Here is a 57671-nt window from a genome sequence, read left to right on the forward strand (position 1 = left end):
TGCATCGATCCCTCGACCCGGATGACAACGCCTCGCCGGTCGACATGCAGCCAGACATGCTCGAGGTCATAGAGATGCTGGATATCCCAATCATGCCAGATCGCGTATTCGATCACGGCCCCGCCCTCCGGCGGCGCAAGCTGAAACTTCGATGACGGGGATTTTTCCGCAGAGCGGACCACGCTGTAACCCATCGCCAGCGGCGGCGCGGGTTCGGCATGATCCAGCATCAGCACCGGGCGATGCCGCTCGGCCAGCGCAAAATCCGCATCGCGAACGCCTTCGGGCGGCGCGGGATCGGAAACGGAGAACAGCGTCATGCCTCCGCCTCCTCTCCGACACCCTGCAGGCTCAGCGTTTCGGCGTGGTGGCAGCGCACCGCGCGACCGTCGACCTCACGCAGTTCCGGCTTCTCGGCTGCGCAGCGCTCGGTCGCGTAGGCGCAGCGCGGGTGAAAGGCGCAGCCCGAGGGCGGGTCGGAGGCGTCCGGCACCTCGCCCTTCAGCACGCCCCGCCTTTCCGAAGAACGCTTGCGCGGATCGGGCTGTGGCACAGCCCCCAGAAGCGCTTCCGTGTAGGGATGGCGCGGGCGGGAGAACAGCCGGTCGGTTTCGCCGAGCTCGACGATCTGCCCGAGATACATGACCGCGATCCGGTCGGAGATATGCTCGACCATGCCGAGGTCGTGGGTGATGAACAGATAGGTGAGATTGAACTGCTCCTGCAGGTCCTGCAGGAGGTTGATGTTCTGGGCTGCGACCGACACATCAAGTGCCGAGACCGCCTCGTCGGCGGCAATGAAGGCCGGCGAAAGCGCCAGCGCGCGGGCAATGCCGATCCTCTGGCGCTGGCCGCCGGAGAAGGCGTGGGGATAGCGCGACGCATATTCGGGCCTGAGGCCGACGAAGGAGAGAAGCTCGCCTACGCGTTTGGCGATCTGGTCCTTGGAATAGCCATGCACCACCATCGGCTCGCCGATCAGGTCGAGCAGCGTCATGCGCGGATTGAGCGAGGAATAGGGATCCTGGAAGATCATCTGCATCTCGCGCCGTACCGGCCGCAGCTCCTTGTCGCTCATCGCCGAGATGTCGATCACCTTGCCGTCATGCTCGCGGAACAGGATCTGACCGTCGGTCAGCGTGTAGGCCCTGAGGATCAGCCGGGCGACGGTGGATTTGCCCGAGCCGCTTTCGCCGACAAGACCAAAGGTCTCGCCCTTGCGGATGTCGAAGCTGACGTCGTCCACGGCGCGAAGCACCTTCAGCTCGCGGCCCTTCTTCCCGCCCTTGACGGTGAAGTGCTTTTTCAGGCCGCGCACGGAGATCAGCACGTCGTCGGGCATGGAAACGGTCTTGTTGGCGGCGTCGCTCATGCTCCGGCCTCCGGCAGGTTTCCGGCAAAGTGACAGAGCGCCTCCTGTCCGCGCTCGAAAGGCACGCGCGGCGGCGTCCTGACGGCACAGACCGAGGGATCGGCATAGTCGCACCGCGTGTGGAACACGCAGCCGGAGGGAATGTTGTAGGGATCGGGCACAGAGCCCTTGATAACGCTCAGCCGCCGCTGCTTCTTCTGTCCAAGGCGCGGAATGGAGCCGAGCAGCGCCCGGGTATAGGGGTGCTGCGGATTGTAGAAGATGTCGTCGACCAGCCCCGTCTCGACCACGCGGCCGAGATACATCACTGCCACCCGATCAGCTATATCGGCGACCACCCCGAAATTGTGGGTGATGAAGACGATCGCCATGCCGAGTTCCTGCTGCAGCGATTTCAGCAGTTCGAGGATCTGCGCCTCCGTGGTCACATCGAGCGCCGTGGTCGGCTCGTCGGCGATCAGCAGCGCCGGATCGCAGGCGAGCGCGAGCGCGATCATGGCGCGCTGGCGCATGCCGCCGGAAAGCTGGTGCGGGTAGCTGTCGACGAGGCGCTCGGGCTGGGGAAGCTGCACGCGCGCCAGAAGATCGATCGCGCGGGCGCGCGCCGCCTCCTTGCTGACGCGACGGTGCAGCATGACGGTGCGCATGATCTGGGTGCCGATCGAATGCACCGGCGAAAGCGCCGTCATCGGCTCCTGGAAGACCATGCCGATCCGCCCGCCCCTCAATTTGCGCATCAGGCGGCTATCGCGTTTCAGCCCGTCGAGCCGGTATTCCGTGTCGCCGTCCGGGTTGAAGCGGATTTCGCCCTTTCCTTCCTCCGCATTCCTGGCGAGCAGACGCATGATCGCCCTCACCGTCACCGACTTGCCGGAGCCGCTTTCGCCGACGATGCCCAGAACCTCGCCGCGATCGACATGGTAGTTGACGCCGTCGACGGCCTTCACCAGCCCGTCGCGGGTCTTGAAGGCAACCTCGACATCATCGAGCTGCAGCAGCCGCTCCGGCGGCATTTTGTTGTTTGTCTTGTCCAGCATGGCAAAAACCTATTGTCCGTAGGGATCGGCTGCGTCACGCAGGCCGTCACCGAGGAAATTGAAGGCCAGCACGACCGCGACCACGGCAAGGCCGGGCGCCAGCAGCCAGGGGGCGAGCGAGATGGAGCGGAGGTTCTGCGCATCCTGCAGGAGCACGCCCCAGGAGACGACCGGCGGGCGTAAACCGAGACCGAGGAAGGAGAGCGCCGTCTCGCCGAGGATCATCTCCGGCACGGCAAGCGTCATCGCCGCGATGATGTAGGAGGTCATGGCCGGCAGCATGTGCTTGGTGATCACGCGGTATTCCGAGGCGCCGGCAAGGCGCGCGGCCATCACATAGTCCTCCGATTTCAGCGACAGGAAGCGACCGCGCACGACCCGCGCCAGATGCGTCCAGCCGATCAGCGCCAGAATGAGGGTGATCAGCACATAGACGAAGAGCGGGTCCCAGGCGATCGGCAGTGCGGCGGCAAGCCCCATCCACAAGGGGATGGTCGGCACGGAGCGGATGAACTCCATCATCCTCTGGATCGCGGTGTCGACAAAGCCGCCGTAATAGCCGGAGATCGAGCCGAAGAAGAGGCCGAGCACGAAGGCGAAGAACACGCCGATCAGACCGGCCGACAGCGTGACGCGCGCGCCGTAGACGAGGCGCGAGAACAGGTCCCGTCCAAGCGAATCCGTGCCGAGAAGGTTGACCTTCTGGCGGCGGGCATCGATGCCGAAGAGATGGAAATCGGCCTTCCAGATGCCCCAGAACCTGTACTTCTCGCCATGGACGAAGAACTTGATCGGCAACGGCTTCGACTTGTCGAGCACATAGGTGACGCGCGCCGTCTCCGGATCGCGCGTGCGCTTCAGTTCGTAGACGAAGGGCCGCGTCAGCTCGCCCTCATGGACGAAGCGCACCATCTGAGGCGGCACGAAGGTTTCCAGCCGTTCGATGGAATCGGGCGCATAGGGCGCGACGATCTCGGCGAAGATCGCAACGATATAGGCGAGCACCAGGAAGATCAGCGAAACCAGCGCGAGCCGGTGCTGGCGGAAGCGCCACCACATCAGCTTCCAGGAATTGGCGGTGTAGATGCTCTGTTCGGCCGCCGCCAGTTCGTTTTCTTCCGCGTAGACGGATGTCTCGTAGGTCATGAAGGCCTCACGCGTAACGGATGCGCGGGTCGGACCACGCGAGAAGAATGTCGGAAAGCAGCGTGCCGATGACGGTGAAGACGCTGAGGATGAGGATGAACGCGCCGGCGAGATACATGTCCTGCATCTTCAGCGCCTGCAGCATCAGCGGTCCCGTGGTCGGCAGGTTGAGCACGACGGCGGTGATGACGTCGCCGGAAAAGAGCGCCGGCAAGGCCCAGCCGACCGTCGAGATGAAGGGGTTGAGGGCAACGCGCACGGGGTAGCCCCAGACCACCTGACGCTCGGAGAGTCCCTGCGCATAGGCCGTTTCCACATAGGGCTTGCCGAGCTCGTCGAGCATGTTGGCGCGCATCACGCGGATGAGGCCGGCGGCGCCCCCGGTCGCCAGCACGACAATCGGGATCCACACATGTTCGAGAATGTTGCCGATCTTTGCCAGGGAGAGCGGCGCGCCTTCAAAGCGCGGGGATATCAGGCCGCCGACATCGATATTGAGCCAGGCGAAGCCGACCCACATCAGGATCAGCGCCAGCAGGAAATCGGGAATGCCCTTGCCGAGAAAGCCGAAGACGGTGAACACGTAATCGAGGAGCGAATACTGCCGCTGGGCGGAATAGACGCCGATCGGAATAGCAATGATCCAGGTGAAGATCAGCGACAGCGACGACAGAAGCAGCGTCAGGGCAAGGCGGTTCCAGATGAGGTCGGAGACCGGCGCATTCCAGTGGAAGGACTGGCCGAAATCGCCGTGCAGGACGATATTGCCGATCCAGCGCACATACTGGACGAGGATCGGGTCGTTGAGGCCAAGCTGGGTGCGGATCGCGTCTTCCTGCGCGGCGGTGATGTACTCGCCGCTATTGCGCAGTTCCGCAGCATAGGCGGTGACATAGTCTCCCGGCGGAAGCTGAATGATGATGAAGGATATGAAGGAGACGACGATGAGGGTCGGGATCGCCCACAAAAGCCGTCGCCAGAGGAAATTAGCCATCGTCTGCTCTCCGCACTGCCACCCACCGGCCGCCCGTGGCCAAACGGGCGGCCGGCCGGCTCCGCATTCTCGCGGAACCCTTGCTCGGGAGGGAGCTCTGCCTTTCGGTTACTGCTGGCTCTGGTCGATCCAGAACTGCTGGGTCTGACCGAGGCCCACGCCGCGGGTCACATCGTCCTCGACAAGGCCGTTGCGGACATTCATGAAGTCGTTCTTCACGATGACCGGGATGGAAACCTCGCCGACCAGGCCGATGACATAGCCTTCATCGACAAAGGTGCCGATCAGGTTGTTGAGCGCGGCATCGGCCTCTTCCATGGAGCCGGCGACGGAGGCCTTTTCCCAGTCCGCCCAGATATCGCGAATGGCGGAATCGGCCGGCGGTTCGATGCCGGCTTCGCCGTCGGTCTCGTACCAGGCGTAATATTGCTGGGCATAGCTGTCATTGCCCATGAAATTGCGCGGGTCGGCGGAGACGACCGAAAGGCGGTCAACTGGCGTGTACTGGATCTGGAAGTTGTTGTTGTCGCGGTTGTCGTCCCACTGGGTGCGGTCGATGATGCGCGGCAGAAGCTCGATGCCGATATCGCTGTAGTAATCGGCGGCGATTTCCAGGATCGGCGCGGCAAAGTCCTGATAGGCCTCGACAACGATCTGCAGGCGCTTGCCATTCGGAAGCAGACGGAAATCGTCGTCGTCGCGCTCGGTGAGCCCGATCTGGTCCAGAAGCTCGTTTGCCAGATCCGGATCATACTCGGTCCAATGGGTTTCCCAATCGGCGTTGAAATAGGGAGAACCGGAGATCGGCGACACCGAACGCGCTTCGCCGAGGCCGGCGAAGCCGAGCTCATTGATCGTCTCGCGGTCGATGCCGACGGACAGCGCGTGGCGGAAATCCTTGTTGGAGAACAGCTTGTTCAGCTCCTCGTCCTGAACATTGAGGTTCGGCACGAAGGACCAGACATTGGCGGATTTCCAGGTGCCGACGTGGTAATTCCCCTTGTCCTCGTTCTCCTTGTAGAAGGTGAAATCGCTGGAATTCACGTAGCGCATCTGCATGTCGATCTGACCTTGAACGATCATCAGATTGAACGCGTCGATGGCCTCGAACAGGCGGTGCTCGATCCGGTCGATATAGGGAAGCTGATTGCCTTCCTGGTCGACGGCCCAGTAGTAGGGATTGCGCACCATCGAAACGACATTGCCCGGCGCGGGCGTCTCGATCTTCCAGGCGGTGATGACCGGAAGGTCCGGGTTCTGCCACCACGAGGTAACCGGTCCCTTGGAGCCCCAGAGATCGCTCCAGCGCTGGACGCCGAATTCCTCTGCGGCCTTCGCCAGTTCGTCAGCGCTGGCGTAATGGTCGTTGTACTGGCTCAGATAATGTTTCGGAAACAGGAAGGACGGACGGTCGAGGCTCGGCTCGCCGGTCGAATCCTTGGCCAGAATATTGAGGAAGTAGACATAAGGCTGGGCAAAGCTGACGGTGAAGGTGCGATCGTCCTTGACCGAGAGCTTCATCGGCTCGCCGCCCGGCGAGAAGGTCGGATCGATCGTCGGCGTCAGCGCCTCGTTCATAAAGACGTCATTGTACCAGAATTCGACGTCTTCCGTGGTTACCGGCTCGCCGTCGGACCATTTCAGCCCGTCAAGAAGGGTGAAGGTGAATTCGGTGGAATCCTCATTGACCGAATAGCTCTCGATGAAGGCAGGTACGAGCGTGATATTGCCCTCGGCATCGGGCACATATTTCAGCGCGCGCTCTTCAAGCAGCTTGGTCGGACCCCAGCGGTCGCCGGGGCCGCGATAGGCGCGGTGCCAGACACCGCCATACTGCCCAACTTCGACGGCATCGACCACGGTCGGGTTGGTCGGGAGACGCTCATCGACGGGCGGAAGCTCGCCGGCATCGACCTTGGCTTTCAGCATCGGCGATTCCTGGAAAGCATTGGCCGCCTGCGGAATTGCCACACTCGCCAGAAGAGCAAGCGTCAGCGTGCTGGATCGTAAAATTTTTTGCATGAATTTCCTCCCATAAAAAGATCGAGCGGCGCAGAAAACCCCCGATTTACTGGCCCGGTATCAATTTCATCCCTTTTGTAACAGGGAGGAATGCGGATTATCAATAAAAAAATTCCATGAAAGTGAAATGCGTTCCATTTCACTTTCATGAAAATATTTTTATTAAACAATCTGAGATGGTTGGGAAGCGGGCGCGGCGACACTTTCGCGTAGAATGACATCGCAGCCGAGCTCGAGACGGTGGGCCGCACGCGGCATCTGGCCGCTTTTGGCGCGGGCCTCCAGGAGATCGAGCGCGGCGCGGCCGAACTGTTCGAGCGGAATGGAGACTGTCGTCAAAGGGGGACTGTGGAGCTCGCCGAGCGCGACGCCGTCAAATCCCATGACGGAAAGGTCGTCCGGAACGCTCAGTCCGGCCCGCTTCAGCGCGCGCATGGCTCCGAAGGCGAGGTTGTCGGCAGCGCAGAACAACGCCGTCGCGCCATCACGGTCAGGATGCGCCTCGAGCCACGCCGTCAGCGCCTCCTCGCCATGCTGGGGCTCGAAGCCTTCGGCCCTCACCACGATGGCATCGGAAAGAGGCAGACCGCGATCGCGAAAGGCATCGAGAAAACCGTCCAGCCGTCGTTCGACTGTCTTTCGGCCGGCCCATGTCAGATGGACGATCCTGCGGTGTCCCCTGTCCATGATCACCCGGGTCGCCTTCAGCGCGGCAAAACGATTACCGGGCGTCACACTGTCGATATGCATGTTGGGATCCTCGCCGTTGATCAGCACGGCGGGCATGCCCGAACGGCCGATCGCGTCGAGAAGCGCGCTGCGATCGTCGTTGATCACGATGATCCCGTCGGCCTTGGCCGCGCGCGCCGCCGCGTCCACCCGGTCAACGGAATCAGCCCGGCGCAAGGTGTGCGGCACGAGACGCACGCCGCGCATCTCGCAATCACGCGTGAGAGCATTGAGGATCGTCCACGACACAAGGTTGACGTCGCTGTCGGGCAGAGCATCTTCGGGCACGGCCAGAAGCACCCTGTTGACGGCATTCACCGAGGCCCGGGCCGAGCGCCGCGCCAGATAGCCGATTTCCCGGGCGGCGGAAAGCACGCGCTCGCGCACCTCGTCCGAGATCGGCGCAGTGCCGTTCAGCACATGCGACACAGTCGAGATCGCCACTCCAGCGCGCTCGGACACCTCGCGCATGCCGACCTTTCCGCCCTTTGCCATGTCAGTTCCCTTCACGCCTCGCATCCGCCGCTTTCGCGGCAACGCTTTGCTATCCGTCGGCCTATCACCTTCGCTCCAGTTTCAGCGTCTTGATCTCGAATGGTGCGAAATCCAGTTCCAGAATACCCGCTTCGGGGTGAAGGTCGACAACTGCCTCCTCCAGAAGATCGACTTCCCCCACCTTTCCGACGGCGGCATCGAAGGAAAGCCGCGCCGTCCGCCGCGCGCCGTTCCGCTCCCAAAGCCGCACCACCAGCCCGCCGCCATCCTCGGCGCGCTTGATCGTCTCGATAGCGATCCCCTCGCTTTCGATCGACAATGGCGAGGAAAGAGAGCCGCCAGAGCTCTCACCGCAGCCCGCAGCCGGCATGAATTCATGATTGAACGCCTCAGCGGCAACCGAAACCTGTCCCAGCCCCTCGTGCGGCATGATGGCGTAGCGAAAGCGATGCTCTCCCTGATCCGCGTCGGGCCAGGGATAGGTCGGTGAGCGCAACAGGGTCAGGCGGATCGTCGTGTCGCGCGCGTCATAGCCATACTTGCAGTCATTCAGGAACGCGACGCCGAAGCCGTCCTCGCCAAGAGACACCCACCGATGCATGGGGCTTTCGAAGCGCGCCTGATCCCAGCTCGTATTGGCGTGCGTGGGACGGGTGACGTGGCCGAACTGGATCTCGGCGTCGCAGTTCGCTGTCCTCACGCCAAGCGGAAATGCGGCCTTCACCATGGTGTTGTGCTCATGCCAGTCGATGAAGCAGTCAAATTCCAGCATACGCTCTTCCGCGCCAAGCGAGACGATCTCGACGATGCGCGAAGTCTCATAGCGCCAGACAAAACGCAGCGCCGCCCGATAGGGACCGGTCTCGACGATTTCGGCATTCTCCAGCCGGTCGATCTCGAAGACCTGATCCTCGAATGTGCGATCGATATCCCAGGCATCGAACTGTTCCGGGAGGTCGCGAAAAGCCTGCAGGCGATTGGCCGCACCGGAAAGACATTCGCGACCGCTTTTCTTGTCGATGAGAGAGACAAGACGCCCGCTGGTATCGAATTCGGCGCGAAGATGCGCGTTTTCGAGCCGGTCGGGAGCCACAGCAAGGCCGCCGTCGCCAGCCGCCCCATGCCGAGCCGGGCCGCACGCAAGGGCAATAGCGCCGAGACCCGGAACGGGACCGACTGGAACTGCCTGAAGAAGGGTTCCATCCGCAGCCATCACGGTTTGCGAACGCAGACCGCCAAACTCAAGCGGCGTCTCACCGGCGATCCTTGCCAGTCCGTCCCTCTGGCCAGCGAAGGGATTGACGACAAGAACCTCACCCTCACCCGCGATATTCGCCGCAAGGCTCTGCCGCAGAGCATCGGCTCTGGCAAAGAAGGTCGCGTAGTCCTCATCGCTGTCATCGTAGACAAGCCCGATCGAGGATCCGGGGAGTATGTCGTGAAACTGGTTGAGAAGCGCGATATCCCAGAGCGCCTGAAGTTCGGCCTCGGGATAATCGATACCGGCGAAAAACCACGCCAGGCTCGCAAGCGCCTCCAACTCCCGTAGCATGGCTTCCGCCCGCCGGTTATTGCGCTTCACCTTGGCAACGGAGGTGAAGGTGCCCCTGTGGAACTCAAGATAGAGTTCCCCGACCCAAACGGGGTAATCCTTCGGGTTTTCATGCATGCGTCCGACGATCCGCTCGAGCGCCGGCCCCATGAAGCCCTGCGATACGCGCGGGCAACCGGGAATGCCGCGTTCCATGCGGCGGATATGCTCCAGCATCTCGCGCGTCGGTCCGCCGCCGCCGTCCCCGAAGCCATAGACGAGAAACAATTCGTCATTGGTCTCCTTCTGGGCATAGCGCCGCCAGGCGCCCATCACGTGGCTTGCCTTCAGGTCCGGACAATAGGTGGTGCCGATCGAAGTGCTGTCGGCCGGCTGGGTGGTGAGGAAATAGGTCGGCGCGCGTGTGCCGTCGATTCCCTGCCAGAAGAAAACTTCGCCCGGCATGCGGTTGGTGTCGTTCCATGAGAGTTTGTGGGTAACGAAGACCGTCAGCCCGGCGAGCTTCATGACCTGCGGGATGGCGGCGGAATAGCCGAACGTATCGGGCAGCCACAGGATACGCGGCCGCACGCCGAATTTTTCGACATGATAGCGGACCCCGCGCAGAACGTGCCGAACCAGCGATTCGCCGGAGGTGATATTGGCATCGGGCTCCAGCCAGAGCGCGCCCTCGATCTCGAACCGGCTCTCGCTGTGCCGCTCCCTGATGCCGGCGAAAAGCGTCGGATAGTCCTGTTCCAGATAGTCGAGCAGCAGGCCCTGATTGTACATGAACCGGTATTCTGGATACTCGTCCATCAAAGAGAGCACCGTCGCCATCGAGCGCGCCATCTTCTGCCGCGTCTCGCGAATGCGCCAGAGCCATGCCACGTCTATATGCGTATGACCGGTGACCGTGATGTGCGGGGCGATCTCGGTATCGGCCGCCGCGTAGATCCGCGCGGCAACCGCGCCCGCCGCCTCAAGACTGTCCGCATAGCGCCTCGCGTCTCCGGCCCTGAAATCCACCGCGTTGATTGCCTGATAGACGGTCTTCACGATGAAGTCCCGTCGATGATCATTGACGTCGAGATGCCTGGCGACATCGAGCGGCGCCCTCAAGTCATAGTAAAGCGTCTCGGCCTGCCGATCGTGCACCAGCAACCTTCCGGCAAAGCCAAGCTGGCGGCGGTCCTCGATCGTGCCGGCCTCGACCATGATCTCGAAGCGCTCGCCGCTACGCGCCGACGGCGTCAGCAGGATTTCGCGATGATTATAGTCCGCGCCCTGGACGATTTCGCCGTTGATGCGCACGAGGCATTGCGGATCGGAACGACCCATCACCCGGCCGAACATCGCCTCGATGCCGAGATATAACCGTTTTCCCGCAAGACTTGCGGGAATCTGCACGCTGCCGCCAAACCAGAAATAGCTCTGCGGCTCGCCCCAGACCGTATCGGCCGTCACGGGCTCCCAGTCGGGATGCGGGCCCTCCAGCATCCGTGCACGCCTGGAAGGCGATGCCTGCATGAAACGGAAATCGACAGTGATCTCGGTTGGCGTGAAGATCCGCTTCGAAAGCTGTTCCACGAGATGGAAGATCTTTGAAAAATCGGCCAGCTTGTCCTCCATCGCGAGCCGAACAGTGAAATTATTTACACTGTTCGTTTAAACAAATTGAGATTTCTGGTGGATATCGTGGAGGAAAATTGCAAATTAATGCGTATATGTCCAGTTACGGCAAAAAAAGATCGCCTTAAATCATGAAATTTTTTTTGGAGTTTGGAATTGCGCGAAATCCGAATAGCTGCAGCCCAAGGCGATGCCACGGCCCGCATCCAAAGCGCCATTGACGGTGCGGCCGAGACGCCCGTCACCGTCATTCTCGAAACCGGCGTCCATTCGAGCGGCGGGCTGAGGCTGGCTTCGGATGTGGAACTGAGGTTTGAGGAAGGCGCCGAACTTCATTTCCTGCCCGATTATGAGGCTTATGCCGCAACCCCTGTGCGGGTCATTGCCGAAGAGAGCGACCGGGCCATGATTTCTGCCGAAGGCGCTTGCAACATCGCGATCACCGGCAAGGGCCGCATCTTCGGCGGAGGCGCGCATTTCTCGCTCGGCGAGGACACGGAGATGGGCACGCGCATTCCTGCGGCAAGCCGTCCCCGCCTGCTTGTTCTGGACGGCTGCGCAAATGTCACGCTCTCAGGCTTTGCCGCGATCCATTCCCCGATGTGGACGCTCCACGTCGTCAATTGCGCAGGGGTATCGATAGAGGGCGTCGCGGTCGACAATGATCTCAGCATGCCGAATACGGATGGCATCGTTATCGACGGCTGCCGTGACGTCACCGTTTCGGGCTGCAATATCTCGACGGCGGATGATGGCGTGGTGCTGAAAACCTCGCAACGGCCGGACGGCTCGGTCGTCGGCACATGCGAGCGGGTTGAAGTTTCCGGATGCCGCGTGCGCTCGCGCTCCTGTGCGCTCAAGATCGGGACCGAGTCCTTCGGCGACTTCCGCGATATCACGTTTGTGAGTTGCGACGTCGTGGACTCAAATCGCGGCCTCGGCATATTTTCGCGCGACGGCGGCGTGGTCGAAAATGTCCTCTTTCGCGACATCCGGATCGATTGCCGCGAAACGCCGGCCGGCTTCTGGGGTTCCGGCGAAGCGATCACGATCAATCTTGTCGACCGGCGACCGGAAAAAAGACCCGCCGGCCGGATCAGCGGCGTCGTGATCGAAAACATCTCCGGAACGATGGAGGGCGCGATCAATCTTTACGCCGAACATGCCGGCGGCATCGAGAATGTCGTTCTCGGAGAGATCTCCCTCAGCCAGAGGCCGGGCGCCTATGGCACGGCGCTCGCCTATGACCTGCGTCCAACGCCTGCCGACCTTGTGACCGCTCCCGGACAGGACGGCCGTGCCAATGCCTGGCGCAAGGGCGCGGATGGCCGCGTCATCGGCCTCATTGACTATCCCGGGGGCATGCCCGCCATCTTCGCGCGCAATGTCGAAGGCCTGAAACTCGAGGTCGTCGCGATTGAGCGGCCAGAGCCCCTGCCCCAAGGCTTCAACGTCAAGCCGGTCACGATCGGCTGACGGCTTGTCGTCCGATCCGGATGTCAGAAAGCCGGATCATAGTTGAAGTAGAGCGGATTGGAGATCGCGACCTTGTCTGCGGAAAGCGCCATGGAGCCGGGAACCTCAGCATAGGCCGCCTGCGGTCCATCCAGTTCGGCGCGATAGTAGCTGCGTTCTCCGGCTGCCGGGATATCGACGAAACATGCCGAGCGGGTCTCGGGATCGACGGGAAGCGTCGCGAAGGCTTCGCGGTTCTTGATGATGCGCACCGAATAGGTCGCGTTTTCCGGCCCGCCGTCGGAAAGACGAACCTCGAAAGACACCGGTTTGCCTCCGGCAATCGCATTGTCGCCCATCATCATCTCCGCATGACCATCTCCATCGGCATCGGCGACGAATTCGATGCGCGGGTTGAAGGGATTGGCGCAGACGCAGGCGCGCCCGGCCACAAGCGCCTCAAGCAGCGCGCCCTTGCTGCGGTTGCGGGCAAAGATCCAGGTCGTCGGCGTGCCGACATAATTCATCGTCGCCTCCGGCGTGAAGCGGGTAGCAAGCTCCGCACGCTCCGGAACGCCGTGATGGGCATCCGACCCGCCGCGCGCGCCGAGCATGCGCCCCGAAAGCAGCATGTTGTCCCAGACGCGAACATTGGCGGCATTCCTGGGCCACATCGGCCCGTTCCAGATCTCGATGGAGTCGGCAAGATCGAAGGAAAAGCCGTAATGATTGCTGGTGACCGGATGATTGGCCGACCAGTGCGCTCCTACCCGCTTCTTCAGCAATTGCAGGTCCCAGTCGCGATCATTGCGACGATCGAAGATCAACTGATGATCATAGGGCTCCGGGCTCAAGAGATTGACATGGCCACGCGGTGCGGTGAGTTCGGCGCCGTACAAGAGCAGGAGGCTGTCGGAACGATAGGCCGGATCCGACCAGGTATGACCGGCGACATCGCCACCAACATGCACGTCGTGATCGGTGATCGTCAGATAGTCGAATCCCAGCCTTTCGGCAAAGGCAATGATCTTTTCAACCGGATTGTTGCTCGAATCAGTGCTGTGCCGGGAATGAAGATGCCAGTCGCCTTTCAGCCAGACGCCCGATCCGGATTTCTCCCCATCTGAAGCCTTGGGAGCCATGCTCCATCTCCTCTCGTTCACTAACGTTCACCCGCCCGCGTCGCGGCTGACAGGCCACCCGAAACGCTCCCGGAATGCAAGCCTGTTGGCAGGGCACAGGCGAGTTTTCGACCATTCAGTGCGCTAGAGTCCGATTTCCGCGTGGAGAATCCATGCGAAGGTCCAGAGCATATCCTGATTGCGTCAAGCAGCGCCGGTGATGCAGCCGGATCGCCTTCGCGTTGTTTCAGACATGCCGGAACCGTGCCGCATCGTCGCTGTGCCGGGGCCGATCAACGGTTCTTCGGAGCGCGAACTCATGCAGATGCCTGCCGCATCTCGCGTGCGTGGATGCCGAGCATCATCAATGCAGGCCACAGAAGATAGGCCTCGATCTCGATATTCTCACCAAACGTCAGGACGATCATAACGAAGACGATCGAGAGCGGCAGGCGGCCGCGCGGATGGCGCACGCAATCGACCAGCACGATGAAGGTCTGTGCGAGAAGCGGGACCAGCATGGCCAGAAAGCCTGTCAGGCCTTTCACGAACAGCAGGCCATACCAGGTGTGATGGGTACCTATAGGCATGTATTCCACGATATGCGGCCCGGGCTGCACGGTGCCATGCCCGAACCAGTAGGCTTCCGACCAGCGTTCATAGGCGATGCGCTGCAGGGCCTCGCGCACGCGCGTGCTGTCGGCGCGAGCGTTCTTGAAAGCATAGATGCCACCCTGGATCATAGTGAATGCAGCGCCGCCGAAAATCGCCATCAGCGTCGCGAAGGCTGCCGCCATCCGCCATGCATAGACCTTGGCGACCAACGGCAGCATGCGCGGCCCGACGGTGCAGACCACGACTCCGACGAGGCTCATGCGCGATTTGGTCAGCACGATCATGGCAAGGCCGGCGACGATACCGCAGGTCTTCCAGAAAGGCTGCTTTTCTTCGAGCGCGAAGGCGACCATGACAATGCCAAGCAGGCCGGCAAAGGGCGACCAGGGCGCGTAGAACTGCCAGCGCGGCGTCCAGCTCGATGGATCGAGCGTGTAGAAATAGACCGAGAAATATTCAGGACCCGGACCGCCGACCGCTTTCAGCGGTGAGACGAAAATCCGCTCCGGCAGGCCGATATAGGGAGCGGCAAACATCACCGGCAACAGGATCAGCGTCCACAGTCCGACAACGCACTGACCACGCACGATCACCTCGCGACGGACCTGAAGAACAGCACCGGCCAGCGGAAAAAGCGCCAGCAGCGCCCAGCCCTTGGCCCAGCCGATGCTCGATTTGATGGTCTGCTTGAGGCCGAGACCCCACTGCAAATGCCCTCCCCAGAGCGCCACCAGCATGACCAGCATGCCCGCGACCCACAGCCAGACGACGAAGGGCACCGGCCCCGCCGGTCTCAGCGACGGCCTGAGCGCCGGCCCGAAATAGAGCGCGATCACGGCAAGCGCGAACAACGACCAGCCCAGAACCGGCCCGACCACGTAGAGCGCGCCGAAGGCATAGAAGAGCCAGGTGAAGACCAGAGTCTTGTAGACAATGGTCTCCGGGATGTTACGGGGCCTGAACGACTGGTTCATCTTAACTGCCTTCGGTAAAGAGACGAACGGCCCGGCCGAGGATCGGCTGACGGATCCAGGCGAGAAGCAGGCTGAAGAGCGCGAATGCGCTTCCGGCAATGCCGCCAGCAATGGCGATCTTGATGTTCGGCGAGGTCGGCGCGTAATCGATAGACGGAGCGCTGACGACCTGAACCATCGGATAGGACGCAAAGATATCCGACTTTGCGGTATTGATGCGGGCAAGCGCGGAGGCAAAGACAGCTTCGGCCACTTTGTATTCGCGCTTGAGCGCATCAAGTCTGGCGGCTGCATCCGAAAGGTTGCGAACCCGTGCTTCACCGCGCGCAAGCGTAGCCTGTTTCGCAGCGATTTCGGCCGAAAGGCCGCGGGCCTCGGCGTCAAGGGTCACCAGACTGGACAACAGTCCCGCCCGCTGACCATCGGCAAGCGCATCCACCTCGCCTGCCAGTTCCAGCGTATCGAATCCGGCCAGGATGACCCCACGGCTCGAAAGCCGGTCACGCAGTCCGCTGACGCGGTTGTTTGCGCCGACGATCTTGGGATGTTTCGGACCGAAATTGACCGCAAGCCTGGCAAGCTCGGCATTGTCGCGCGCCAGATTGTCGGCAAGCGTCACATATTGCGGGTCGGCGCGCAGCTTGAGGATGATGGCCGCAATCTCGGGCGTTGTTTCCAGCGTCCGGCTGAGGCTCCCGATCCGCTCATGCAGTTCGTCCAGTCTTGCCTCACTTGATGCGATCTCGAGTTGCAGGTCCTCATTGTCGGCGATGATCGCGTCATATTGTTCGTTGGACTTCAAACCGCTGTCATGCTGCAGGTCGGCGATCGCCTTGCGGGCATCGTCGACCTTGGCCTGATAGGCGTCGATCGCGTTGACCACCGAGCTTTCGCGGCGGAGGATTTCGTCGTTGCGCAGCGTATCGAGTTCAACCAGAAAGGCGTCCAGCAGCGCCTTGTTGCGATCGCGCGCTTCTTCCGGCGACGGGCCCTTGAGGGCAATCTGGATGAAGCTCGTCTGGTCGAGGAGCTTGATGCGCGGCTTGCCGAAAGCGGAGGATTCCTGGCCAAGCGCCTCCGCGGCGCGCTCAAGCACCTGCGGAGAAGACAGCAGGCTCTGATAGGTTACGGTCGGGCTGAGCGTCGAGCTGGAATAGGCCGAATTCGCCGACGACGACGCCTGGCCGATGTCGGAGAGGTTGATCGAGGTCGAAGCGCCGGCGCCCGGCAGGATCAGCGCCATATCCGAGGAAAAGGTCAGCGGCGCATAACGGACGTAGGAGATCACCGGCGCCCAGATAGCGGCAAGCATGATTGCGCCGAGCAGGATGTAGCGCGGCAGACGGCCGGAATCGTCCGGCTTGCCGCCGCTGGCAACGCGCCACAGGCTGACCCGGCCGCCACGGCTCAAGTGAAGAAAACGCGGAAGGTAGAAAAGGGTGCGCAAGGCCGCCTTCGCGCCCCGTCCCAGCCAGAAAACCGGCTTCAACAGGCGCGATACGCGGCCCGACTTGTACGCATTGCTTTCGAATTCGCTGGTCTTCATCAAACGGTCCCCCGGTTCGAGTTCGCGTTTTTTATAAAGACTGGCTGTCCTTTCGATCCGACACGATGGCACAGCGGCGCGCCCTTTCGCGACAACCGCTAGCCTTTCGGATAGTTCTCAGAACAAACCGGCATTCTTGGCAATCATCGCCGCCATGGTGCGGTTGCGCGCGTCGAGCTTGCGGCACAGTGTCTTGACGTGAAGCTTGACGGTAACCTCCTGCAGGTCGAGCGTCCGCGCGATCTCCTTGTTGGAATGACCTTCAACCAACCCCTTCAGCACTTCCATCTCGCGCCTGGTGAGCTTTTCCTCGAGCGGATGCGTGGTCTTTTCTTCCTTCTCGGTCATGAATTGGACCGGCGCATACTGCTCTCCCGCCGCCATGAACCGCACGGCGTGGATCAGCGATTTCGCCGGGAGGCTCTTCGGCAGAAAACCGGCGGCCCCGGAAGCGAGCGCCTCCTCCGCCACATCACGCGAGGCCGTGCCGGAGAGGATCGCGACCGGACTGCCGAAATTGAGGTCCTTTGCCTTTGCCAGCCCGTCGAGGCCGTTCATACCCGGCATGGAGTAATCGAGCAGAACCAGGTCGAAAGGGCCTTCCCTGTTCATAAGGTCGGCGGCGCCTTCAAAGTCCGCGGCCGCGGAGATGCGCAGTCCCGGTTCGTTCGACAGGAAGGCGCATATGGTGTCGCGCACCAGTTCGTGATCGTCCGCAATCAGTATCTTCATGAGCTTCCTCTTCTCATGATCATCGCCGCAAATTTCACCAATAACTCAAAAAGCGGTGCCTCGCCACCATCGCCAGGCGTGATTGTAACCTGAGGGACAGGCAGAAGCGCCGGGTCCTGCCCTTCGGATAGGCGCGCTATCCGAAAGCGGAGCATGACGTTTCGGCGGTGCAGATGCCTATTCTTCCAGAAGCCCGCCCTCGCCTTCCTCGATAAGGCGCGCGGCAAGCCCATTCGACATCTTCCTCCCAACAGCAACACGCATGATGGAGAGGCAGATGGCCGCTTTCAAAACAGTTTCCCTTTTCGGACTTCCGATTGTCAGCGCTTCGCAGCACGCGGCCGTCACCGGCCTGCTCGAAGCGCCTCAGGAAAAGCGCACCGCCGCATTCCTGAACGCCCATTGCATGAACACCCACAAGGATGATGCGTCCTATCGCTGGGCCGTGAGCAAGGCGGATTACCTCCTGCCCGACGGCTCCGGCATGAAACTTGCCGCCAGGCTGCAGAAAAAGAGTTTCGAGGCCAATCTCAATGGCACCGATCTCTTTGTACCCCTCTGCCAAGAAGCAGCACGGCTTGGCCGCTCGATCTTTTTCTTCGGCAGCCAGGATGGCGTGGCGGACGCTGCGGCCAACCGCGCCTGCGAACTCGCGCCCGGCCTGAAGATCGCCGGCACCCGCCACGGCTTTTTCGCCAAGGACGACGAGGCCGACATCATTGACGCGATCAACCGATCCGGCGCCGATATCGTGCTCGTCGCGCTCGGCGTGCCGCTTCAGGATGTCTGGATCGCCCGTAACCGCCACAAGCTGAATGCCGGCCTTGTCATGGGCGTCGGCGCGCAATTCGATTTCTTTTCCGGTCGCGTCACCCGTGCCCCCGTCATCTTCCGCAAGGCCGGATGCGAATGGGTCTGGCGCCTGATGATGGAGCCACGCCGGATGGCCAAGCGCTACCTTGTCGGCAATTTCCGTTTCGTCTTCAATGCCTGGCGCGAGGCCCGTGCCGTGCGTGCCGGCGCGCCGGCGGCAACGCCGGTGCGCGGCAAGCGTCTGCTCGATATCGCGGTTGCCTCTTCGGCGCTCCTTATGCTCTCTCCGCTGATGGCGAGCACAGCGCTCGCGGTTGCAGCGACATCGCGCGGTCCCGTGTTCTTCCGCCAGACCCGCATCGGCGAGAACGGCAAACCCTTCACCATGCTGAAGTTCCGCTCCATGTACCGCGATGCGGAAGCGCGGCGTGCGGCTCTGCTTGAGACCAGCGACCGCGAGGGCATCTGCTTCAAGTCGCGCACGGACCCTCGCATTACGCCGGTCGGTCGGATCATGCGCAGGCTCTCGATCGACGAACTGCCACAGATCATCAATGTGCTGAAAGGCGACATGTCGATCGTCGGACCGCGTCCGGCGCTGCCGCAGGAAGTCGCTGCCTATGCGCCGGAGGCCATGTCACGGCTGGGCGCGAAACCCGGAATCACCGGCCTCTGGCAGGTTTCCGGTCGCGCGGAGATCGGCTTCGACCGCATGCTGGAAATGGACAACGCCTATATTCGCTCGCGCAGCATCGTGCTGGATCTAACCATCATCGCGCTCACGGCGCGGGCGGTCTTCTCCGGGCGCGGAGCCTATTGAGACGCATTGATTGAGGATCGGCACAGGCGAAAACACCGCCGACCTATCCTTTCGTATAGTCCGGCAACCCATGTTTGCTCATTTCGGGCAGGGCATATCGGATAATATCCTGTCAATCCGCACGCCTTTCGAGAAGGTAGATGACCATGAACCGACAATTACTTCTTCTTTCCGCAGCAATCTCGTTCCTGTTTGCGGCATCCGTCTCCGCCGAGGGTTTGCCAGTGCCAGAAGGCAACGTCATATTGACGGTCTCCGGCAAGATCGGCGTTGCCAACAGCGCTGACGCTACCGCCTCCTTCGACCTTGCCATGCTGGACGCCATGCCTCAAACCAGCTTTGAGACGGCGACGATCTGGACCGAAGGCGTTGCTCGGTATTCGGGCGTCGAACTGGCTGTACTGCTCGATGCCGTCGACGCCGACGGCAGCCAATTGCTGATGACGGCGCTCAACGACTATGCGATCGAACTCCCTGCACGCGATGCAGTGCCCGGCGGACCCATTCTCGCAACGCGGGTTGACGGCAAGCCGCTGTCCGTGCGCGACAAGGGCCCGATCTGGGTGATCTATCCGTTCGATGACAAGCCCGCCTACAAGACAGAAGTGGTCTATTCGCGTAGCATATGGCAGTTGAAGTCGATCGAAGTGGAAGAATGACGGGATGCAACGACAGGCCGGCATAGGCACCGACGCCCGAAAGCCACGTGACTGGAAGGCCGTCTATGTCGCTGCCGGCCTTTTCCTGCTGGCGGTGATGCTCGTACTGAGTCTTCTCGCCGCACAGCTCATACAGGAGCTGTCCCGGCTCAGATCCGCTTCGACAGACAACGTCCAGTGGTCGATGGCGCAGACCCAGGTCGAACTGCTGGTGCTCGAGACCGCCGTCGACGACGCCATTCACAACGAAACGCCCGAAATGCTGGACGAGGTGCGCCAGCGTTTCGACATCTTCTATAGCCGTATCGACACGCTGCGGAGCGGTTCGGTCTTCAGCAACGTCACCCAGGAAGCGGAGACCCGGCAGATCCTCAACCGGATCATGGATACGCTCAACCGGGCTATACCTCTGATCGACGGCCCCGACAGCGCGCTTGGCGACGCCCTACCCGCGTTCGAAAAGACGCTCGGCTCAATGCGCCAGGATGTCCGGGAAATCACGCTTGCGGGCGTTCGCCTCCTGGCCGAGCAGTCCGATCAGGACAGGCAGGCATTCTCGAGCCTGCTTCTGCGCACCGGCCTCGTGACCGCGGGCGTCATGGCCGCCATGTTTCTTGCGCTGTTTCTCGCCGTCTGGCAGTTCCGCATCGCGCGGCTTCGAACCGAGGACCTGCAGACACAGAACCTGCTATACAAAAGTGCGATCAACGCCTCCCTGGAGGCTATCATCGTTTCCGACGAAAACGGCCGCATCCTCGATTTCAATCCCGCGGCCGAGCAATTGTTCGGCTACAAGCGCGAGCATGCCATCGGCGTCAACGCGGAAAAGCTCATCATTCCGAAGGAGGATCTGCAGCTTCACCGCGAGAGGCGCGTCCAGTTCATCGAGCAGTTCCATGGCAATGAAAGCAATCTTTCCGGGCGGCTGGAGATCAACGCCATGCGCGCCAGTGGCGAGGTTTTTCCGGCGGAGGTCTCCGTCGGCCTCACCCGGCGCGGCGAAGGCCGTATCATCGTCACCTATATGCGCGATATTTCCGAACGAAAACGCGCCCAGCAAAATCTGACGCAGGCCCGCGATGACGCGGTGGCGACGGCCAAGGCGAAATCCGACTTTCTCGCCGTGATGAGCCACGAAATGCGCACGCCGCTTAACGGCGTCATGGGCTTGCTCGACATGCTGAGCGAGACCCGGCTGACCCGCAAGCAGCGCGACTATGTCGAGACCGCCATTTCCTCGGGCGAAATCCTGCAGAACCATATCGACGACGTTCTCAATGTCACCCGCATCGAAGCGGGCGTAACGCGGCTCAACCCCGTCCGTTTCGAGATTGCGCCGCTTCTGACCGAGCTGAAGAAGATGAACGATCCGGCGGCGCGAAGGCGCGGCAACACGATCGAAACGGAAACCGCTGCGGGCGCAACGTTCTGCGACCAGGATCGTCACGGCCTGCGCCAGGTGCTGATCAACCTCGTCGGCAATGCCGTGAAATTCACCGAAAACGGAACCATCGTCCTCAAGGCAGCGCCCCATGGCGAAGACGGGTGGATCGAGTTTACCGTCAGCGATACCGGCATCGGAATCAGTCAGGAAGACGCCAGGCGGATCTTCGATGATTTCGTCATGCTCGACCCGTCCTATAAACGCACCGCCCCCGGCTCCGGCCTGGGGCTCGGGATTTCGCGCCGTCTCGTCGATCTGATGGGCGGCGAGATCGGGGTTGAAAGCGAACCCGGCAAGGGCAGCCGCTTCTATCTTCGCCTGCCGCCGCTGGAGGTATCGGAGCACAAGCCGGCTGAAGCCGAGCGCTCCGAAGCGGTCACTCCGGTCGTCGCACAGGCGAACCTTTCCGTCCTGCTCGTGGAGGACAATGAGACAAACCGCTTCGTCGCCCGCGAGATGCTGAAGAAACACGGCTGCCGGATTACCGAGGCCCATGACGGCATTGAAGGCGTGGAGAAGGCAGCGGGCGAGCGCTTCGATGTGATCTTCATGGATGTCAGCATGCCGCGTCTCGACGGGATTGGCGCGACACGGGCAATCCGCGAGAGCGAGGGGCTTTCCCGCGACACACCGATTATCGGCCTGACGGCACATGCGCTGCCCGACGAGCGACGCAGGCTCGAAGAAGCCGGCATGGTGGATTGTATCGTCAAGCCGCTCAGAAGCGCAAAGGTGCGCGAAGTCATAGGCGGGCTGTTGCTCGAAAGATCAGTTTCGAATGACAGTTCATCCGACACAGACGCGGCCGAAGACGATCCCGGCCTCATCGACCACGAGACATTGGCCGACCTGACGGAGGCGCTGCCGCCGGAGCTTTTCGAACGCCAACTTGGACGGTTCAAGACCGAACTGGCCGAATCGAGGGCGCGGTTCTGCGGCGCGGCCGATCAACCCGTCGATCTTGATGAGCTTGCAGCCTGCGCCCACAAAATGGCCGGCTCTGCTGCCGTTTTCGGTGCCATCGCCCTGCGTGTTGCACTGCTTGATGTCGAATCGGCGGCAAAACACGGCGCGCGCGAGCAACTTTCTCCCCTGTGCGACACCGCAAGCCAAACCGCGCAGAAGACGCTTCAAGCGCTTTCGGACCTCACAGCCTGACTGCAAGGGATCAGATGATCACCCCGAGCGCGCCGATGATACCGAGCTTGGTGGCGAGATCGGTGATGTTGATCACCGAGGAATCATAGCAGGCCAGCGCATCGCCCGGCATCAGATAGGGATCGAAATCGTCCCGGTCGCCGCGCCTGAGAAGCTCTTCCAGATTGCGCTCGATCACGATCGACTGTCCGGTAATGGGATTGCGCGTGAACAACACCGCCGAGCGGTTGGAATTGGTCAGCCGCGCACCGCCCACACAGTTAAGGCTGAAAACGGCCTGCAGGAAGCGCGTACCGTAACGAAGCTCAACCGTATCCTTCGAAATGGCGGCCTGCGCATTGGATGAGGCCGGCACCGCCAGGTTCGACATGAACACCTTGACGCCGGGCGGCGCGACGGCGGACGGCGCCATCAGCTCTTCCTGAAAACAGTGCCGGCTCGGGATCTCGATCTGGTCGCCTTCCAGAAGAACCGGATCGGGATAGGCATGCCCGGTGACCACCGGCCGCATGTCATAGGTCTTCTTGTGTCCGCCGCGCCAGACCGTGACGCGCGAAAGATCGGCATCCGGACGCACGCCGCCGGCAGACTGCAAAGCCCGCGCCAGGCGCCGCTCGCTGGTACGCCCGCCAAGGGTCTCCTGCCGCAGCCGGTCGAGCGATGTCGCCCCGACCGAGCCGATGGTGACCGACCCCGGCTCGAAAACCGCGCCCGCGACAAACACCCGCGCCGGCGCGAAGTCCATCACACGAATGGAGACCAAAGGCACCGTGTTATAGAGTCCTTCATCGATCAGCGCCCTGCGCACGCTTTCTTCGATGGAATCGACCGAGCGGCCCTTGGCGCTCACCGGCGGCACATACATCAAACGCAGCATGCCGTCCTGCGATACCTCGTACTTTCCGGAAATCTCGTCATCGTCGGAGATCGAGACCTCGATCAGATCGCCCGGCGACAGGATATCGATATCGGCCGGCACCATGCGACTGCCGGGCGGGCCGAGCTTCTGGTCGGGCGCACAGCGCTGGGCGTTCATCAGCACGGAGGATCTGTTGCGGCGCTCGGCCTCGTCATCGGACGTGGCGCGATATTGAGCCTGATAGCTCTCGCCTTCTTTGACGTTTTCTCTGTTTCCGATCGGCTCCAGCGACGCACAACCCTGCGCAAGGGCGAGGAGCGAGACGAGCGCGACCCGGCCAGAGGCCGATTTCAGACGGTTTTTCAAACGCTTTTGACCCATACTGCACCGCGGCTCTGTCACCTGGCCGCTGTCACGCCCACTAATCACACGGCCTGGCAGCCTGTCGCCTATACCAAAGGATAGAAGACAGAACCGAATGGGCGTTCCGATGACCTTCGGGAACCCCAAAGACCAGCCTCCTCTCATCTATAAACCTAACACAACGAAACCCGACGTCCACCGCTTGCAACACAAGGCCGGAAATCAAGATGTTCATGCTCAGACAGAAAATTGCTGACGCTGCCTCTTCGCCGCTCATCCGCGGCGCTTCGGCCTATCTCGCGTCGGAGGCTGCCGCGAAGGCCTCCCGACTCGCGGTCGTCGTCGCGATGGCCCGCTTCCTCTCCCCCCTGGAAATCGGCATCGCGGCGGCGGCCATGGCGGGCTCGGACATCCTGAAGTCGCTCGCGGAGAATGGCGTCGGCCAGCGCATCATCATCGCAAACGACAACGAACTCGACGCTGTCACCAAGCGCGCCCACCGGATCTTCTGGGTCTGGTGCACGGGCCTGACGCTTCTGCAAATCGCGGTCGGCGCCGGTGTCTGGCTTGCCGGCGGCAGCATCATGACTTTTGCGCTGATGGCGCTTCTCGGCCTAGAATACCTGTTCATGCCCGGCGGTCTGGTGCAGTGCGCGCTCGCCATGCGAAAGGGCATGCTGGCCAGCACGGCCGCTGTTTCCGGCGCGCAGAATGTCAGCGCCAATCTGCTGACCTGCGTGCTCGTGGCGCTCTTTCCGAGCCCGTTTTCCGTGGTCGTGCCGAAGCTGATCTCAGCGCCGGTCTGGCTGATCGGCATGCGTCGGCTGGTATCCTGGAAGCCTGCGCCGGACGTTGCCCCGGCCCCGCTTTCCGCCTTCGCCCGCTTCGGCGCATCCGTGCTCGGCATCGAATTCGTCAAGGCGCTGCGCGCGCAGGCCGACAAGCTGATTGTTGCCGCCTTTCTCGGGACCGAGGCGCTTGGCATCTACTTCTTCGCCTTCAATGCCGGGGTCGGCATTTCCACCTCGCTGGCAACCGCATTGTCGACGGTCCTGTTTCCGTATCTTTCGACCAGCGGCGACCGGGTTCTGGCGCTCAAGCGCGGTCTGACGCTCGCCATGACGGCAATCACCGCGGTCGCGGTCGCCCAGAGCATGGCAGCCTCGACCTATGTTTCGATCGTCTTCGGCGAAAAATGGGCATCCGTCGCGCCGCTCGTCGCAATTCTCTGCCTGACGGCGATCCCGAACATGCTGTGGTCAGTCACCGCCCAGTGGCTGCGCTCCGGCGGACGCGCCGATCGTGAACTGGTTCTCTCGCTGATTGCGGGCGCAATCATCACGGCGACGGCTGTTGTCGCGGCGCCCCACGGCCTGACGGCCCTTGCCTGGGCAACGCTTGGAGCCGCAACAATCGTCCAGAGCGCGATTTCTCTGCCCGTTCTTCTGCAGGCCTTCGGCGCCCGAAGCCTACTCCGTTGCAAACCTCTTTTTCAGGGAGCCTGACCATGCCCAGATTTTCGGTCATCATTCCTTGCTACAATGCCGCTTCCACCATTGCGGAAACACTGAACTCGGTCCTTGACCAGACCTTCTTCGATTTCGAGATCATCATCATCGATGATGGCTCCCATGACGAAACCGTCGCCATGGTCGAATGGTTCGCCGAGCGCAGCCGCCGCATCCGGATCGTGCGGCAGGCCAATGAAGGCCCGAGCATTGCCCGCAATCGCGGCGTCTTCAACTATGCCGAAGGCGAGCTCATCGCCTTTCTCGACGCCGATGACATCTGGCCGGCCGATCGGCTGAACATTCTCGATCAGCGGTTCTCCGAGGCAGATGCTCCGACCGTCGCTTATGGTCGCGTCGCCTTTTTCTCGGGCAAGGTTGGTGACATCGAGACCCACTCCACGGTCTCCGACAAGCCCCTGAAGGTCGCGGATCTGATTGCGGAAAACGAGACCTGCACGATGTCGAATATCGTCGTAGCCCGGGAAGCCTTCGTGGCCTCGGGCGGCTTCAACACATCGATCGTGCACGGAGAAGATGTCGAATGGCTGGTGCGGATGGCAGCCGAAGGTGCCCGAATCGAAGGCATCGAAGCGGTCCTGACCTGCTACCGGACCAACCGGAACGGCCTTTCGTCCGACCTTTCGGCCATGCGCTTCTCCTGGGAGACCGCGATGATGACCGCCCGACGCCTAAACGTGGCGCTGTCCAAGGGTGAAATCAACGCGGCCGAAGCGACGCATCTGCGCTACCTCGCCCGCCGGGCGCTGCGTCTCGAAAGCACCCGCGGCACGGCGCTGAAGCTTGCCGTGCAGGCGTTGCAGCGTAGCCCGCGCGCCTTTTTCAAACAGCCGCGGCGCGGCGTTCTTACGCTGTGCGCTGCAGTCCTCGAAGCCATATGCCCCGACGTCTGCCGGCGTCACCTGCGAAACCACTGATCTTGCACTGAAGGAAGTTGCCATGACAAACCAGTCTCCCGCCGCCAGCATCGTCGTTCCGGCCTACAACGCGGCAACGACCATTCGCGAAACGCTCAACGCGCTCGTCGACCAGACCTTTGCCGATTTCGAGATCATCGTGGTCGATGACGGCTCGAGCGACAGCACGGTCGCCATTGTCGAAAGCTATTCCGATCCGCGCATCCGACTGATCTCGCAAGCCAATCGTGGCCTGGCCGGCGCCCACAACACCGGTATCGCCGCGGCCAAGGGCGCCTATATCGGCTTTTGCGATGCAGACGATCTGTGGCTTCCCGAAAAGCTCGAACTGCATATCCGTCACCTCCGGGAAAACCCGGATGTCGGCATCAGCTTCGCGGGTTCCAGCCTGATCGATCGCGATGGCAAGTCGGTCGGCATCAACCAGTCGCCAAAGCTCACGAATATCACTGCCGCCGATGTGCTCTGCCGCAACCCGATCGGCAATGGTTCGGCCGCCGTCGTCCGGGCGGAAGCGCTCGCGAATTTCGGCTACCGCCCCGCAGGCGAAACCGAACGCGACTGGTGGTTCGACGAAAACTTCCGCCAGTCCGACGATATCGAAGGCTGGCTGCGTTTCATCGTCACCCAGGATTGGAAGATCGAAGGCATTCCCGGTCACCTGACGCTCTACCGCATTCATATCGGCGGGCTTTCGGCCAATGTCGAAAAGCAGTTTTCAACCTGGCTTGCCATGCGCGACAAGATTGCCCGCATCGCCCCCGATCTGATCGAACGGCACGGCGACCGCGCTGCCGCCTATCAGTTGCGTTACCTGGCCCGGCGTTGCGTTTCCATGCGCCAGGGCCGCGCGGCACTCGGCTATGCGCTGCGCTCGCTCAAGGCTTCGCGCCGTCCCTTCATCGAAGAGCCGGTAAAATCCGTCGTCACTCTTGCCGCAGCCGTCTTCATCGCGCTGGCCGGTGACGGCATCTACGGCCAGATCGAAAACCGCCTTCTCGGCGCCAGCAACGCCTGACCTCAAGGAGTCCCGACCAATGACCATCTACCACCTCGTCGATGATGCCGGTTTCGGCGGCGTCAACCGCATGCTCGATCACCTCACCCGTGCGCTCGGGCGCGAAGGCGAAAAGCACGAACTCGTGCGCGTCAAGCGCGGCCAGCTTTCGCCGCCGCGCATGGAAGGCGCCAGCCACATCATCTCCCACCTTTCTGCATGCTGGAAGAACATGCCGCTGATGACGGCCCTGCGCGCCCGTTATGCCGAAACGCCGCTCATTCATGTCGAGCACAGCTATTCGGAGCGCTTCGTCATGGCGCGCGTCGACAATCGCGACCGGTTCGACACCCTGCTTTCGGCGGCCTATGCGCTGTTCGACAAGGTCATCGCCGTCAGCGCCCAGCAGGGCCAGTGGCTTGCCCGCAAATATGTCAGCCGGAGCCGCCTGGCAGTCATCGAGCCCTGCGTTGCGCTTGACGACTTCTTCGCCCTGCCCGACCGGATCTCCGGGCGCAAGACCGTGATCGGCGCGATGGGCCGTTTCGACGCGCAGAAGGGTTTCGACATCCTCATCGAAGGTCTCCGCAAATCGAGGCGACAGGATATCGAAGTGCATTTCTACGGTCAGGGCAGCGAGGAAAGGCGGCTCAGAAAGCTTGCCGGCAATGATCCGCGCATCGTCTTCCACGGCTATGCGGCTAGTCCAGCGGCGGCCATGGCATCGTGCGATGTCATCGCCATGCCGTCGCGTTTCGAGCCCTATGGCCTCGTCGCCCTGGAGGCGATGGCGGCCGGCCGGCCGGTGATCGCGTCAGGTGCGGACGGACTGGCCGGGCACATCGAAAACGGCGCGGCCGGCGTCGGCGACAACACGCCCGATGGCTGGACCCGCTTATTCGATGAATTCGACATCAACGACTTTCGACGGGGCGCCGTATCCCGGAGAAAGCGGGCGAAGGAGGCAGAGCAGAAATTCGCAGACCGCTGGCTGCGATTGCTCGGCGACCTGACGGAACAACCCCACCAGTTCCAGATGGCTGCATAGAACCATCCACGCCTGTCTTGGGAACCCGCCGGCTTCTGCCGGCGGGTTCTTTCTTCAATCAGCCTTTTCGGACATGGCGGCGCGCTTGCCGAAAAGGCTGCACTACGCGCTCACAGTCTCTTTCGCCGGCCCCGGATGATGGCACGCAAAGCCGTGCTGGGCTCCCTTGTCAGGGTCGGATCGGAGCGCCGGCACCTCCTCGGCGCATATCGCCGTCGCCCGGGGACAACGGGTGCGGAAAACGCAGCCCGACGGGGGATTGAGCGGGCTCGGCAAATCGCCTTCAAGAGGCAACGCCTCCTTGTTGCGCTCGATCTCCGGATCTGGAATCGGCACGGCGGAAAGCAGTGCCTGCGTATAGGGATGCTGCGGCGAAGCATAAAGCTCGTCACTCGGCGCCACTTCCATAACACGACCGAGATAAAGCACCATGACGCGCGTCGAGATATGCTTCACCACCGACAGGTCATGGGCGATGAACATCAGTGCAAGGCCGAGTTCGCGCTGCAGCTCCATCAGCAGGTTGATGACCTGGGCCTGGATCGAAACATCGAGCGCCGATACGGGCTCATCGCAGATGATCAGCCTGGGCCGGACAATCAGGGCGCGGGCAATGCCGATGCGCTGACACTGGCCGCCGGAGAATTCATGCGGGTACCGGTTGATCTGGTTGGGCAGAAGCCCGACCCGGCTCATCATCTCCTGAACCCGCTCGCGCACTTCTTCCTTCGACATTCCCTTCTGATGGGTGATCAGCGGCTCCGCGATGATATCGCCGACCTTCATGCGCGGATTGAGGCTTGCCAGCGGGTCCTGAAAGATCATCTGGATATCGCTGCGATATCGCTGCATCGCGCGCGGCGAAAGCTCCAGCAGGTTCGTCTCGCCGTTCCAGAGCGCCGATCCGTTCGCCGGCACCATGCGGATGATGGCGCGGGCCAATGTCGACTTGCCGCAACCGGATTCTCCGACAATGCCCAGGGTTTCCCCGGGACGCAGCTCGAAGCTGACGCCATTGACCGCGCGCAGGGACAGAGGTTTCTCCCAGGGCATGCCGCCCGAACGGTGGATATCGAAGGTGACGCGGATGTCATCCGCTTTCAGGAGAACATCATCGGTCATTGCGCATCTCCTCTGGGCACATCTCCTTTGGTTTCAGCATCGCTGCCCGTCACCTCGGCAATGGGACGGTTGCAGGCGCGCAGTCGCCCCGGCTGAAATTCGGTCAGCGGATCGAGATGTTCCAGACAGTCCTCGCCGGCAAATCCACAGCGCGGCGCAAACGGACAGCCTTGCTGCAGGCGCGCCATGTTCGGCGGATTTCCGGGAATTGAGCGAAGCGTGTCTTCATTGCGGTCAACGCGCGGAATGGAACCGATAAGCCCACGCGTGTAAGGATGGGTCGCATTCTTGAAAAGCGCATCGACCGGCCCCTTTTCCATGACCTGTCCGCCATACATCACCATCGCCCGTTCAGCAGCACCGGCGACCACGCCGAGATCATGGGTAATCAGGATCAGCGCCATGCCGAAGTCACTCTGAAGTTCGGAGAGCAGACGCATGATCTGGGCCTGGACGGTCACGTCCAGCGCCGTCGTCGGCTCGTCCGCGATCAGCACTTCGGGGCGACAGAGAAGCGCCATGGCGATCATCACGCGCTGGCGCATGCCGCCGGAGAATTCATGCGGAAAAAGATTGATGCGCGACTGCGCATCGGGAATGCGCACGGCATCGAGCATGCGCACGCTTTCGGCGATGGCGGAGCGTTTCGACATGCCCTTGTGGAGCTGCAGAACTTCCGCCATCTGTTCTGAAACCCGCATGTAGGGGTTCAGCGAGGTCATCGGATCCTGAAAGATGATCGCCATGCGGTTGGCGCGGATGGGGTTGATGACCTTCGGCGGAGCATTGAGGATCTCGGTTCCATCAAACCGCACCGAGCCCGCAGCCTCACCATTGGCGGCGAGCAGGCCCATCATCGCGAAAACCGTCTGGCTCTTGCCCGACCCGCTCTCGCCGACGATTGCGAGCGTTTCGCCGCGATCAAGCGTGAAGTCGACGCCGCGCACGGCGAAGACGGGACCGGAATTGGTCGTGAACCGGATATCCAGGTCTGTAACTTCAAGAAGCGCCATGTCAGCGATCCTTCGGGTCTAGCGCATCGCGCAGGCCGTCGCCCAGAAAGAAGAACGAGAACAGCGTGACGATGAAGAAGAAGAGCGGGAAAATGAGCTGCCAGAGCGTACCATAATTCATTGTCGCAGCGCCTTCCGAGATCAGCGCGCCGAGGCTGGTCAGCGGCTCTTGAACGCCCAGACCGAGGAAGGAAATAAAGCTTTCCGACAGGATCATGCCGGGAACCAGAAGCGTCGCGTAGACGATGACGACGCCGAGAAGATTGGGCACGATATGACGGCGAATGATGGTGCCGGACGCCACGCCCGTCGCCCGCGCCGCCTCGACATATTCCCGCCCCTTGAGCGAAAGGGTCTGGCCGCGCACAATCCGGCTCATGTCGAGCCAGGACAGAAGGCCGATACCGACGAACAGCAGGACGATCGAGCGCCCGAACATGACCAGCAGCAGGATGAGCACGAACATGTAGGGAATGGCGAGCAGGATATCGACGGTGCGCATCATCAGATTGTCGACCCGCCCGCCGAGAAATCCCGAGGCCGCGCCATAGATCGTTCCGACGATGACGGCGATAGAGGCGCCGATGAGACCGACGGCCAACGATATCTGCGTGCCGAGCACCGTCCGGGCGAAGAGATCGCGGCCGAGATCGTCTGTCCCGAAAAAGTGACCGTTGGCGAATGAGGGCGCCCCCTCGCGCACGATGTCGCCCATCACCATGAAATCGATCTCGTCGATCGGCCAGCGGGCAATCAGCGGGCCGAAGGCTGCAAAGGCCATGACAAAGACCAGCAGACAGAGGCCGATCACGGCCTGCCTGTTCTTGAAGAACCGCACCCGGGCATCAGCCCAGGGAGAACGCCCCTTCTCCGCTTCGTCGGCCATGGCCTCCGAGAGGCTTTCCATTTTCCGTCTTTCGATCAGCATGGCTCAATACCTGATTTTCGGGTCGATCCAGGCGTAAAGGATATCGACGAAAAGATTGAAGGCGATGGTGAGCGAGCCGAGCAGCACGGTGATGCCCATCATGACGGCGTAATCACGGTTGAGAGCCGACTCGACGAAGAACTTGCCGATACCGCCGGTCGAAAAATACATGTCGATCACCACCGAACCGGTAATCATGCCGACAAAGGCCGGACCGAGATAGGAGATCACCGGCAGAAGCGACGGCTTCAGCGCATGTTTCATCACCACCCGTCGCATCGGCAGGCCCTTGGCCTTCGCCGTGCGGATATGATTGGAGTTGAGCACTTCCAGCATGGATGAACGCGTGATGCGGGCAAGCGACGCCATGTAGGATGTCGAAAGGGCAATCACCGGCATCACCATATAGGCCGGATGTCCGAGGCCCTCCCAGCCGCCGCCGGGCAACCAGCGCAGCCACAGCGTGAACACCAAGACAAGGATCGGGGCCATCACGAAATTCGGCAAGACCTGCGCGCCGACGGAAATGCCGACGGCCATGCTGTCAAGCCAGGTGTTGTGCCGCACCGCGGCGACCACGCCGAGGGTGACACCGACTAGGACTGCCACGATGGCCGACAGCAAACCGTAGGTCAGCGTCACCGGAAAACCCTGCGCTATGATGGAGTTGACCGTCTGGTCCGGATAGACGAATGACGGTCCGAAATCGAACCGCGAAACAATGCCCCAGACATAATCGATGAGCTGCTTCCAGAGCGGCTGGTCGAGCCCGTATTTCGCGTTGATATTCGCGAGGACCTGGGGCGGCAGCGCGCGCTCGGAGGAGAACGGGCCGCCGGGAGCAGCATGCATCAGAAAGAAGGAAAAGACGATCAGCAGAAGTATCGTCGGGATCGCCACAAACAGGCGTTTGATGATGTAACCGGTCATGTTCGGCTTGGCTTGGCCTTGTGCTCCAGTCCCTCACCCGATGCCTCGGACATCGAAGGCTTGCGAAGTGCGGACTGACAGATGGTTCGGCCCCGCGGGACAGCGACTGAAGCCGCCGCACCCGCCAAGCCGGTTTCAGACCTTAATCGGCGACGCGATAGAGGTCCTTCGCGTACCAGTTCTGCAGCACGTTCTCGACCGGCAGACCCTTCACATCGGCCGGAACCATGACCGGAGTCGAATAGAAGTAGATCGGCGCCAACGGCATTTCCTCGGCAAGGATCTGTTCGGCCGCGTCGTAGTCGGAGGACGGATTGCCGGCCGTCAGCGATGCCTTCATCGCGGCATCATAGTCGGGGTCGGAGAACCCGCCATAGTTCATGCCGCCGGAGCGGAAATAGTCGAGATAGGTCGAGGCTTCGTCATAGTCGCCGCACCAGGCGTAGCGGCCGATATCGAATTCCTTGTTCTTCAGGTGATCGAGATAGACCTTCCACTCGGTATTGTTGAGGGTGACGTTGACCCCGATCGCCTTCCAGAACTGCTGTGCCGCAATAGCGATCTTCTTGTGGTCGTCGGACGTGTTGTAGGAGAGCGTCAGCTCGAGCGGGTTACCCTTGTCATAGCCCGCCTCCTTCAGAAGCTCGACCGCCTTTTCGTTGCGCTCGGCCTGCGACCATTGGGAATAATCCGTCACCGGCGGCTCAAAATCGGCCGTGGCGTAGTAGGTCCAGCTATAGGCTGGCTTCTGGCCGCCGCGCGTGATGTTGTCGACGATGATGTCGCGGTTCAGGGCATAGGACAATGCCTTGCGCACGCGCACGTCCTTCAGCGCTTCCGGCCCCTTGTCGGAGACGTTGAAAAGATAGGCGTAGGTGCACGAGCGCGGCACGGCATGCGTCTGGTCGGGATATTCTTCCTTGAGGCGTGGAAACTGACCGGCCGGCAATTCGATATAATCCAGCTCGCCTGCCAGGTAGCGCGTCAGCGCTGCATTCTTGTCGTTGATCGCCTGAAAGTGGATGCTATCGATGACCGTGTTGTCGTTGTCCCAGTAGTTCTCGTTGCGTTCCAGCGTCAGATCCTGGCCGAGCTTGTCGTCCACAAGCTTGTAGGCGCCATTGCCGACCATATTTCCCGGAAGTGTCCACTGGTCGCCATATTCCTCGACCACCGCTTCGTTGACCGGAAAGGTCGAAGTGTGGGTCAGCATCTTGATGAAATAGGGGATCGGACTTTCGAGCGTGACTTCAAGAGTGTTGTCATCAAGCGCCTTGACGCCCAGTTCCGATGGATCGGTCTCGCCAGCGATGATTGAGGCGGCGTTCTTCACATTCATCAGCTCTTCATACCAGGCATAGGTCGAGCCGGTGACGGGATCAGCAAGCCGCTGCCATGCGAAGACAAAGTCATTGGCCGTGACCGGATCGCCATTCGACCATTTCGCCTCTGGGCGAAGATGGAAGGTGTACACGGTCTGGTCATCCGATACCTCGTAATCGGTCGCCACGCCGGGCACCAGGTTTCCGGCGTTGTCCTGATTGTAGAGACCCTCGAAAAGCTGGCGCGCCACATGCGAACCCTCGACCGCGCTGTTGAGCTGCGGATCCTTGGTCTTGATCGCATCCAGCAGCCAGTAATCGAGGCTCTGATCATCAGCCAGCGTTTCGCCCGGCTGCGGGTTTGCGGCAAAGGCTGGCGCGGCCAGCAAAAGCGCGAGGCAGGAGGAAAGCAGAAGGGTCTTTTTCATCCGGAGTGGCTCCCTTTGTGTGGATATTGCGGCGCTATGAGAATGCTGAGGATTAGTATCTAGTATGGTCAAAATTAACCGGAAATCCTGGAAGACCATAGGCTGGCAGCACCGGACCATGCAAGGGAAACCGAATTTTTTTCAGTGATTTAATATTTCTTTCGCATTCGTCAGGAAATTTTTCCAAAAGTTACACCAAACGGCAACCTATCCGATAAAAACAACTGACAATACCTTCTGAAACAACCCATCCCGCACCAGTCCTGATCGACTGATCTGGAGAGAATCTCTCATACCACAAACATCCGGACTGTCTGGCTTTCGGTCGCGCGTGACCGGGCGAGAAAGGGCATGAACTTGAAAAATGTCGGCCTCTGCAGGGAGGCGATTTACAATGGAAAAGGGCTCGATATCAGCACCACGGAGAAGAAGTGCGAAGGCCGTTCATAACGTTGAGCTCATTTTCGGAGTTTCGATATCACCCGCTACAACGCCTGGCCTGACGACGTTGACGCGAATGCCCTGATCGGCGACTTCGCGCGCAAAGCCTTTGGTGAAGACATCGACCACCCCTTTCGACGCGGCATTGACGCTTGCCCCGGGCCGCCTCCGATTGTCGCGGCCATGGAGGAGACATTGACGATCGAGCCGCCCGCTCCGCCTCAGCGGTCGACAGATATCTTGCCGCCTCCCTGCAGCAGCAAATCAGACCAATGACATTGACCGCCATCACGCTGGCGATCCTCTCGTGATCGAGATCACGGTTCACGTCAGCCACAACGAGCCGCGTTCGGCGGCCACCTGCGCGGTCCTGGCGCCAATACCGCCTCCCGCGCCGGCAATTAGAATATGGCCGGTCATTTCGTTTTCCTCTCTTTGGAGCGAAGCGTTCAGGCGGCCGTGTAGCCGCCATCCACCGGGATCGTGACACCGGTAATCATCCGGGATGCCGAAGAGGCCAGAAACACGGCCGTGCCGCAAAGTTCATCCGGATCCGCCCAATCGCTGCCTTTGGGCAGCCGCGTCAGGACCTTCATTCGGATTTCAGGATCGGAGCGGCCGCGATCGGTCATGGGTGTGCGAATCCACCCCGGCGCGATCGCATTGACGCGAATACCCTCCTCGGCGAAGGAAAGAGCCAGTGATTTCGTCAGCGAGACGACGCCTGCCTTTGCTGCCGCATAGGCAGGAATATGCGGCGCGCCGTAATAGGAAAACATCGAAGCGATGTTGATGATCGAGCCGCCACGCGCCGCGAGACCGGAGCGGTAGGCATTGGCAAGGCGCAAGGCGCCGGTGAGATGGACATCGAGCACCGAGTTGAAGGCGTCCGGCAGCATCTCCCGCTCGCGCTCGATCTGCCCGGCGCAGTGGATCAGCGTGTCGATGCGCCCCGTTCGCCCCGCCAGCTTTTCGACGTCCTCGTCCTCTGCCAGGTTGACGGCTTCGTAACGGCAACCGACCGGTGGCGTGCGTTCCCGCGCACGGCCCGTGACGATGACCTCCGCGCCATGACGAACAAACCCTTCGGCCAATGCCGATCCGATGCCGCCGAGACCGCCCGTGATCAGGACACGCTTGCCCTTAACCGAGAAATTCCAGTCGCCCGCCATCAGCTTGCCACCCTTCCAAGCCAGCCCTGTGCCGCAAGCCCGCTTTCTATGCGCCACTCCAGCAGCCGTTCGATGAGTTTCTGGCGAAGACCTGCATGCCCCGCATCATCCCAGAGATTGGCAAGTTCATCCGGGTCCTCATCCAGATTGAAGAGCTGGCCTTCCGGACTTCCGGAGATATGCAGCAGTTTCCATGAACCGGTTCGGATCATGGTAAAGAACGCGGCATCGCTCTGGATCATGTCGCGCGCCAGTTCGGCGAAGACCTCGGTTCTGAGCGGCGCCCGAGCCGTCCCTTCCGCGTAAGGCACCAGCGAAACCCCCTCCATCCAGTCCGGCGGACTTAGGCCAGCGAGCTCCAGCACGGTCGGTCCGAGATCCATGAGCGAGACGAGATCGTCAACGCGGACCCCGCCCGTTTGTCGCGGATCGTGGATAATGGCGGGAACCCGCACCGAATGCTCGTACATCGTCCATTTCTGGCTGTGACCATGATCGTTGAGGCAATCACCATGGTCCGAAGTGAAGATGATGACGGTATTGTCAGCAACGCCGCGCGCTTCAAGCGCTGCCCGTATCTCTCCCATGATCCCGTCGATCATCGAGACATTGGCGTAGTAATGCGCCCGCTGGCGCCGCGTCTGCTCGTCTGTCGGATGGGCGAGATGGCGCACTGCATCGTGGTCGTCGCGGATGTGGTTGGCCTGCAATTCCCGCAATGCTCGCGGCTGCGCCTCGATGTCGGATGGGATCGGTGCGGGAAGGTCACGCGAAAGATAGGGTTCGACATCCTCAAGCGCCGGATCATAAGGCGGATGGGGACCTGGCAGGCCGACCTGAAGAAAGAACGGTTTCGATCCGTTCCACTCCTTCAACCATCGGCAGGCAAGACGCCCGGTAAAAACATCGGGATGCAGATCCCTGTCCAGTTCCCAGGAAAATGCGCCCAGCGCGGTGGAATAGTCCTGGCGGCGTCGATAGGTGCGTCGGTCCGGCTTCTCGACGCCACGCGCCATCAATGCCTTGTCCCAGTTGTCCAGGAAGAAGGGCAGTTGCGGGTGAGCGCGATCCTTGTTTTCCACGACGTGACGTTCATGGAATCCGAACGGCGCCTCGAAAGGGTGGGTATGCATCTTGCCGACATTGCAGCAATGATAGCCGGCGTCGGCCAGATCGCTGACCCAGGTCGAGGGCCAGACCTCGTCGTTTCGCAACACGCCCGAGTTATGTGGATAAACGCCGGTGAAAAGGCTCGCCCGCGAAGGCGCGCAGCACGGCGATGTCACATACATGTTCGAAAACGCCGTGCCTTCATTCACCAGCGCATCGAGATTGGGGGTATCCATATAAGGAAACCCCATCGCGCGGATCGTGTCGTGCCTCTGCTGATCGGTGATGACGAAGACGATATTGGGACGGGTATCGGTCATGAATAGGGCTCTTGTGTCGGAATGGAAGTCTTCTGAGCCGAACGCCGACGCAAGATTGCCTGCACGATCGGCGCGCAAAGAACGAGGATGAGAAGTGCCAGAATGATCTGGGAGGCCGGACGGTTCATGAAAAAGCCGATCCAGTCGCCGCCGGTGACAAGTGAGGTCATGCGCAGCTCTTCCTCGAAGGTGGAACCGAGCACATAGCCGATGATCAGCGGCGCTAGCGGGATGGCGGCAAGACGCAGCGCATAGCCGATCAGGCCGAAGGCGAAGAACACCCAGAGGTCGAACATGTAGCGCTGGACCATGAAGACGCCGAGAACGCTGAACATGCCGACAGCCGCCACGAGATATGGTTTGGGAACGGCGAGCGTGCGGACCAGCGCGCGCAGCATGACAAACGCGATCGGCAGAAGCATGACCGCACCCAGGAGGAAGGCCGCAAGAACGCCGTAGACGATTTCCGGCTGGCTCTGAAAGAGCTGCGGCCCCGGCGTCAGCCCCTGTATCAGGAAGCCGCCCATGAGCGCGGCGACGACCGGATCTCCCGGAATGCCGATTGCCAGCATCGGCAGCAGGGCTCCGCCCGTCGTGGCGCTGTTGGCCGCTTCCGAGGCAACCACCCCATCATCGGCCCCCTCCCCGAACTTCTCCGGTTCATCGGAAAAATCCCGCGAAACCCGATAGGCGATATAAGCAGAGGCATCGCCGCCAATGCCGGGTATGGCGCCGATGAAGATGCCGAGCGAGCTGGAGCGCAGCCAGTTTGTCCAGCGCCGGAAGAAATTGCCGATGATGCCGTTGCGCAAATTGAGAATGACGCGTTCGGCCTTGCGGTGATCGCCTTCGGCGACCTGGGCGAGCAGTTCGGAGACCGCAAAGAGCCCCATCAGCAGCGCGACCAGATTGAAGCCGCCGTCAAGTCCGGCGAGCCCGAGGGTCAGACGCGGAAGCCCCAGGATCGGATCGGTTCCGATCGCGGCGGCGGCCAGACCCAATACGGCGGCCAGAAGACCTCGCGGCAGCGAACGGCCTGTGAGCGAGGCAACGGTCGAAAGTCCGAGCGCGGCCAGCAGCATGGTTTCCATCGGCCCGAAATTGGCCGCTGCCGCAGCCAGATAGGGAGACAGCAGGATCAGAAGAACAGCGCTGATCACAGCACCGGCAACAGACGAGAGCGTCGCCAGCGTCAAGGCGTCGGAGACCCGACCGCCGCGCGCCATGGGATAGCCATCGAGCAGCGTCGCCGCTGCCATTGGCGTACCGGGCACGCCGATCATGATCGCGGTGACCGCGCCGCCGAAGTTTCCGCCCTGATAGATGCCCATCAGCAGGGCGATCGAGGGCACCGGCTCCATGTAGAAGGTGAAGGGAATTGCAAGCGCAATGCCGAGCAAGGGCCCCATGCCCGGCAACACGCCGAAGATGATACCGACCACCAGTCCGATGGCGATCGACAGAAGCAGCGAGATGACACCCGCGAAATCCAGGGCGGTAAGCAGCGTATCCATGGCGCTCATCCCCCGAACAGACCGGACCACAGCCGCCCGAAAGGCAGATGGATGTCAAAGATCAGCCGCACGATCCAATAGAGCGCCAGTGTCAGGGCCAGGGGAAATGCGATCATGGCGACAGGTCGGCGCATCCCGACGGCAGCCATCAGCGTAGCCCCGAACAGAGTGGTGGAGACGATGTAGCCAAGCTGGCGGAAGGTCAGAACATAGAGAAAAAGCGCCGCAATCACGCTGAATATGTGTTTCCACGGCAGGGCGTCATCGGGCCGGCCATGCAGGGTGAAAAGCCGAACCGCCGGCTTGACGATGACTGTGGCGGCGAGAACCATCAGTGCCGCGCCGAGCCATTTTGGATATTGCTTGGCGTCGATACCGCCCGAGAGCGAGGCGATCGGATTATCCTCCATCGCCGCGATATCTAGAACGATCCAGAGGCCGAGCGCGAAAGCCCCGATGGCGACAACGACCGCAGCGAGATCCTGGGAGCGCGTCGGCATGTCGGCCGAGGGCGTGTGAGACGTTTCATTTGTCGACATATCAAGAAGACCCTGAAGAATAAGAATGGTTCGCGCCGCCGCACAGAATGCCGCGGCGCAAGGAAACTCACTTCTTCTTCAGGTCATCCAGTGCCGGCGCAAGGCGTTCCAGCGAAACCTGCCAGAGGTCCTCGAACTCCGCCGGCTCCATGTACTGAACGGTAAAGCCGCCCTCGAACATACGGTCCTTGAAGGCATCCGAATTGATGACATCCCGGAACGTGTCCTGCAGGAACTTGAGTCTTTCGGGGTCAGTGCCTTCCGGCGCGACCAGGCCGGACCAGCCGGCGGTCGCAGCGCCCCAGGCGAGATCGTAGCCCTGTTCCTTCGCCGTCGGAATGTCGGGTTCGATCGGAGAACGCTCTTCGGTGAAGATCGCAAGCGACTTGATCTTGTCGCCATAGATTTTCTCCGCGCCGAGCGCGCCGGTCGTAAAGTCGAGCGAGCCGTCGAACAACCCCTGAATGTTTGAGGTCTCGCAACCGTCGGCCGGGATCGGCTGATAGCCGGTGATATCCGCTACCTCAAGGAAACGGCGCATCACCACATGCGGCAAGCTCACAGCCGGGCAGACGCCGACGCGCAGGACGCCATCCTGTGCCTTTGCCCATACGATGAACTCGTCGACATTGTTGGCGGGATGGTCGGCGGTAACCGTCAGCGTGAAGGGATTGACCCACATCAGCGCGATCGGGTCGAAGCCCATCGGGTCAAATCCGATGCGAGGCTCGAATGTCGGAACCATGATCTGGGTGGCAACCCAGGAATTGCCGATGGTGTAGCCGTCCGGATCGGACTCTGCCAGCGTGAGCATGGCCTTGGCGCCCCCGCCGCCGGCGATATTCTGGACGGCGATCGGCTGGCCAAGCTCTTCGGCCGCCAGTTCTGCCACGATCCGGGCGGTGATGTCACCAGATGTGCCAGCCTCCCACGGTTCGATCATGGTAATCGGGCGCGTCGGAAAATCCTGGGCGCCAGCAGCGGCGGTCATGGCCGCAAACGAGAAAGCAAGGCCCGCGAAACGGGTCAGCGAAGTGTATTTCATCAGAAATCCTCCCTTGGATTTGACAAACGCTAAATCCCGGTTTTCATTAATGCAAATAATTAACGAAGCATTCGCAATGCAATTTAGTTATGGACAGCCATGAACCTGCAGAATTTGCGCTATCTCTTGTCGATCGCCGAAACAGGGTCGGTGACCCGCTCGGCCGACCAGTTGAACATGACTCAACCGGCCCTCAGCCGCGGCCTCGCGGCCCTGGAAGAGGAAGTGGGAGCACAGCTTTTCATACGGCTTCCGAAATCCATGCGCCTCACCGTGTTCGGACGTGTGATGGTGCGTCGCGCGCAAAGTGTGTTCCGGCAACTTGAGGACGCCCAGCACGAGATCCGACACCTGCAGGAGCATGAGGAAACGGAACTTGCGGTGGGCTCCGGCCCGATCTGGCTGACCGGACTGCTGCCGCGCGCAATCAACCTGACCACACGGGACATGCCCGGAGTTTCAATCAGCGTCATCGGCGGCTTCGAACGACAGCTAGCCGAGCTGGTGCGGCGAGGCCAGGTCGCCTTCATTCTCACAGAATTGACAGAAGATCCTGAATTTTCAGACCTTTTGTCCGAACCACTGGCCTCAGCGCACTATGCGGTCGTTGCCCGTCAGGGACACCCGCTGGAACGGGCCGGCCCTCTTGATCTGACCGACCTGCTCAGATTTCCCTGGATCATGCCCGACAAGGCCGTCAACGCACAGAAACGCCTCGACGGACTGTTTCAGACCGAGGGACTGACGCCACCCGTCGCGCGCATACGCTCGACCTCCAACAGCTTCATCACGACCTATCTCGAACAGTCGAACGCTCTGACATTCGCCGTCACGCCGATCCTGCGCGGCCACCCCGGACTGACAAAAATCCCGCTCGCCCGCCCTCTTCCCAAGCGGACCACCGGCATTCAACGCCTGCGCGACGACTGGCTTAGCCCAGCCGCCGAGAGAATGCTGGGACATCTGCGGGACATAACGCGGGAGCAGGAGGAGTTCTGAGACAGGTTTCACCAATTCCGCTTTCGGAACCGAGGCGCAGCAACCTGAAAGCAAAGCGCCTGCGCACCAGGCCCCGACCACGGGATCGGCGAGTTTCGCGCATAGACGAGCGTTTCACCGGTCCTTGAAAACGACCCGGATTGATGCGCCGATGCCGCCCGGAGCAAGCGCAGCTACACCGTCGGCACGGTCCCTCCATCAATTATATATTCCGCGCCAGTGATCGTGGCGGCGAGATCGGACGCCAGAAACGCGATCAGATTGGCAACTTCCTCGGGCTTCGAGGGCCGCCCGACGGGAATGCCCCCCAGCGCCTCCATGATGATCTTCTTCCCGCCCTCTAGATCGGTACCGGCTTCCTGCGCGAGCCGATGCGCCAGTTTCAACGACGATTCCGTCTCGATCCATCCCGGAGATACCCGGACGACCCGCACGCCTCTGGATGACACCTCCTTGGACAGGCTTTTGCTGTAGGTCGAAAGCGCCGCCTTTGCGGCCGCATAGGCCGTTGTTGATTGCGGCAAGGGGAGCAGCCGCTGAATGGACGATACGTGGATCACAACGCCCCGGCCTTCGCGGAGCATTTTCGGCAATAGCGCGCGGTCGAGCCGGACGGCGGGAAAGAGGTTGAGATCCAGTTCCCTTCGCCATTCATCATCCGTGAGCGCGGCAAACCCGCCGGCAGGCGCCGAGGAACCGCCAAGCATGTGCACGATGATATCGATTGTCCCCAGACGTTGCCTTGCTGCCGCCGCAAGCGTCTCGCATCCTTCCTCAGTTGACAGATCCGCCGTCACGATCATCTCTTCCGGCAGCTCCGCTGGCCGCGTGCGCGCGCTGGTGAGCACATGCGCGCCCAGCTCCCGAAAGAGCTTGACGGTGGCCGCGCCTGCCCCGCGGGTGCCCGAGGTGATTAGAGCCGTTCTTCCTTCAAGCGTAAAAGGCGCGCTCATGCCCCGATCTCCAGAACAGTGATCTCCTTGCCGGAAAGCCGGAACGCGAATGTCAGCATCGCCGGGCTGCCCGGGAACAGGCCCGTTACCCGGGCACGAACCCAGGCCACCTCACCCTGTTCCTCAAGTTCAATTGGTTCAGCGATGGCCCGGTACTTCTCCTTCGAGGCGCGCCACCATGACGCAATGGCTTCGTGGCCAACATAGGTCCTCCCCTCGTCATAGACCCTGGCATCCGGTGCGAAGGCTTTGAGAAGGTCCTCGCTTTTTTCCGTATGGTCGGCATCGAAATAGACCTGGACCTGTAGAGGCAGTTTCATCGCATTGCTCCTATTGTTGTCGGAAGTGTTCGGTTTCCCAATAGGTAGGCCTGGACATTCATCCTGATAATACGGATAAACCTGTATATGCAATTGCGAGAATCAGGACAATGTATCGGCCAGGCCTAACCGAGCTCCAGGCAGTCATCGCCATCGCGCGCAAGGGCTCATTCCGCGCCGCCGCCCTCGATCTCGACATGTCGACAAGCGCTCTCAGCAATGCCATTGGCAAACTGGAGGCGAGCCTCGGCGTACGTCTCTTCAACCGGACGACACGCAGCGTCTCGCTGAGCGATGCGGGGCGTGCCTTCGTCTCTCAGATTACGCCGGCGATAGAGGATATCAACGGAGCGATAGACACAGCCCGCACGCACCAGAAAATCCCCTCCGGGACGCTTCGCATCAACACATTCGCGACCGCGGCACGGGACATCATGTCCCCGCTGGTGCTGGAGTTCCTGCGCCGCTATCCGCAGGTTCATGTGGACATCGTCACCGAGGGACGATTGGTCGACATCGTGGCCGCGGGATTCGACTTCGGCGTTCGCTCCGCCGCGCTTGTTCCCACCGATATGATCGCAGTTTCGCTCGGTCGACCCCAAAGATACGCGGTGGTCGGCTCATCATCCTATTTCGAGGGACGGGACAGGCCGCTGAATCCAGCCGACCTTGTCCGCCACAAGTGCATTCGCGTGCGCCTGCCAGATGGCTCGCTCTATAGATGGCTGTTCGAAAAGAATGGTGAGAAGGCACAGATTGATGTCACAGGTCCGATCACTGTCGATGAGGCGAGTATCGCCCGTGCCGCAGCACTTGAAGGCATCGGGCTCGGCTTCTTCATGGAACAGGATGTGCTTGCCGACATTCGGGCAGGTCACCTCATTCGCGTGCTCGAAGACTGGACGCCGCCATTCCCCGGCCTTTGCCTCTATTACCCCGGACGACGAAACTCGTCCGCCGCTCACAGGGCATTGATCGCGCTGGCTCGGGAAATGGCCGGGACCACCAGAGAGTGACGTTTCCTGCAACCTCCGGCCTGACTGATGGCGGCTTTGCGATCTCCCTTGCGGCGACTGATGAGCGAACCGAGACACAGGAGACGTTTTCTAACGGAGACCTGGGTAACACTTTTCGCTTTGCGGGAGGTATTGATGCCGTGGAGAGAACAGATGCCAATGAAGCATGAGAATGCACACCGAATCAATTTCCTGCATTTCAAGCGAAATTAACATATTATATCAATAACTTATATATCTACCCACACACCCCGGGCATGAGCATGCAAATATGAAGCATAAACGTGCACACCCTTGAAAACCCCACCAGATAGTCCCCATGAAAAAAGGCCCGCTAAGAGCGGACCTTCTCGCATTCAGTATTCGGAGATTGTCTGGGTCACTCTTCCTCGTTGAGGATCTCCAGTAGTCTGTCCGGCTCAAAAAGCTCTTGATAGTCCGGAGCAGTAAACGGCGAAAAACCTCTCGGCGTCCCATGCATTTCAGCGAACGCGTCAATAAAGTGATCCAGTGAAATCTGAGCCTCACCAGCCCGTTTGCATCGGATGAAGGCAGCGATGATCAACTCGATAACGAGTCCCCAGCGATTTCCGCAAGCGTGGGAAAGACGTTGAAAGAAATCGGCGTTGGACAGAGGGTCGAAATCGATTTCGGCCTTCTTCGCGTATGCGTAGGCAAGTCCATTCAGCTCCTCGAGGTCAGCCTTGGGGTCAATCGGGCGAAAACGGACTGGCCGCAACAGGTGTCTCAGTTGTCGGCGCTCTTCTGGGCCGACCCGTTCAACATGCTGGGATAGGCCGTCTACCCCGGACAGGATCAGGATCATTGGCCAGCGAGGTTCCTTCATCAATGCCTTGAAGTTATCGAGCATGGTACGGTTCTTGGCACCGCCGGTATCGGTGAAAGCATGCTGTGCCTCGTCGTAATGGATACCGATGACGCCGTTTCGTTTGGCCTGTTCGAAGACCATTTCCCAGATCTGACGAGCTTGCTTCTCCTTTCCAGCGGCAGGATAGTCCAGCGCTTCCAATGTCGAACTGCCCAGATCCGTCAACGAGTTCCGCGCCCACAGCCGGAGCTGGATAAACCGAGCCGGACGACGTCTGGCATCGTTGTGGCGCTGTCATTGAACGCCCTGATCAGGTGATCGATTTCATGCGACTTTCCCATTCGCGATTTTCCGGTGACGAGAAGACCGCGCGCTTCAAATGGTTTGCCGGACATTGCCTTCGCATAATAGTCCTCGAGACAACTGGTAAATTGCGTCCGCATTTCCTGCGCTCGTGGAAACGGATAATGTGCCTCTTTCAGCCGATTGGCGATACTGACCGTTTTCATATCGATGAATGCGTTCATGATCTCACTCCAGGTCTTTGATCTGATCAGGGCGGCCGAGCAGGCCGCCATTCCGCTTTTCCGACCTCTTCTTCCGCTGCGTCTCGGGCTCTGATGCCGGGACCTGTACTTCCTCCGGCGTATCGACGGTGTCAGATTTCGAAGCTTTAGATTTCGCCGTCGAAACATCTGGGATGGCCGTCTCGTCAACGACCTGGTCAGCACCCTCGATTTTGTAGGTATCGGCCGAGCTGCCAGTGCTGATGTCCGTGATGGCATCGGGCGCCACGCCGAGATCAAGCCTGTCACGCGATGTGCTCGGGATGATTTTCGCTCCGGCGATTACCGCGTTCGCCTTTGCCTCGGCTTCTTCCATCGTCACATAGCTTCGCGGAAGTGCCTTTTCGACAGCGATCGTTTGCTTGAGGTCATGACGTGCTCTGCGCACCTGCATGATCCGGTCTTCATGAACTTCAATTGCCTGTTCATTTTCTTTTCGCCATTCGGCCATCACATCAAGAATTTGAACCAGCGTCAGGTCAGCAAACGCTGTGATTTGAAGGTAAACTTCAACAACTGTTCCGATCTTTGGCAGTACAACTGTCGCGGTGTTTATATCGTCCGGATCGACGAACACAGACACCTTTCCACGGATTCGATGCTCATCCCTGAGACGCTGAAGCTCATCAGAACTGAACCAGACGCCGGAGAACGTCCTCACACCTTCATCCGTTGGCGTGACCTTTACTTCCCATCCCAGTTGGATACGCCGGCGGTTGGGATCGATCGGCGCGAAACAACCACGATCTCGATTGATCTGATGGAAGACATCAATCGGTCGCCTTCCCCACATGCCTGCGCCGTAATGCCGGGTAGACGGATATTCGTCGATGAAATATCGCGTCAAAATCCCGTAGAGCTGCTCCACGTTCAGCACGCCATAACTCGTCGCATCATATCCGGGTAGCTCTCCGGCCTTGCGGCCCGTGTACCCATGAAGTGTCTTCATCACAGTGGACTCCAGCGTCCCAAACATCCTCTCCACGTAAGCTTTATCTGTTGATGCGTAAGTGCGACCGATCGTACTTGTCGCGCCCACTCCGACAAGTGACGTGATAACTTCCTGATTCCTCAGTCCGGTACCGTTGTCGGATTTCAGATTTCCGAGACCAATGGCCGGCATCGGCTCACCGGTGCATCCGTAGCGCTGGGCCTCCTTCTTCTTGTCACGCGTGGCCATCCGCAGGAGTGCCATCGTCGCGTCGGCACCCTGGTTTTCCGCAATCCCCCACGCCAACGGCATGCGCGAAGCCACATCGATCGCATATAGAAGCTGCCATCGCTTCTTGATCTCTTCGTCTGTTTCTCTGAGAACAGCACGGTGATCCGACGACAGCGTCGCCCACAGACCGATCTTCTTCGCAGTGGTGACGAGCGAAATCTTGCATTCATCGATTTCCACATACTCGCCGATCATAAGTGCCCGGATATCGTCCGGCCAGAATGACACTTGGCTTTCCAGCCTAACTGTTTATGCCGTTTCGACCGTCTGTCTGCTGCTGGGAATGAAGCTTCGCTCTCTGTCAACATCTGAAGTCAATGATGACTGGCGTCGCCGGCACGCAGCGCTTTCCGCAGGTTTCGAAATCGTCAGCCGCGGAGAAGACGGTGTTCGCAATGCTCTCGATCGCCTGGCACTGGAAGCAAACAACGGACGCGACACGCCCAAAGCAGCGTTTGGGCAGCTATACGGAAAGCTCTCGATCGATTTTGTTAAAGATCCGGCTTTCACTGTTTTCCGGACAATTCTACGAGATTGCATATTGGATCACTGGGAGTACGCTGGCACCGAGGTCGTGTTAGGAGAACCCGTTGGTCGTCGCCACTTCCATTCGTTACTCAGCGCCTCGAAAGAAACAGGCTTCTCGCCGCGCGTACTCAACAATTATCTGGTTGAGGCTGGCGTGCTTGATGCCAATGATCCCCGCCCTGAACCCAGGCGGCTTTTCGACGCCATCAAGTACGCAGATTTGCTGAAAACACTGCCCGCACTGGTGGGGCCAATCGAGATGCAGTCTGCAATGGGCGCGACAAGAAGGGAAGGTGTGCCCGACGAAGGATGGGAGACGATCAACCTTGCAGCAAAGCGCAAGAAAGTTGGCGTCAATGCCGTCATTGATGCCATACGCGCCGGCGCGGTAACCGTTGGCGTGGAGGAGGATCAGAGGGGATATAACGCGATTCGAATTCTTATGACGTCAGTTGACCACTGGCATGCGCGCCACGGGAAAGAAGCCAAACCGGAAGGAGCAATGTCTGTAGCAGAATTTGCTCGATCCGTTGGGCAGCACAATAATCGGTATTTCCTGAAACTGTTTGAGACTGGGCATGCGTCCGCTATGAGCGCAATGCATCCCGTCACACGTCGAAAGCAGCGCCGAATGACCGATCAGCAAATTGCCGCGTTTCGCGAAAAATTCGCCACAACCGGAACGCAGCATTCAGAGTTGGGCCTCTCCAAGAAGATCATCCTAGACACGATAAGGGCGGCGGGTATCCAGGAGTTTTCATCTGATGGGCAGAATTTTGGGCAGGTTTGGCTACGAAAGGATGTGATACACCTGTTCGCTTCAGAAGATCGACGGCGCGCTGGATAGTTCATCTCTGCTGAAACCCTGGCAGCTTTGCGCCCTCAAGTCGGTCACTCACCCTATCTGGACCTTGTCCTGAAAGCAGTCGTTCGTTGCGCCGCGAGTGAAGGCGGGTAAAGGCGGCAAGCCGACTTCCGCGGCGGCGCAGACCAACTTCCACTGCGTGGACGAGACGAACATTTCTGTTGCGGGAAACCTACTCTGAGCTCGCATCTTTCAAAGCCCCGGTTAAGTCAATGGACGTAAACTGCGGTCCCTGATCGCAGTTAGATATTTCGGGTTTGCTAAATCAGGCGAGCGCTTCCTTGACGGCTTCAATCTTGTGGCCCGGCGCCGGTTTCAAGGTATTTGGACGGCGATAGATGGCTTCGATGTCCATCTTCTTCATCAGCGCCAGATCAGCCATCGATGTTGCCCGAGGCAGATAGCAGACACTGCCACGACTGATGCCGAGAGCCCCCGCCTGACGGGAAATGAAAAGGGGATGTTTCCGGTCGATCTTCGCGTGAAGGTTTTTGACATCGACGGCAGGCGCCGTATCTTCCTTGCGTCCACCATCGAAGACGTTCATCGCTCCCTCGAGTATTTGATCTTTTCATTCATTGATCTGGTTGGCGTGGACGTCGAACTGCTGCGAAAGCCCAACCATGGTTTTCTCGCCCATGAGCCCTGCCAGGGCGACCTTCGCTTCGAACGCGGGGTTGTGGGTGCGGCGGGCTCTTCTTGTCATCGGCTGCTGTTGACGGCATGATGCCGAATTCCTGAGCTGGCAATCACTCATCTCAACTGTTCAATTTTCCCGAGCCACTTCAGTCTGCGCTGCGGTAGCCGCATCCGAGCAGTCTTCGATCACCCAGCAAACGACGGGGCCCACAGCGCCGGGCTGAATGTTGTAAAGCGCATCTGTCTCGGTCTTTTCACCGGGTGATACAGCCGATGCCACGCGAGGATCGCTCTGCACAGCCTGGGATTCAGCCGAGTGCGGTGGTGAACCTGGCCGCCCCCAGTAAACGGTCATCACGCCTGAATCGAAACTGATGTTGTAGTTCGGGTTCGAAAGCGTACCGAGCGAAATGTCATATTGCCCGAGCAGGGCCGATGCAGGCGCACCGTTGGAAGCCAGAGTGCCTGTAAGCACATCACCGGAGAAAAGCGAACCCGAACTAAAATAATAGGGAATCTGTGAAAGCGGCAAATCAACGCCATATGGTTTCTGGTACAAGGGGCCATCAAGCTGGATCGGATACGGGTTGACCATAAAGCTTGCGCCGGAATCGATCTGATCCGTGATCACGAAATAGGTCTGGCCACCGATATCGACGCGACCGAAATTGCTGCTTCCAAGGACAGTCGTTTGTGCCGTGCTCAATGACAAGGTCGTGACCGAGCTCGTGACATTTGCGGCCGCGGCAAAGATCAGCGGCTGTGAGAGCGTTACGGTACTGTCGCCATAGGTGGTGACCACATCCTGACCGAATATCCATGCCGTCTGATAAGGGCGGTAGAGCGTGGCGGTCTCGCCGTTGATCGGCTGAGCCCAGACCGGCATTGTCTGGTCCGACTGACTCTGACTTGCGCTGCCGGTAAAGTCCCAGCCGGCATTGATTGCGGTCCCGGTGAAATAATAGGGATCGGCAAACTGTGCACTGGTCATGCCCGTAACACCGCTGACGCCGGCGCCTGCATGGGGCTGACCGCTTGTGTCCGTGTTGTAGAATGAGGCTGTTATGGTGCCGTCGTTGTAGCCGGCAAAGCCACCAAGATCAAGCCCGTCAGACGGCGTTGCGCTCCCGCTCCATGACACGTTTCCGGTTGAAAACGCCCTGCTGACGGAAACACTGTTCGAGCCGATCAGCCCACCGAGCGAAACGCTTGCAGTCCCGTTCGTTCCAGTCACATTGCCAGTTGCATAGACGTCCGCGACCGAACCGCCGTTCGTATATCCGATCAGACCGCCCGCCATTGTCTGCGCGCCGGGAACAACCACGACGTTACCTGTTGCATAGGATGACGAGAGCGTACCATCGAGCTGGGCGCCGACCAGCCCGCCCGCATAGATCAGGTCGGCCCGCCCCGTTATGTTTCCGCCGGCGGAGGACGTGCTGATAATTCCTGTGTGCAGCCCGACAAGGCCGCCAACGCGTGAAGAATTGTAATTGTTTTTCGCCTCCAGCGTAACATTGGCAATCGAATTGCTGATCGTGCCATTGTTCATGCCGGCCAGACCGCCGAGATTGGAGTAGATGGCGTCACCATAGATGGATGCCGTTCCGGAAACGGTGACGCCTGTTATATCGCCTCTATCTTCATTGGTGCCGACAAGCAGTCCGGCGTAAGATCCGGTACTGTTGTCTGATCGCGCCGACACGCTGGCATTGACTAGGGAAAGATAGGAGATTGTGCCGGAATTCTGCCCGACAAGGCCGAAATTGCTGTCCGCGCCGGACGGAACCGCCAGTGTAAAGTTGGAAATCGTATGACCGAAACCGTTCAGCTTGCCGGTCAACTGCGCGATCAGCGGCGCTGTATAGGTCGTTCCGGACAGGTCGATATCCTGGACCAGATAATAGTCCTCTGCGGGTTCGGCATTGATTGCCTGCAGATCTGCAGCCGTGCGGATCAGGTGGTTCGAAGTGCGCTCGTTGACGGTAGCGCCGGTCCCCGTCATGGTGATCACTGCACCAGGCGACATCGTCATATTATCCAGGAACAGCCCTGCATACTCCCCTGTTCCCGTGATCATGCCTGCGATATTCACAGCACTCTCGGAAGAGATTTGAAAGACAGTATGTGTATCCCAGCTCAGGTTTCCGGCAATGGTTAGCGCGTTGTTCTCGTTATTAATGATGACGAGGCTGCCGGGATTATCGAGCTGGTTCAGATATTTGTTGACGACTGCCGTCGTCAGCAGGTGGGAGGCGCCTGCGGGCACGGTGTCGAGCAGAACGGACTGCGCGGTTGTGAAACTCATCAGCGAAGGAGCTTGAGAAGCGCCAAGATCAACCTCGCTTGCAAAGACCGGGCCGCGCGCTCCGGCGGCATAAAAACGGCCGCCGTTTCCATCACCCGCACCGCGAGCAGAGACCGTGCCGGAAAGCCCGACATAATCGTCTGACCACAACACGACCGTGCCGCCATTGCCGCCGTCAAGCGCGTCTGCCGTTATCATTGTGCCATCGGAGATCGTCAGTGTGGTTGCGCGCTGCAGGGCATTCGCATCGCTTTCATGACCGCCAAGACGAATGGTTCCGCCATTGCCGAACCCGGAGGCATCAAGAACAGCATCCTCGGCGGCAACCGTCGCGCCGGTGATTTCAATCACACCGCCTTCCTGCGTGGAGGGTGACGAGGTCGCCTTTTTCGCGCGCGTCGATACCTTGCCGCTGACCTGGACGCTGCCGCCCCTTCCGCCACCAAGCGTGATCTTGCCGTTGCGGCCGGACACCGAACGCGCCTCGGCAACGCCGGACATGTTGATCGCCTTTCGCGCCGCGTTCCGCGCGGTCGCCGCCCGCATGACGATCGTGCCGCCTTCGGTCGAGACCGTGCCGGAATTTTCGATCAGGGCTTCACCGTCGTCAACGAGCGAGGATGGCACGGAGACCTGCATGAAGCCGTCTCCCGACAGATCAAGCGTGATCGCTTCGCCCGCGCCGAGGCCTGCCTTGCCGAAGGGAACGGCGATCAGTCCATCATTGCGGACCTTGCCGCCGAGAAGCGCGGCATAACCGCCGTGGCCGACCGTAATCACCCCGCTGTTGGAAACAGTCGATGATGCGCCACTGCCGGAAAAGTTCAGGCTACCGCTCATGAAATCGCTGTCAGCGATGCCGAGCGTGGAGGCAACGAACCCGCCGCCGGTGCTCACCACTCCAGTCGGCGTGATCGCTATGCCGTTGGGATTGACCAGAAAGACCTCTCCATTGGCCGAAAGGGTCCCGGCTATGCTCGACGGCGTGCTGCCCGTCACCCGGTTCAATATGGCTGAACCTGAACCGGGCTGATGAAATTTGACGCTGTTGCCCGCGCCGATATTGAAACTGCCCCAGTTAACGATCGCCCGGTCAGAGGTCTGCGTGATCGTCATGCTGTTGCCGCTTGAGGTGACGCCGACCTGGCCTGCAGCGACCCCGGCGCCGGAGGGCAAATCGTCTGCGGCAAGCGCCGGCACGGAAAAAAGGGCGGAGGAGACAAGCAACCAGGGCAATCGCGATCTGAGCGTATCCTTCGCTTCCAAAGATCGGTGGTTAGCCGGCGAATAGCCAAAAGATCGCATCATCGAAACTCCCCTCATGCCGTCCCGGCGCCCAACCGGTCGCAGACCGTGACAGTCGCGACATCATTTCGATTAGCTTCTGCCACCAGATTGATATTCGGCAATTTAAGCTGTGCAACGCGCCGTCGCCAGTTAAAAATCGTTAAGTAAAACTTACAATGTCCGAAATGACTGTCATGGCGCAGTATCGCCTTTTGGTTGTATTCGCGCAGGAGAACCTACGGCTTTCATTGGAGAACTTCGTGCGGCGGAACGAAGTCATACCGGCAAAAACGGCTATGAACGCAATATTCGCTCTTGTTGCATTGGTAAAATTTGGCTTAATTGGCAAAAAGCAAATGATGGCGCCCGCATGGCTGGATCGCCGCCAACGAGGGACGGCTTCCACCTATTTCACGCCGATCATGACAGTAATGATGCCCCAAAATCCTTTGAGGACGATTCTCGCACTTCCCCTGGCAATCTTCTGCGCCGGCGCCTTCGCCGCCCCCGGTCTGGCCCAGACTGCCGGCCAGCTTGTCGCCCCGACCTATGCACCGTCCGTCACGCCGGCGCCGGGCGGCGGACTGAACCTTCCGGCCTCCACCGGTATCGAGGCGCCTGCGGGGGCGGAGGATCTTTACGTTACCCCTTCCGGTCTCGACGTTGAGGGTGGACTGCCTGCTCTTGCCGGCGAAACGGCGAAAATCGAAGCACAATTCACAGACAAGAGAGTGAGCGCAGCCGACCTGTTTGCGGCGGCCAAGGCGCTCGAGGCAGCCTATGCGCGCGCCGGTTACATTCTCGTGCGCGTATCCCTTCCCCCACAGACCATTGAGGATGGCCAGGCGTTGCGGCTCGTCGTGACGGATGGCTATGTCGATCAGGTGACAAGTACGTCGCTTCCCTTGAATGTTCAAAAACGGGTGGGCCGGGTCACCGCGCCGCTTGTCGGCCGGAAGAGCCTCACGAAAGCAGAACTTGAACGCCGCCTTTTGCTGGCTGGCGACACGCCTGGCCTCGATATGAAATCCACGCTTTCGCCGGGCAAATTACCAGGCGCGACAACATTGACGCTTTCCGGGCGCTACAATCCGGTGACGGGTTATTTTGGCGTCAACAATGACATGACAGAGGCGCTCGGCGACTACAGCATCAGTGCCGGCGTCAACTTCAATAACCTCCTCGGTCTCGGCGAGGTCGGCTATCTGCGTTTGGGCGGCTGGCCCGGCTTTGCCGACGACCACATCCTCGACGACTACCCGAAAAACCGCCAGCTCGTCGCCGGCTTCACCTTGCCGATCGGCATCGAAGGCTACTGGCTGAACGTGGAGGGCGTGGACAGCAAGTCGCTTTCCGATAATGACCAGCCTTACGATACGCCCGACCATTTTCAGCGGCTTTCGATCAATCTCGGTTATGACTGGTTGCGCAGCCGTTCCGTCAACGCCACCACCATCGTCAGCTATGATCTCATCGACGAGGAACAGCGCTTTCAGTTGCCCGATTTCGATGTCGCGCTCAGCTCCGACCGTTTACGGGTACTGCGTCTGACCCAGACCCTTGATGCTCTGACCGAATACGGTGCACGTTTTTCCGGCAATGCGACCTTTTCCGCGGGGCTGAATGCCTTCGGCGCGCGCGAAAGCAGTGACAACCTGCCGATGACGCGCGATGGCGCGCGACCGGATTTTCGCAAACTGGTTGCCGAGGGCAGTTATGCGCAGACCTTCAATGATCAGTTCGCGTTCTCGCTTTCGCTGATCGGACAGACCTCTTTCGGGGATGCTTTGCCCTCCTCGGAACAACTGAGCCTTGGCGGCGCGCGTTGGGTGTCCGCATTTGCCGCGGGAGAGCTGGAAGCCGACACCGGCGCCGGTTTGCGTGCCGAGGTCGCATTGCCCACAACATTTCGGCCTTTTGCCAGCAATCGAGGCGTTGCTTTTGCGGCCTCGCCATATCTTTTTGCCGCTGGAAGCGTAAGCCAGCTGGAAAACGCGACCCTCCTGGAGGAACCGGTTATCCGCGCCGGCGCATTCGGGATCGGACTGAAACTTCTTGCCGCCGAAAATGACAGTCCCTATTCCGGCAATCTGACGATCGAGTATGCCCATGGCGGCAAGAGCAGCGGCGACGCCGCGAACCGGTTTAACGTCTCCTTCTTGTCCCGGTTTTAGGTTGGCGGCCCGTTCCTTCCCTGCACGAAGTGCGAATGACCGTCGAGGGCGGGAAATGGTTTCGGCGCGATCGGTGATCAGCTTTCAAAAGCGCCAGCCGACACGCCCAGTGACCGTCTGGGCGACGGTATCGCGATTGCCCTCAAGCTCATACTGGACGCGCATCTCAAAGCCGCCATCGGCAACATATTCGAAGCCGAGCGCGCCCTGGCCGACCCAGTCCTGGCCATCATAGATCGTGTTGAAGCTCGATCCACGGTTGGAAGACCCCCTGAACCGCGTATCCTGAGCGATGTCGCGGTCGTGCCACCAGCTCACACTGGCCTTGGCGAAGGGCCGAAGCGTGCCGCCGTCAAGATCGACGCGCGCACCCCACTCAAGCCCCGGACGGATGCCGATCGCCACATCGTCAACACTTCCCAGATCTGCAGCATAGGCGCTGCCGCCCTTCTCCGAATAGCCAGGCACATGGGTGTAGATCGTATCGAAGTCGAGATGCGGTTTCAGATAGGAGCTGCCGAGATCGGCATAGTAGGCCGCCCTCAGACGGCCGACGAAGACATGAGCCTCGGGTTGCGAGGGAATGATATCTCCATTGCCTCCGACGATTGTCGGGCTGAGATAGCGCGTCTGGTCGATATCGCTGAAGATATAGCTGCCCGATGCGGCAAGTTCGAACGCACCGTCAATGCGCTTCTTGACGACGAGGCCAAGGCCGTAGTCGTCCGTGCTGGAGGAAAAGCTGCCATTCGAAGCATGTGTGCTGCTCTGCCCGAACACCGCGGACCCGCCCACGAACCAGTCGTTCTCGAGCGCCTTTTGGCCGCCGAAGCGCAAGGCGGTGGTATCTGTCTCATAGCCCGGCGCACCATTTGACGAAAACGTCCTGATGCTTCCACCCGTCACCTTGCCCCAGACACAGCTTTCCTCCGTGAGGAAGGCTGTTTCGCCGGTAAAGACCGGGCAGGAATGAAGGGAATCGGCAAGCCTGACGACCTTGCCGGATTGCTCGGCTGCGACCCGGACCGCGCCCTGCGGCGAAAGCGAGGTCAGCATTTGCGCATAGCCTTCGGTATCGCCTGCCGCGACATTGGCGAGCGCCACCATGGAAGAGCCGAGATTGCCGATATCGCCGCTCTGCCATTCCTGCTGGTAGTAGGACGCAAGTGACTGCGCCGTGCCCGAAAGGCCAACCCCGGCGGGATCGAAATCGAGGCTTTCGGCAGCGAGCAGCGCGCTCGGCAGCCCCTGATAGGAGCCCGACGACAGCACGTAGTCGACGACGAAGCTGTCCGTGACGGAAAGTGCGGCAACAGACGGCGCAACCGGTGTGCCGCTGACGCTGAAGATCGCGGCGCCGGGAAGCGGCTGCGACGGATCGCGGGTTTGCGGCAGGGCAACGACCGTAGGCGCAACCGTACCGGCAAGAGAGACCGCAGCCCCTTCCGTCTGCATCCGGATCCAGTCCATCTGCCCATCGGCAAGGTCCACATCGACCGAAAGCGTGCCGGAGGCCTGCTGGGTGAAGTTCGAGACATAGAAATTCGAGAACCCGACCGTTCCAGGCCCCGCAACATTGATCGTCCCGCTATTTACGAACGTATCGGCAGTGCTGTTCACACCGCTTCCCGTCGGCACGGGATTGGCGATATCGCCTTCTGTCTGGTTCGCCGCAAAGATTGTCTTCCAGAACTGGGTGCGGCCGTTGACCGGCGGTCCGCTCACCGGATAGACGCTGTTGGCGTAGTCTGTGTCGTTGTCGATGACGATCCACTCGCCGGCATTCAGCGTTCCGGAATTCTCGAAGCGGTTCTGCCCGACACCGAGATCGACATTGCCGCTGACCGTGCCCGCATTGGAAAGCGTCGTCAGGTTCGCGCCGGAGGTCGAAACACTGCCATTCGCCTGCCATGCGAGCCCGGTATACGCAGCAGCGACGGCGAAACCGTTTTCGCCCGCTGAAACCGTACCGCCCTTGACATTGATCGTGTTCGCCATGCCGCCGGCAATGGCAATGCCCGCGCCTGCCGGGCCACTGCCGCCCGTCACATCGCCGTTGACCGTGACGGCAATCTTCGGAAGATCATCCGCAGAAACCGAAAGCGGACCGTTGCTGAGCGCCTCGGCATAAATGCCGACAGATCCCGTGCCGGTCGCCTTGACCGTTCCTTCAAGGTCGATCGTCACGTCGCCGGCAACAGCAGCCTCGCCATCGCCGGACGTTGCCAGAAGCGCATTGAATACGCTGAAGACGCCAGCATATGTCCCCGCGGAACCGCCGAGGCCGCCAGCAGACTGGGCGAAAATGCCATGGGCGCCGTAGCCGGTGGTGGTAATCGCTACCGGTCCGCCATTCGTCTTGATCACCACATCGCCGCCCGTGCCGCCTGCAGCGGGAGAACCATAGAGTTCGAGCGGCGAAACGACCGTCGCAACCCCAGTATCGATTCCGCCGATATGCCCGCCACCGCCGCCGACAGACTGGGCCAGAACGCCAACGGCGCCGGTTCCGCCAGTCGTAATGTCGCCGCCGAGCGTCACCTTGACGTCACCGCCCGTACCGCCGTTTCCACCGCTCGGTCCATAGGTCAGGTCGCCGCCCGAAAGCGTCGCTCCGTGGCCGATAGCACCGACACCGCCGCCGCCGCCAACGGACTGGGCGAAAATGCCGGAGGCTTCATCACCCTTCGTGATCAGCGTCCCCGTGTTCTCGATCGAGACCGATCCGCCGTTGCCGCCGGATCCGCCCGAGCCGCCAAGGGTGACAGATACACCCGAAAAGACCTCGCCGCCCGCGCTGGCTCCGTCATTTTCAGGCGTTCCTGGCTGGGCGTAGAGCGGCCCTCCGGCATTTTCCGGCAGATCGCTTTCCACAAAGGCCTGACCATCGAGATAGGAATAGCCGCCGCCGCCGCCGATGGACTGGGCTGCGAGCGCATGGCTTTGCGTGCCGGATGTGGTGATGCTGCCCTTGTTGGTGATGGCGGCTTCGCCGCCGCTCCCGCTGGCTCCGCCATCGCCGCCATTGCGGAACTCGAGCGCGTGGATCGGCAGCAGCGACTTTTCATCCGCAGCCACACCACCCAGGCCGCCGCCGCCGCCGATGGACTGGGCAAGAATACCGAAAGAGTGATTGCCCGCAGTGCCGATCGTGCCGGAGTTCGTTACCGAGGCTTTGCCGCCATCGCCGCCATCGCCGCCGCTTGCGCCGATGATCACAGTGCCCCCGGCCGATGAACCACCGCCGGATGCTGCGCCGCCCGCACCGCCGCCGCCGCCGACGGACTGGGCGAGAATACCTGCCGCAATCGCGCCCTTGGTTGTGATCGCGCCATGGTTCTTCACAATCGTCGTGCCGCCTGCCCCGCCTTTTCCGGCGGAACCGCCGAGTGCGATATCAAAGGTGATCGTGCTGGACGGCCCCTTGACGGAACTGCGGCCCTTCCACCAGTTTTCGAGCCTGGTCCAGTATTTGATGATGCTCTTGGGCGCCTTGGCAATGTTCGCCGAGCCAAGCGAATTCGCGGCCGTGGCGCTGCCGCCGGTTCCGCCCCCGCCGCCGACCGATTGGGCGAGAATGCCCGTACTGCCATGCCCCTTGGTGGTGATCGAGGCCCCTTCCTCGCTCGTGACGGCCACAGCGCCGCCAGCGCCGCCATCACCGCCGGAACCGCCGAGGCTGAAGCTCACCTGCATCTTGGCCGCAGTCGCATTTGATGTCGCGCCTCCGCCGAGCCCCCCGCCACCGCCAACCGACTGCGCGAGAATACCCCGCGAGTTCGATCCGTCCGTGGAAATCGCGCCTGTGCTGGTGACGGTTACCGCTCCGCCTGCGCCGCCACCGCCGCCCCTGCCGCCGAGTGTCACGGCAGACGATGCGCTGGCCCCGGCCACGATCGTAACCCATTGCGGCGCGTAGGCCGCGCCCGCGCCACCCGTGCCACCACCGCCGCCGACAGACTGGGCGATGACCGCATCGGAGGAATTGCCGTGGGTCGTGATGGAACCATCATTGGTGAGCTTGACCGCGCCACCTGCACCGCCGCCGCCCGCATTTCCGGCAAGGCTGACGC

General features: G+C 60.7%; 43 protein-coding genes and 1 pseudogene (2 of these 44 only partly in view). 12 read left to right on the forward strand and 32 right to left on the reverse strand.

The features are described 5' to 3' along the window. The 8 genes from GGR30_RS02600 to GGR30_RS02635 form a co-directional block, all read right to left on the reverse strand. Positions 1-320: the 5' end (the start) of an HAD family hydrolase gene (locus GGR30_RS02600; protein WP_183482161.1), read on the reverse strand. Its footprint begins 937 nt before the window's first position; only the first 320 of its 1257 coding nucleotides appear in the window; it begins with the start codon at positions 318-320; its stop codon lies beyond the left edge, outside the window. Then, on the reverse strand, positions 317-1372 hold the full coding sequence (locus GGR30_RS02605; protein WP_246413504.1) for an ABC transporter ATP-binding protein: 1056 nt from the start codon (positions 1370-1372) through the stop codon (positions 317-319). The genes GGR30_RS02600 and GGR30_RS02605 overlap by 4 nt, the downstream gene beginning before the upstream one ends. Continuing rightward, positions 1369-2409: an ABC transporter ATP-binding protein gene (locus GGR30_RS02610; RefSeq protein ID WP_210287904.1), complete on the reverse strand. Its 1041-nt coding sequence runs from the start codon at positions 2407-2409 to the stop codon at positions 1369-1371. Before GGR30_RS02610 ends, GGR30_RS02605 begins: the two co-directional genes overlap by 4 nt. Before the next feature lie 9 nt (positions 2410-2418). Then, positions 2419-3555 carry an ABC transporter permease gene (locus tag GGR30_RS02615; protein ID WP_183482164.1) on the reverse strand — a complete coding sequence of 379 codons (1137 nt, stop codon included), beginning with the start codon at positions 3553-3555 and terminating at the stop codon, positions 2419-2421. 7 nt (positions 3556-3562) lie between these two features. After that, positions 3563-4549 carry an ABC transporter permease gene (locus GGR30_RS02620; RefSeq protein ID WP_183482167.1) on the reverse strand — a complete coding sequence of 329 codons (987 nt, stop codon included), beginning with the start codon at positions 4547-4549 and terminating at the stop codon, positions 3563-3565. 108 nt (positions 4550-4657) lie between these two features. Beyond that, complete coding sequence (locus GGR30_RS02625) at positions 4658-6571, reverse strand: ABC transporter substrate-binding protein (RefSeq protein WP_183482170.1); 1914 nt, start codon at positions 6569-6571, stop codon at positions 4658-4660. Positions 6572-6733: 162 nt separating this feature from the next. Then, positions 6734-7795 carry a LacI family DNA-binding transcriptional regulator gene (locus tag GGR30_RS02630; RefSeq protein WP_183482174.1) on the reverse strand — a complete coding sequence of 354 codons (1062 nt, stop codon included), beginning with the start codon at positions 7793-7795 and terminating at the stop codon, positions 6734-6736. Between the two features lie 64 nt (positions 7796-7859). Then, positions 7860-10958: an alpha-mannosidase gene (locus tag GGR30_RS02635; RefSeq protein WP_183482177.1), complete on the reverse strand. Its 3099-nt coding sequence runs from the start codon at positions 10956-10958 to the stop codon at positions 7860-7862. 156 nt (positions 10959-11114) lie between these two features. On the opposite strand from GGR30_RS02635, the gene pglB reads away from it, so the two are divergent. Next, a complete protein-coding gene (gene pglB / locus GGR30_RS02640) occupies positions 11115-12434 on the forward strand; it encodes a polygalacturonase PglB (RefSeq protein WP_246413506.1) in 1320 nt (439 codons plus the stop codon). A gap of 23 nt (positions 12435-12457) precedes the next feature. Here the strand turns inward: pglB and GGR30_RS02645 are convergent, their stop codons facing one another. The 4 genes from GGR30_RS02645 to GGR30_RS02660 all read right to left on the reverse strand — a co-directional run bounded on the left by GGR30_RS02645 (position 12458) and on the right by GGR30_RS02660 (position 17401). Next, entirely contained in the window at positions 12458-13555 is a 1098-nt protein-coding gene (locus tag GGR30_RS02645; protein ID WP_183482181.1) for a CehA/McbA family metallohydrolase, read from the reverse strand. 296 nt (positions 13556-13851) lie between these two features. Next, positions 13852-15123 (reverse strand): O-antigen ligase domain-containing protein, encoded by a 1272-nt coding sequence (locus GGR30_RS02650; RefSeq protein ID WP_183482183.1) that lies wholly within the window; start codon positions 15121-15123, stop codon positions 13852-13854. A 1-nt stretch (position 15124) separates the two neighbouring features. Beyond that, positions 15125-16669: a GumC family protein gene (locus GGR30_RS02655; RefSeq protein WP_183482185.1), complete on the reverse strand. Its 1545-nt coding sequence runs from the start codon at positions 16667-16669 to the stop codon at positions 15125-15127. Positions 16670-16786: 117 nt separating this feature from the next. Then, entirely contained in the window at positions 16787-17401 is a 615-nt protein-coding gene (locus GGR30_RS02660) for a response regulator (protein ID WP_183482187.1), read from the reverse strand. Between the two features lie 277 nt (positions 17402-17678). On the opposite strand from GGR30_RS02660, the gene GGR30_RS02665 reads away from it, so the two are divergent. The 3 genes from GGR30_RS02665 (at position 17679) to GGR30_RS02675 (ending at position 22295) form a co-directional block, all read left to right on the forward strand. Beyond that, positions 17679-19034, forward strand: coding sequence for a WecB/TagA/CpsF family glycosyltransferase (locus GGR30_RS02665; RefSeq protein WP_210287905.1), 1356 nt, complete (start codon positions 17679-17681; stop codon positions 19032-19034). A gap of 146 nt (positions 19035-19180) precedes the next feature. Next, positions 19181-19693 carry a putative pterin-binding protein gene (locus GGR30_RS02670; protein ID WP_183482192.1) on the forward strand — a complete coding sequence of 171 codons (513 nt, stop codon included), beginning with the start codon at positions 19181-19183 and terminating at the stop codon, positions 19691-19693. A gap of 4 nt (positions 19694-19697) precedes the next feature. After that, positions 19698-22295, forward strand: coding sequence for an ATP-binding protein (locus GGR30_RS02675; protein WP_183482195.1), 2598 nt, complete (start codon positions 19698-19700; stop codon positions 22293-22295). Positions 22296-22305: 10 nt separating this feature from the next. Here the strand turns inward: GGR30_RS02675 and GGR30_RS02680 are convergent, their stop codons facing one another. Beyond that, complete coding sequence (locus tag GGR30_RS02680; RefSeq protein ID WP_210287907.1) at positions 22306-23520, reverse strand: polysaccharide biosynthesis/export family protein; 1215 nt, start codon at positions 23518-23520, stop codon at positions 22306-22308. A gap of 230 nt (positions 23521-23750) precedes the next feature. Between GGR30_RS02680 and GGR30_RS02685 the strand changes: the two genes are divergently transcribed. Genes GGR30_RS02685 through GGR30_RS02700 form a run of 4 tightly spaced genes read left to right on the forward strand, consistent with a single transcriptional unit; the run spans position 23751 to position 28008 of the window. Continuing rightward, the gene (locus GGR30_RS02685) at positions 23751-25022 is read left to right on the forward strand and encodes an oligosaccharide flippase family protein (protein ID WP_183482201.1); all 1272 of its coding nucleotides are present in this window, start codon (positions 23751-23753) and stop codon (positions 25020-25022) included. Between the two features lie 2 nt (positions 25023-25024). Then, on the forward strand, positions 25025-25963 hold the full coding sequence (locus tag GGR30_RS02690) for a glycosyltransferase family 2 protein (protein WP_183482204.1): 939 nt from the start codon (positions 25025-25027) through the stop codon (positions 25961-25963). Between the two features lie 22 nt (positions 25964-25985). Then, the gene (locus tag GGR30_RS02695; protein ID WP_183482207.1) at positions 25986-26981 is read left to right on the forward strand and encodes a glycosyltransferase family 2 protein; all 996 of its coding nucleotides are present in this window, start codon (positions 25986-25988) and stop codon (positions 26979-26981) included. Positions 26982-27000: 19 nt separating this feature from the next. Beyond that, positions 27001-28008: a glycosyltransferase family 4 protein gene (locus tag GGR30_RS02700; RefSeq protein WP_183482210.1), complete on the forward strand. Its 1008-nt coding sequence runs from the start codon at positions 27001-27003 to the stop codon at positions 28006-28008. 102 nt (positions 28009-28110) lie between these two features. On the opposite strand, the gene GGR30_RS02705 is transcribed toward GGR30_RS02700, so the two are convergent. The 11 genes from GGR30_RS02705 to GGR30_RS02755 all read right to left on the reverse strand — a co-directional run bounded on the left by GGR30_RS02705 (position 28111) and on the right by GGR30_RS02755 (position 39892). Beyond that, the gene (locus tag GGR30_RS02705) at positions 28111-29130 is read right to left on the reverse strand and encodes an oligopeptide/dipeptide ABC transporter ATP-binding protein (protein ID WP_183482213.1); all 1020 of its coding nucleotides are present in this window, start codon (positions 29128-29130) and stop codon (positions 28111-28113) included. After that, positions 29127-30143: an oligopeptide/dipeptide ABC transporter ATP-binding protein gene (locus GGR30_RS02710; RefSeq protein WP_183482216.1), complete on the reverse strand. Its 1017-nt coding sequence runs from the start codon at positions 30141-30143 to the stop codon at positions 29127-29129. Before GGR30_RS02710 ends, GGR30_RS02705 begins: the two co-directional genes overlap by 4 nt. Before the next feature lies 1 nt (position 30144). Then, on the reverse strand, positions 30145-31071 hold the full coding sequence (locus GGR30_RS02715; protein WP_183482219.1) for an ABC transporter permease subunit: 927 nt from the start codon (positions 31069-31071) through the stop codon (positions 30145-30147). Between the two features lie 3 nt (positions 31072-31074). Next, complete coding sequence (oppB, locus tag GGR30_RS02720) at positions 31075-32001, reverse strand: oligopeptide ABC transporter permease OppB (protein WP_183482222.1); 927 nt, start codon at positions 31999-32001, stop codon at positions 31075-31077. Positions 32002-32143: 142 nt separating this feature from the next. Continuing rightward, the gene (locus tag GGR30_RS02725) at positions 32144-33751 is read right to left on the reverse strand and encodes a peptide ABC transporter substrate-binding protein (RefSeq protein WP_183482225.1); all 1608 of its coding nucleotides are present in this window, start codon (positions 33749-33751) and stop codon (positions 32144-32146) included. 444 nt (positions 33752-34195) lie between these two features. Beyond that, entirely contained in the window at positions 34196-34321 is a 126-nt protein-coding gene (locus GGR30_RS23640) for a hypothetical protein (RefSeq protein WP_343066458.1), read from the reverse strand. Between the two features lie 320 nt (positions 34322-34641). Next, positions 34642-35364, reverse strand: coding sequence for an SDR family NAD(P)-dependent oxidoreductase (locus GGR30_RS02735; protein ID WP_183482228.1), 723 nt, complete (start codon positions 35362-35364; stop codon positions 34642-34644). Beyond that, positions 35364-36794 (reverse strand): sulfatase family protein, encoded by a 1431-nt coding sequence (locus tag GGR30_RS02740; protein WP_183482231.1) that lies wholly within the window; start codon positions 36792-36794, stop codon positions 35364-35366. Before GGR30_RS02740 ends, GGR30_RS02735 begins: the two co-directional genes overlap by 1 nt. Further along, a complete protein-coding gene (locus tag GGR30_RS02745; protein WP_183482234.1) occupies positions 36791-38308 on the reverse strand; it encodes a tripartite tricarboxylate transporter permease in 1518 nt (505 codons plus the stop codon). Before GGR30_RS02745 ends, GGR30_RS02740 begins: the two co-directional genes overlap by 4 nt. A gap of 5 nt (positions 38309-38313) precedes the next feature. Next, entirely contained in the window at positions 38314-38847 is a 534-nt protein-coding gene (locus GGR30_RS02750; protein ID WP_183482237.1) for a tripartite tricarboxylate transporter TctB family protein, read from the reverse strand. 67 nt (positions 38848-38914) lie between these two features. Next, entirely contained in the window at positions 38915-39892 is a 978-nt protein-coding gene (locus tag GGR30_RS02755) for a Bug family tripartite tricarboxylate transporter substrate binding protein (RefSeq protein WP_183482240.1), read from the reverse strand. 99 nt (positions 39893-39991) lie between these two features. On the opposite strand from GGR30_RS02755, the gene GGR30_RS02760 reads away from it, so the two are divergent. Further along, the gene (locus tag GGR30_RS02760) at positions 39992-40891 is read left to right on the forward strand and encodes a LysR family transcriptional regulator (protein ID WP_183482243.1); all 900 of its coding nucleotides are present in this window, start codon (positions 39992-39994) and stop codon (positions 40889-40891) included. 173 nt (positions 40892-41064) lie between these two features. Here GGR30_RS02760 and GGR30_RS02765 read toward each other — a convergent pair whose 3' ends face one another. Beyond that, positions 41065-41844 carry an SDR family oxidoreductase gene (locus GGR30_RS02765; protein ID WP_183482246.1) on the reverse strand — a complete coding sequence of 260 codons (780 nt, stop codon included), beginning with the start codon at positions 41842-41844 and terminating at the stop codon, positions 41065-41067. After that, positions 41841-42164: a nuclear transport factor 2 family protein gene (locus tag GGR30_RS02770; protein WP_183482249.1), complete on the reverse strand. Its 324-nt coding sequence runs from the start codon at positions 42162-42164 to the stop codon at positions 41841-41843. Before GGR30_RS02770 ends, GGR30_RS02765 begins: the two co-directional genes overlap by 4 nt. Before the next feature lie 110 nt (positions 42165-42274). On the opposite strand from GGR30_RS02770, the gene GGR30_RS02775 reads away from it, so the two are divergent. After that, positions 42275-43180 (forward strand): LysR family transcriptional regulator, encoded by a 906-nt coding sequence (locus GGR30_RS02775; protein WP_183482252.1) that lies wholly within the window; start codon positions 42275-42277, stop codon positions 43178-43180. A gap of 379 nt (positions 43181-43559) precedes the next feature. On the opposite strand, the gene GGR30_RS02780 is transcribed toward GGR30_RS02775, so the two are convergent. From GGR30_RS02780 to GGR30_RS02790, 3 genes are read right to left on the reverse strand one after another with little or no spacing between them, the layout of a single operon-like run. Next, complete coding sequence (locus GGR30_RS02780; RefSeq protein ID WP_183482255.1) at positions 43560-44234, reverse strand: hypothetical protein; 675 nt, start codon at positions 44232-44234, stop codon at positions 43560-43562. Beyond that, entirely contained in the window at positions 44231-44536 is a 306-nt protein-coding gene (locus tag GGR30_RS02785; protein ID WP_183482257.1) for a P-loop NTPase family protein, read from the reverse strand. Before GGR30_RS02785 ends, GGR30_RS02780 begins: the two co-directional genes overlap by 4 nt. 4 nt (positions 44537-44540) lie before the next feature. Continuing rightward, on the reverse strand, positions 44541-46025 hold the full coding sequence (locus tag GGR30_RS02790) for a DDE-type integrase/transposase/recombinase (RefSeq protein WP_183482260.1): 1485 nt from the start codon (positions 46023-46025) through the stop codon (positions 44541-44543). A 55-nt stretch (positions 46026-46080) separates the two neighbouring features. Here GGR30_RS02790 and GGR30_RS02795 point away from each other — a divergent pair, with 55 nt between their 5' ends. After that, positions 46081-47172 carry a hypothetical protein gene (locus tag GGR30_RS02795; RefSeq protein ID WP_183482263.1) on the forward strand — a complete coding sequence of 364 codons (1092 nt, stop codon included), beginning with the start codon at positions 46081-46083 and terminating at the stop codon, positions 47170-47172. A 202-nt stretch (positions 47173-47374) separates the two neighbouring features. On the opposite strand, the pseudogene GGR30_RS23290 reads toward GGR30_RS02795, so the two are convergent. After that, positions 47375-47896: pseudogene (locus GGR30_RS23290) on the reverse strand (hypothetical protein); the annotation flags it as partial. Between the two features lie 60 nt (positions 47897-47956). Continuing rightward, positions 47957-51445 (reverse strand): two-partner secretion domain-containing protein, encoded by a 3489-nt coding sequence (locus GGR30_RS02805; protein ID WP_183482269.1) that lies wholly within the window; start codon positions 51443-51445, stop codon positions 47957-47959. A 155-nt stretch (positions 51446-51600) separates the two neighbouring features. On the opposite strand from GGR30_RS02805, the gene GGR30_RS02810 reads away from it, so the two are divergent. Then, positions 51601-53598 (forward strand): ShlB/FhaC/HecB family hemolysin secretion/activation protein, encoded by a 1998-nt coding sequence (locus tag GGR30_RS02810; protein ID WP_183482272.1) that lies wholly within the window; start codon positions 51601-51603, stop codon positions 53596-53598. An 84-nt stretch (positions 53599-53682) separates the two neighbouring features. Here the strand turns inward: GGR30_RS02810 and GGR30_RS02815 are convergent, their stop codons facing one another. Beyond that, positions 53683-57671, reverse strand: the 3' portion of a protein-coding gene (locus tag GGR30_RS02815; protein WP_183482275.1) for an autotransporter outer membrane beta-barrel domain-containing protein. Its footprint extends 2323 nt past the window's final position; only the last 3989 of its 6312 coding nucleotides appear in the window; its start codon lies beyond the right edge, outside the window; its stop codon occupies positions 53683-53685.

This window comes from Martelella radicis, assembly GCF_014196625.1.
Classification (GTDB): domain Bacteria; phylum Pseudomonadota; class Alphaproteobacteria; order Rhizobiales; family Rhizobiaceae; genus Martelella; species Martelella radicis.

Coding starts and splice junctions, on each gene's coding strand:
- GGR30_RS02605 (WP_246413504.1), bottom strand. CDS start 1,372: ATGAGCGACGCCGCCAACAAGACCGTTTCCATGCCCGACGACGTGCTG.
- GGR30_RS02610 (WP_210287904.1), bottom strand. CDS start 2,409: ATGCTGGACAAGACAAACAACAAAATGCCGCCGGAGCGGCTGCTGCAG.
- GGR30_RS02615 (WP_183482164.1), bottom strand. CDS start 3,555: ATGACCTACGAGACATCCGTCTACGCGGAAGAAAACGAACTGGCGGCG.
- GGR30_RS02620 (WP_183482167.1), bottom strand. CDS start 4,549: ATGGCTAATTTCCTCTGGCGACGGCTTTTGTGGGCGATCCCGACCCTC.
- GGR30_RS02625 (WP_183482170.1), bottom strand. CDS start 6,571: ATGCAAAAAATTTTACGATCCAGCACGCTGACGCTTGCTCTTCTGGCG.
- GGR30_RS02630 (WP_183482174.1), bottom strand. CDS start 7,795: ATGGCAAAGGGCGGAAAGGTCGGCATGCGCGAGGTGTCCGAGCGCGCT.
- GGR30_RS02635 (WP_183482177.1), bottom strand. CDS start 10,958: ATGGAGGACAAGCTGGCCGATTTTTCAAAGATCTTCCATCTCGTGGAA.
- GGR30_RS02645 (WP_183482181.1), bottom strand. CDS start 13,555: ATGGCTCCCAAGGCTTCAGATGGGGAGAAATCCGGATCGGGCGTCTGG.
- GGR30_RS02650 (WP_183482183.1), bottom strand. CDS start 15,123: ATGAACCAGTCGTTCAGGCCCCGTAACATCCCGGAGACCATTGTCTAC.
- GGR30_RS02655 (WP_183482185.1), bottom strand. CDS start 16,669: ATGAAGACCAGCGAATTCGAAAGCAATGCGTACAAGTCGGGCCGCGTA.
- GGR30_RS02660 (WP_183482187.1), bottom strand. CDS start 17,401: ATGAAGATACTGATTGCGGACGATCACGAACTGGTGCGCGACACCATA.
- GGR30_RS02665 (WP_210287905.1), top strand. CDS start 17,679: ATGGCCGCTTTCAAAACAGTTTCCCTTTTCGGACTTCCGATTGTCAGC.
- GGR30_RS02670 (WP_183482192.1), top strand. CDS start 19,181: ATGAACCGACAATTACTTCTTCTTTCCGCAGCAATCTCGTTCCTGTTT.
- GGR30_RS02675 (WP_183482195.1), top strand. CDS start 19,698: ATGCAACGACAGGCCGGCATAGGCACCGACGCCCGAAAGCCACGTGAC.
- GGR30_RS02685 (WP_183482201.1), top strand. CDS start 23,751: ATGCTCAGACAGAAAATTGCTGACGCTGCCTCTTCGCCGCTCATCCGC.
- GGR30_RS02690 (WP_183482204.1), top strand. CDS start 25,025: ATGCCCAGATTTTCGGTCATCATTCCTTGCTACAATGCCGCTTCCACC.
- GGR30_RS02695 (WP_183482207.1), top strand. CDS start 25,986: ATGACAAACCAGTCTCCCGCCGCCAGCATCGTCGTTCCGGCCTACAAC.
- GGR30_RS02700 (WP_183482210.1), top strand. CDS start 27,001: ATGACCATCTACCACCTCGTCGATGATGCCGGTTTCGGCGGCGTCAAC.
- GGR30_RS02705 (WP_183482213.1), bottom strand. CDS start 29,130: ATGACCGATGATGTTCTCCTGAAAGCGGATGACATCCGCGTCACCTTC.
- GGR30_RS02710 (WP_183482216.1), bottom strand. CDS start 30,143: ATGGCGCTTCTTGAAGTTACAGACCTGGATATCCGGTTCACGACCAAT.
- GGR30_RS02715 (WP_183482219.1), bottom strand. CDS start 31,071: ATGCTGATCGAAAGACGGAAAATGGAAAGCCTCTCGGAGGCCATGGCC.
- oppB (WP_183482222.1), bottom strand. CDS start 32,001: ATGACCGGTTACATCATCAAACGCCTGTTTGTGGCGATCCCGACGATA.
- GGR30_RS02725 (WP_183482225.1), bottom strand. CDS start 33,751: ATGAAAAAGACCCTTCTGCTTTCCTCCTGCCTCGCGCTTTTGCTGGCC.
- GGR30_RS02735 (WP_183482228.1), bottom strand. CDS start 35,364: ATGGCGGGCGACTGGAATTTCTCGGTTAAGGGCAAGCGTGTCCTGATC.
- GGR30_RS02740 (WP_183482231.1), bottom strand. CDS start 36,794: ATGACCGATACCCGTCCCAATATCGTCTTCGTCATCACCGATCAGCAG.
- GGR30_RS02745 (WP_183482234.1), bottom strand. CDS start 38,308: ATGGATACGCTGCTTACCGCCCTGGATTTCGCGGGTGTCATCTCGCTG.
- GGR30_RS02750 (WP_183482237.1), bottom strand. CDS start 38,847: ATGTCGACAAATGAAACGTCTCACACGCCCTCGGCCGACATGCCGACG.
- GGR30_RS02755 (WP_183482240.1), bottom strand. CDS start 39,892: ATGAAATACACTTCGCTGACCCGTTTCGCGGGCCTTGCTTTCTCGTTT.
- GGR30_RS02760 (WP_183482243.1), top strand. CDS start 39,992: ATGAACCTGCAGAATTTGCGCTATCTCTTGTCGATCGCCGAAACAGGG.
- GGR30_RS02765 (WP_183482246.1), bottom strand. CDS start 41,844: ATGAGCGCGCCTTTTACGCTTGAAGGAAGAACGGCTCTAATCACCTCG.
- GGR30_RS02770 (WP_183482249.1), bottom strand. CDS start 42,164: ATGAAACTGCCTCTACAGGTCCAGGTCTATTTCGATGCCGACCATACG.
- GGR30_RS02775 (WP_183482252.1), top strand. CDS start 42,275: ATGTATCGGCCAGGCCTAACCGAGCTCCAGGCAGTCATCGCCATCGCG.
- GGR30_RS02785 (WP_183482257.1), bottom strand. CDS start 44,536: ATGAACGCATTCATCGATATGAAAACGGTCAGTATCGCCAATCGGCTG.
- GGR30_RS02795 (WP_183482263.1), top strand. CDS start 46,081: ATGAAGCTTCGCTCTCTGTCAACATCTGAAGTCAATGATGACTGGCGT.
- GGR30_RS02805 (WP_183482269.1), bottom strand. CDS start 51,445: ATGATGCGATCTTTTGGCTATTCGCCGGCTAACCACCGATCTTTGGAA.
- GGR30_RS02810 (WP_183482272.1), top strand. CDS start 51,601: ATGTCCGAAATGACTGTCATGGCGCAGTATCGCCTTTTGGTTGTATTC.